The sequence below is a fragment of the Clostridium sp. genome, from assembly GCF_029258205.1.
Classification (GTDB): domain Bacteria; phylum Bacillota; class Clostridia; order Clostridiales; family Clostridiaceae; genus Sarcina.
Genome location: NZ_JARHZJ010000026.1, coordinates 1 through 57,671 on the forward strand (window position 1 = coordinate 1; position 57,671 = coordinate 57,671).

The window sequence follows — 57,671 nt, forward strand, 5'->3', positions numbered from 1 at the left end:
TTTGATTTTGGTAATAGAGGACGGCTTAAAACCGTCCTTTTTTATTTATATATTTGTGTTGGCTAAATTCTATCGGAGGTGAACAAGATTAGTAAAAATTTTGCAATCAATCAAGAAATAAGAGAAAAAGAGGTTAGATTAATTTCTAACACAGGAGAGCAACTTGGTGTTGTATCTGGAAGAGATGCACAAAAAATAGCAGATGAGGCTGAGTTAGACTTAGTTATGATTTCGCCAAATGCTAAACCACCAGTTTGCAAAGTAATGGATTACGGTAAATTTATTTACGAGCAATCTAAAAAAGAAAAAGAAGCAAAAAAGAAGCAAAAGGTTATCAGTGTTAAGGAGATAAGAGTTAGCCCAACTATAGAAAAGCATGACTTAGAAATAAAAGCTAAGAATGCTAAAAAATTCTTACAAGCTGGAGATAAAGTCAAGATAACTGTAAGATTTAGAGGAAGAGAAGCAGAACATGCACAAGTTGTTGGTATTAAGATATTAGATAATTTCTTAGCTCAATTAGAAGAAGTATGTTCAGTAGAAAAACCTGCTAAATTAGAAGGTAGAAACATGATAATGATTTTAGCTCCTAAAAAAGCGTAACTTGAGAGGAGGATACTTACAATGCCAAAAATGAAAACTCATAGAGGTGCAGCAAAAAGATTCAAAAAAACAGGAACTGGAAAGTTAAAGAGAGCTCATGCTTTCACTAGCCATATCTTAACAAAGAAAAGTGCTAAGAGAAAAAGAAATTTAAGAAAAACTGGTTATGTTTCAACTGCACAAGAAAAAGCAATGAAGAAATTATTACCATATCTATAAGATAAAACACGGAGTAGGAGGTCTAGAAAATGGCAAGAGTTAAGAGAGCGGTAAATGCTCGTAAAAATCATAAAAAAGTTTTAAAACTTGCAAAAGGATACTATGGTGGAAAAAGCAAGTTATTCAAAACTGCTAACGAATCAGTAATAAGAGCATTAAGAAATGCTTACGTTGGAAGAAGATTAAAGAAGAGAGATTATAGAAGATTATGGATAGCTAGAATAAACGCAGCTACAAGAATGAACGGTCTTTCATATTCAAAATTCATGAACGGAATGAAATTAGCTGGTGTTGATATAAACAGAAAAATGCTTTCAGAGATAGCTATAAATGATCCAAAAGCATTTGCTGATTTAGTTGAATTAGCTAAAAAGCACTTAAACGCTTAATATCAGATGCGAGTTTATCTCGCATTTTTTTTATATATTATTTATATTTTATAAGTTTAATTTTATTCAGACTTTTATCTGAATAAAATTAAACTTATTTGCAATTACAATTAAATAAAATTGATTTTAAATTTTAAAATAAAACAACTTTACATATATAAATTAAAAATAAGATATAATAAAATTAAATGAAAATATAATATTAAATGAAAATATAATATTAGTTTAAGTTGGGGGTTTAATTATGTACATTAAACTGACAAAAAAGATAAAATTTAGTGCTGTTCAGATTTTAGCTTTAGGTTTTTCTATTGTTATTTTCTTAGGTACTATAATATTAAGTCTTCCAATATCATCTAAAAGTGGTGAGTTTACTCCTTTTTTAGATAGTTTATTTACTTCAACTTCAGCTGTATGTGTTACTGGACTTATAACATTAAATACAGCAGAACATTGGAACTATTTCGGGAAAACTGTCATAATAATCTTAATACAAATAGGTGGATTAGGATTTATGTCCTTTACAACTTTATTTGCCTTAATGGTTAAGAAAAAGATAACCTTAAGAGAAAGACTTCTTATACAAGAAGCTATGAATACTTTTGGTATACAGGGATTGGTTAGAATGATTAGATATATATTAGGATTTACATTTTCAGTAGAAATGCTAGGTGCCTTATTATTATCTACTCAATTTATACCTAAGTTTGGATTTTTAAAAGGTATATACTATAGTATTTGGCATTCTGTATCAGCTTTTTGTAATGCAGGTTTTGATTTATTTGGAGATAGTCTAGTTAGTTATTCTAATAATAAAACTGTAATATTAACACTTGCAGCCTTAATAGTGATTGGTGGTTTAGGATTTACTGTTTGGTCAGAATTATATAATTTTAAAGGATATAAGAAATTATCTTTACACTCTAAAGTTGTAATAATGATAACAGCTATTCTTTTAATTGGGGGAGCTATTCTTATGTTCATATTTGAATATAATAATCCTAATACTCTTAAATATATGAACTTTGGAGATAAGTTAACTAATGCATTTTTTGCTTCAGCAACTACAAGAACTGCTGGATTTAACTCTGTTTCCACAACTGATATGACTTTAGCTGGAAAATTCTTAACTATATTATTAATGTTTATAGGTGGATCACCAGGATCAACAGCAGGGGGAATTAAAACTGCTACCTTTGGTATAGTAGTACTTACTCTTATTTCTATAATAAGAGGAAGAGAGGATACTGAAGTATTTAAAAAGAGAATATCAAAAGAATTAGTATATAAGGCTTTTGCTGTTTTATTTATAGGCTTTGGTATAGTGGTACTTGGAACATTAATTTTAGCAGTAACAGAACCAGGATTTTCATTAGAATATATTCTATATGAAGTTACATCAGCTTTTGCTACAGTTGGATTAACACTTGGATTAACTCCATATCTTTCAGCAATAGGAAAAATAATAATAATAATAACTATGTATTTAGGAAGAGTTGGTCCTATGACTGTTGTTCTAGCTTTAGCTAATAGAAAGAAACCAAGTGCATACAAATACCCAGAAGATAAAATATTAATAGGATAAATAAGTTAGGAGTGTAAAGCTTATGTCAAGTAAACAATTTGTTATTATAGGATTAGGAAGATTTGGAGCGTCAGTAGCTAAAACTTTATATGCTTTAGGACATGATGTTTTAGCAATTGATTCTAATGAAGATTTAGTTCAAGAAATATCAGATAGTGTAACTCATGCAGTTCAAATGGATGCAACAGATGAAAATGCTTTAAGAACTTTAGGAATAAGAAATTTTGATGTGGCTGTAGTTACAATAGGAGCTAACATACAAGCAAGTGTTATGGCAACATTACTTGTAAAAGATATGGGAATAAAATATATAATAGCTAAGGGAAATAGTGATTTACATGCTAAAGTTTTATATAAAATAGGAGCAGACAGAGTAATTTTACCTGAGAAGGATATGGGAGTTAGAGTAGCTCATAACTTAGTTTCTTCAAGCATATTAGATTATATAGAATTATCACCAGATTATTCTATAATTGAAATAGAAAGTCCAAAAGAATGGTATGGAAAGTCTATGAAAGAATTAAGTTTAAGAAGTAAATATGGAATAAACGTCATGGCTATTAAGAGAAACAATGAAGTTAATATATCTCCTGATGCAGATGATGTTATTAATAAGGATGACATAGTGGTTGCTATAGGTTCTGCAGAGGATTTAACAAAATTAGAAGTGAAGATATTTAGACATTAATATCTTCTAGAAAGGATCATTTGCTTTGTTAGAAATCGAAAGTAAAAATAATAACTTATTTAAAGAGATAAAAAAGTTAAAAGAAAAAAAGTATAGAATAAAAAGTAACAAATATATAATTGAAGGTTTAAGATTTTTAGAGGAAGCTATAAAAAGTAAGGTATCAATAGATTCAATAATTTTTACAGAAAGTTTTAAGGTGAAAAATCCTGAATTATTCTTAAAAATCAATGAAAATATAAAGCTTATACAAATTAATGAATCGCTTTTAAAACAACTTTGTTCAACGGAAAATCCACAAGGAGTTGTTGGTGTTATAAATATGAAAAACAAGGAATTAAAAAGTGGAGAGTTAGTTGTTTTAGTGGATAAAGTTCAAGATCCAGGAAATATGGGAACAATAATAAGAACAGCTCATGCAGCAGGTGCCTCAGGAATAGTAATGACTAAAGGTACTGTTGACATATATAATGATAAGACTCTAAGATCAACAATGGGTTCAATATTTTATATTCCAATTGTTGAGGATGATTCTTTAGATTTTGTAAAATCATTAAAAGATGGTGGTTATAAACTTGTAGTAAGTTCTCTTCAAGGAAAAAATAATTTTTTTGAAGAAAATCTTCAAGGAAAAGTTATCATAGCTGTCGGTAACGAAGGAAATGGTGTCAGTGATGAAGTATATGATATTGCTGACATAAAAGTTAAAATTCCTATGCCTGGTGAAGCAGAATCATTAAATGTAGCTGTAGCTACTTCTATAATGATATATGAAAAAATAAGACAATCATTTAAATAGGAAAAAATAATAAATGCCTTGATTATAAATACTATTATATGTATAATATACTTTGAATTGAATAGATAAAAACATTGATAGAGAGAGTAGATATAGCAATTTCTTATCAGGGAAAAAGTGTCATTGACTGAAAGCATTTTTAGAAAACTATATTGAAGTTCACTCTGGAGTTCTAACTGTGAAATATAAAGTAGTAGTTAGCGGCATAGTCGTTATTTAAAATTAAGTGAGTACTAATTTTATTTTAGTGCTAATTAGGGTGGTACCACGGATATGAATACCCCGTCCCTTGTTTTATAGGGATGGGGTTTATTTTATTTTGGTGTAAATATGTCAATACTAGAAAATATACCATTTATATAAAGTTTAATGTTAAATAAGGACTAAAAATAGATATTAGGGTTCTAAGAGCTTTAAGATAAAATCTAATATATTAATTATATATAAGGAAAGGAGAATGAAAATGCAAGATAAGTTAAATCAAATTAAAGAGTTAGCTTTAGTAGAAATTAAAGAAGCTAAAGACAGTACTACTATTGATACAATAAAAGTTAAATATCTTGGTAAAAAAGGAGAGCTTACAAGTATATTAAGAGGTATGGGAGCTCTATCTAAAGAAGAGAGACCAATAGTTGGTAAGTTAGCTAATGAGGTAAGAGAGGTTTTAGAAGCTGAATTAGAGGCTGTAACAAAGGCTGTTAAAGAAGCTGAAAAACAAAAAAAGCTTAAAAATGAAGTAATAGATATTTCAATGCCTGGTAAAAAACAAACAATAGGAAAGAAACATCCATTAGAGCAAACTTTAGATGAAATGAAAAAAATATTTGTTTCAATGGGATTTACTATAGAAGATGGTCCAGAGGTTGAGAAAGATTACTATAACTTTGAAGCTTTAAATATTCCTAAGAATCATCCAGCTAGAAGTGAGCAAGATACATTCTACATAAATGAGAATGTAGTTTTAAGAACTCAAACTTCTCCAGTTCAAGCTAGAGTAATGGAAAAACAACAACCACCAATAAAAATGATTTCACCTGGTAAGGTGTTTAGATCAGATGCTGTTGATGCTACGCATTCACCAATATTCTACCAAATGGAAGGTCTTGTTATAGATAAAGATATAACTTTTGCAGATCTTAAGGGAACTTTAGAGTTATTTGCTAAGAAAATGTTTGGTAATAAAGTAAAGACTAAGTTTAGACCACATCATTTCCCATTCACTGAGCCATCAGCTGAAATGGATGCTACATGCTTTGTATGTAACGGAAAAGGATGTAAAGTATGTAAGGGAGAAGGTTGGATAGAAATACTAGGTTGTGGTATGGTTCACCCTCAAGTTTTAAGAAACTGTGGAATAGACCCAGAAGTTTATAGTGGATTTGCTTTCGGCTTTGGTGTAGACAGAATGGTTATGCTTAAGTATGGAATAGATGACATAAGATTATTATACGAAAGTGATATGAGATTCTTAAATCAATTCTAGTTTTAAAATAGGAGGTAAAAAAGATGAAAGTACCATTTAATTGGCTTAAAGATTACGTTGATATAGATATGACAGCAGAAGAGTTAGGCGATGCTTTAACTTTATCAGGATCAAAGGTAGAAGAGGTCGTAACTGCTGGTGCAGAAATAGAAAATATAGTTACTTGTCAAATAGATAAAATAGAACAACATCCTGATGCTGAAAAGCTTAAAATTTGTCAAGTAAACATAGGATCAGAAATGATTCAGATAGTAACAGCTGCAGATAATATGAAAGAACATGATAAAGTTCCAGTAGCTTTACATGGTGCAATATTAGCTGATGGAAGTAAAATCAAAAAAGGTAAATTAAGAGGAGAAGTTTCAAACGGAATGTTCTGTTCAGAAGAAGAGTTAGGAATTGCTGACGGAAAAGAAGTTATTGGACTTATGATTTTACCAGAAGATGCTCCAATTGGTGTTTGTATAAAAGAATATCTAGGTCTTAATAAACAAGTTTTAGATTTTGAAATAACTTCAAATAGACCTGATTGTTTAAGTGTTGTTGGTATGGCTAGAGAGACAGCAGCTACAACAAGAAAAACTTACAGAATGCCAAATACTAAGTTTGAAGTTAAATGTGATAAAAACATAAATGATGAAATAAAAGTTTCAGTTAATGATGAACTATGTAATAGATATATGGCTAGAGGAGTTAAAAATGTAAAAGTAGCTCCATCACCAACTTGGATGCAAGAAAGATTATTAGATGCTGGAGTTAGACCAATAAATAACATAGTTGATATTACTAACTTTGTTATGTTAGAGCTTGGTCAACCAATGCATGCCTTTGATAGAAGAGAATTAAAATCTTCTAACATAGTAGTTGAGAGAGCTAAAGATGGAGATAAGTTCATAACTTTAGATGAAATAGAAAGAGAATTAAATTCAGATGTTCTTTGTATAAAAGACGGAGAAGATATAGTTGCTTTAGCTGGTATAATGGGTGGCTTAAACTCAGGTGTTAAAGATGATACAACAGAGATTGTATTTGAATCAGCTAACTTTGATGGAACTAACATAAGAGTTAATTCTAAAAACTTAGGATTAAGAACTGAAAGTTCATCAAGATTTGAAAAAGACATAGATCCAAACTTAGCAGCTTTAGCTTTAGACAGAGCATGTGCTTTAGTTGAAGAACTAGGTTGTGGAGAAATTATGGAAGGAACTATAGATGTCTACAATAATGTTAAAGAAGAAAAGACTCTAGAAGTAAGTGTTAGCTGGATAAACAAATTCCTAGGAACTTCACTAGAAGCAGAAGAAATGAAGAGATGTTTAGATAGCTTAGATTTAAAAACTACTATAAATGGAGATACATTAGAAATATTAGTACCTACATTTAGAATAGATGTTGATATAAGAGAAGATGTAGCAGAAGAGGTTGCAAGAATCTATGGATATAATAATATTCCAGCTACTTTAATATCAACTAGTACAGAAAAAGAAGCTAAGGATAAAAAGCAATTATTAGATGAAAAAGTTATAGATACAATGTTAGCATCAGGTTTAAATCAATCTATAAGTTACTCATTTGTAAGTCCAAAGGTATTCGATAAAATCTGTGTGCCAGAAGATAGTGAGCTTAGAAATGTTGTTAAAATAAAGAATCCACTAGGAGAAGACTATAGTGTTATGAGAACTTCAACACTTCCTTCAATGATGGAATCTTTAGCTAGAAACTATTCAAGAAGTAATGATATAGTTAGATTATTTGAAATAGGTAAAACTTATATTCCAAATTCAGATGAAAATGAATTACCAAATGAAAGAAATATATTAACAATTGGTATTTATGGACAATGTGATTATTTTGATTTAAAAGGAATAGTTGAAAACTTATTAGATTCATTAGGTCTTAAGAGTGCATCATTCAAGAGAATGAGTGAAAATCCAAGTTATCACCCAGGAAAAACTGCTGAGTTAATATTAGGTAAAACTTCACTAGGTGTTTTAGGAGAAATTCATCCAGATGTTAATGAAAACTACGGAGTAGATGTTCCTTGCTATGTAGCTGAATTAGATTTAGATGCTATGTATAACTTCTCAAAAACAGAGAAAGCTTACAAACCATTACCTAAGTATCCAGCAATAACAAGAGATATAGCTTTACTTGTTGATGATGCAGTTCTAGTTCAAGAAATAGAAGATGCAATAAGAAAAGCTGGTGGTCAAGTAGTTGAGAAAGTTGAGTTGTTTGATGTTTATAAAGGTGCTCAAATACCAGAAGGTAAGAAGAGTATTGCATATGCTATAGCTTACAGAGATCCAAGCAAAACTTTAAAAGATAAAGACATAAATAAAGTTCATGATAAGATATTAAGAGCTTTAGAATATAAGCTAGGAGCTCAATTAAGAGAGCAATAATAGTTTTAAATATGTTATGTATATGTTAAAATGTACATAACATATTTTTTATTATAGAAGTAAGAGGTGTTTAAGAAAGTATGGCGACTGTTACTATAAAAATAAATGGAGTTGAATATAATTTAAAAGGCCATGAAGATGGAGAATATTTAAAAAAAGTAGCTGAATACGTAGAAGAAAAAACACAAGAGATGGCAACAAAAAATAATAAATTAAGTGCACTTGGAGTTTTATCTTTATCTGCATTAAACATAGCTGATGAATTATTTAAAGGAAATGATGAATACAATCAACTTATAGATTATTATGAAAAAGTAAAATCTGAATTAGAAAAGTCAAGAAAAGAAATAGAAAATCTGAAGGAACTAGAAGGAGAAAGTGTTTCTTTAAAGGAAAATCTAGATAAAATTAATTCAGAGAAAGAAACCTTAGAAAAGAATTTTAATGAATTAAAAGATAAAAAAGAAGAGATTGAAAAAAGCAGAGAAGAACTTAAGAATAAATTTAATAAGCTAAATAGTGAAAATTCTAATTTAAAAGAAGAACTTAAGACTACAAATAATAGAATGAATAATTCTAATCAAGAAATAACTAACTTAAAGAAAGAAATTGAAAGATTAAAAAATGAAAACAATAGTTTAAAATCATCTAAAGATAAAAACTTACATGAAGTTGAAAAATTAAGAAAAGAACTTAAAGAAAATAATGCTGAATTAGATAAAACTATAGAAATCTCAAGAAATAAAGAGACAAACTTAAATAATGAGATTAACAATTTAAAAAGTAAAAATAATCATGTGGAAAAAGAACTTAGAGGTCTTAAGGAAAAAAATAATAGCTTAAGCAGTATAGTTACTGAAACTAAGAAAAATTTAGAACTATTAAACAAAGAAATTAATAGTTTAAAGGAAAGAAATAAGACTCAAAAAGAAGAAAATGAAAAATTAACTTTAGAAGGAGAAAATCTAAAGATTAATTGCAAAGAAATAGAAGAAAAACTTGAAGGTTTAAATAAAGAAAATGGACAACTAAAAGAAACTTCAGAACTATTAAATAAAGAAAAAATTTGGATTAAAGACCAAAATAGTGGTTTAAAGAAGCAAATTTTAGAGTTAGAAGAAAATCTTAAATTAGCTTTAGAGGAAAAAGATGCTTTAGGTAAGAAGATTTCAGAGGATATGGAAGTTGAAATGAAATCATTAAAAGAAGAAGCAGAAGAAGTTAAAGCTGAAATGGAAATTTTAGAAGAGGAAGCTAAAAAGTTAAAAAGAGAAAAAGAACTTTTAATTGAGAATAATAAAGAGTTAAGACGTAACTGGCAAACAGTTAAGTATAAACTTTTAGACTTAGAGCAAAAATATCTAGATTCTCAAGTTAAGCTTGCTACTTCAAAAAAATCAAATAATGTCCTTTTAAAGAAAAAATAAAAAGTGAATTTAGAGACTGTAAGAGATTTATGTGAAAATAAATTTCCTTACAGTCTTTTTTATTGTTTAAATCAAATATTAATTAAAAGATAGTTTAGCTTTTAACTGATTAAATAAAGTTATTGGTGAGACTCTATGAAGCAAGGAATCAACTTTCTGTCTTTAAAGTAACAAGGCGTTAATTTTGTTTCTTCTAAGAAGTTAGAAAGCTTTTCAAAGTTTCTACCTATATGAGATATTTTGTGAGAATCTGAGCCAAGGGTTATATACTTACCTCCAAGTTCTCTATAATATGAATAGATTTCCACCATGTTTTTAAAGGAAGTTTCATTATCTAGACGAGTTGTATTAAGTTCAAGAACTTTATTTTTAGCTATTAGTGTTTTGAAAATAGCTTTGAATTTAGGTTTAAAATCAATGAGAGTCATTTCCTTATCATCATAAGTACTGTATCTACAAGGATAATCTATATGTCCTAAAGCGTCAAAAATATCATAAAATTCTATGCATTTAAGCATATTATCAAGATATTCACCATAAACAACTTCTTTAGGTCTAGTATCTTGTTTTAAAAATCTAGAAAGAGTAACATCATTTATAGAATGAATAGAACCTATTATCATATCAAATTTATCTTTGTATTTTTCATAAAAGGCAAAGTTTTTATCTATATTGTTCATTGCAAGTCCAAGTTCTACACCTTGTTGCATATTTTCTCCTCTATATTTACTGTATTCCTCTAAATAACCATCGATATCAAGATCAGCAAATTGAGGATGAGTTTTTAAATTATAATCTAAATGCTCTGTAGTTATTATTCCTAAATGATTTTTTTTAGCTATCTCTAATATATCCTTAATTTTTAACTTAGAATCAGCTGAAAATTCTGTATGTATGTGGCAATCATAAAACATTTTGTAACCTCCGCATAAATGTTATTATAATTTAATTTTATCATAATTTAGAAAAATATTAAGGGTAGCAAATATATTTTAATTTGATTTTAAAAGAGTCTAAATGAAAAGACAAATAATGAAATGTAGAATTGTATTGTGTAATTGTGTATAATACAAAGTATTGAGTAAATTAACTAATGAAAGACCTAGTTGAATTTTAGGAGAGATGAATTTTATGGAAAGAATAGAGTTACTAGCACCGGCAGGAAGCATGGAAAGTTTAATTGCTGCCATAAATAAAGGTGCTGATGCTATATATTTAGGAGGAAGCAAGTTTTCAGCAAGAGCTTATGCTTCTAACTTTGATAATGAAACAATGGAAAAAGCTGTGGATTATGCTCATACTTATGGGGTTAAGGTTTATGTCACAGTAAATACTTTAATTAAGGAAAATGAGTTTCAAGAAGCGGTAGATTACATAGGTGTTTTATATAAAATGGGAGTTGATGCTTTAATAATCCAAGATGTAGGATTAGCTAAAAGAATAAGAGAAGTATATCAAGATTTTGAATTGCATGCTTCAACTCAAATGAGCATACATAATGGAGAAGGAGCACTTTTCTTTAGAGAAAATGGATTTTTTAGAATTGTTTTATCAAGAGAACTTACTTTAGATGAAATTAAATATATTTCAAAAGACTTAGGAATAGAAACTGAGATATTTGTTCATGGTGCCTTATGTGTTTGTTATTCAGGACAATGTTTAATGAGTAGCTTAATAGGTGGAAGAAGTGGTAATAGAGGAAGATGTGCTCAAAGTTGTAGACTTCCATATACATTAATTAGAGAAAAGGATAAGAAGGAGACTAAAGGATTCCTTTTAAGCCCTAAGGATATTTGTACTATTGAAAATGTAGAAGACTTAATAAAGACAGAAACTAGATCTTTAAAAGTTGAAGGAAGAATGAAGAGACCTGAATATGTTGCTGGAGTTATAGAATCTTATAGAGAAGCTATAGATAATTCTTATAGAAATATTAAAAAGTCTCAAGAAGGAAATAAACTTAAACTTAAAAAGTTATTTAATAGAGAAGGTTTTTCTACAGCATACATGTATAAAAATGTTGGAAAAGATATGATGGCTTTTAAAACTCCAAGAAATACAGGAATTTTGCTTGGAGAAGTTTTAAAAAATGGAGAAGTAATCTTAGTAGATGATCTTTCATTAAAAGATGGAATAAGAACTAATGATGATGGATTTACTGTAAGCAAAATACTTATTGGAAATCAAGAAGTTAATGAAGCTAAAAAGGGTGATAAGGTAAAAATATTTCCTAAAAAATATAAAGCTAATGATAAGCTTTATAAAACCTCAGATACTAAGCTTTTAAATGAATTAAAGGTTGCTTATGAAAATCCATATGAAAGAAAAATAAAATTAAAGGCTTATATGAAATTTAAGGTTAATGAACCTATGGAACTTACTGTGGAGTACAATGGAAATTACTTCACAAAGATTGGTGATATGGTTCAAGTTGCAGTAAATAGACCTATGGATAAGGAAAAAGTTGAAAAGAACTTAAAGAAATCTGGAGATATTCCTTATGAAATAAGTGAAATAGAATATGTAACTTTTGAGGATGGTTTTGCAGCCGTTTCTTCTATAAATAATTTAAGAAGAGAAGTTTTAGAAGAGATAAGAAATTCTGAGATTAAAAAATACAAAAGAATTATAGAAAAACAGAATAATATGGAACTTAATGAAAAGAATGGTGAAATGCCAGAAGTTTTAGTTGTTGTAAATACTAAGGAACAATTAAAAGCTTCAATAGAGTGTGGAGTTAAAGATATTGCTTTAGATATATTTGGAAAGAATCAAAGTCAACTTAATAAAAATGCTTTAAAAGAATTCAAAGATGAGGGAATTAATCTTTATATAAAAGCACCTACAATAATAAAAGAAGAGTTTGAAACAATAAGTAATATAATAGAGGAGAATCTTAGTTTAATAAAAGGTTTAGTTACAGCTAATACCGGAATAATAAATAGATTTAAGGATAAAACAAATATTATAGGTGATTATAAACTTAACATATTTAATGCTTATGGTATGAAGTTTTATAATGAACATATTATGGGAAGCTGTTTAAGTTTAGAATTAAATAAAAAAGAGTTAAATAAAATGCTTAAGAAGTATTCTAAAGGAGCTCAAATGTTTGTTTATGGAAGACCAGAGGTTATGGTTAGTGAATACTGTCCAATAGGAAGTACCTTTGGTGGAAAATGTACTTCAAAAAATTGTGATAATCAATGTGTAAGTAGTACATTTACTTTAAGAGATAGAATGAATCAAGATTTTGTTATAAGAACTGATATATTCTGTAGATCACACATATACAATACAGTACCTGTTAACTTAATTCAGGAATTTGATGAAATAAAATCTTTAGGAGTAAATTCTTTTAGATTGGACTTTGTAGATGAAAATTATGAAGAGGTTAGACAGGTTATTGAAGCTTTAAATAAAAAAGAAGCTTTAAAATTAAAGGATTATACTAAAGGTCACTTTAAAAGAGGCGTTGAGTAAAGGGGATTAAAGTATGAATGATAGAGTTTTAAGAGTTTTAGAATTTAATAAAATTAAAGAATTGGTTAAAGGATATGCCATCACAAAATCAGCTAAAGAGATGGTTTTAGATCTTAAACCGTATGATTCTGTTTATGATGTAAAAGAACATTTGGAAGAAACAAAAGAAGCTTTAGATATTTTAATGAGAAAAGGAAACCCTCCTTTTGAAGGGCTTTATGATGTTAAAGAAGCTATAACAAGAGCTGAAAAAGGAGGAGTTTTAAGTATAGAAGGCCTACTTAGAATAGGAAATATGTTATCTGTAACAAGAAAACTATCTGATTTTTTAGCTAGAAAAGAAGAGGAAGAAGAACATAGAATTCTAGAAGGAATGAAAGATGGACTTATAGTACTTAGAGGTGTAGAAAGTGCTATATCAAAGGCCATAGTAAGTGAAGAAGAAATTGCAGATTCTGCAAGTGATAAACTTTATAGCATAAGAAGAAGCTTAAAGGAAAAGAATTCATCTATAAGAGATAAAGTTAATGCCATAGTAAGAAGTAATGCTCAATATCTTCAAGATTCCTTATACACAGTTAGAGGAGATAGATATGTTATTCCTGTAAAAGCTGAATATAAATCTCAAGTCCCAGGACTTGTTCATGATCAAAGTTCAACAGGGGCTACACTTTTTATAGAACCGACGGCTTTAGTAAATTTAAATAATGAAATAAAAGAGCTTATGCTAAAAGAAAGAGCTGAGATTGAGAGAATATTAGCAGAATTATCAGCTTTAGTATATAAAAATATTGATGTTATAAAAGTTAACTTTAATATAATAGTTGAATTAGATTTTATATTTGCAAAGGCTAAATACGGAAGTGATTTAGGTGGAACAATGCCTATAGTAAATGAACAAGGAATAATAGATTTAATGGATGCTAGACATCCACTAATTCCTAAAGATAAAGTTGTTTCTTCTGATATTTATTTAGGAAGAGAATTTTCAACATTGCTTATAACAGGACCAAATACTGGTGGTAAGACTGTAACATTAAAGACCACAGGTCTTATTGAACTTATGGGATTAAGTGGACTTTTAATACCAGCAAGTGAAAATTCAAGTATAAGTTTCTTTGAAGAAATATTTGCAGATATAGGAGATGAGCAAAGTATAGAGCAAAGCTTATCAACTTTCTCTTCTCATATGACTAATATAGTAGGAATAATGGAAAAAGCAAATAATAAGAGTTTTGTGCTTTTTGACGAGCTTGGAGCTGGGACAGATCCTACAGAAGGAGCAGCACTTGCTATTTCAATACTAGAAAACCTAAGAGCTAGAGGATGCAAAATAATGTCTACAACTCACTATAGTGAATTAAAAGCATATGCATTAAAGACTGAAAATGTTGAGAATGCTTCTGTTGAGTTTAACGTTGAAACATTAAGACCAACTTATAGACTTTTAATAGGAGTTCCAGGTAAATCAAATGCTTTTGAAATTTCAAGAAGATTAGGACTTAAAGATGATGTCATAGAAGAAGCTAAAAAGGTTATTTCTACTGAATCACTTCAATTTGAAGATTTAATACAATCACTTCAAGAAAAGAGTATAAAAGCAGAAAATGATGCTAGGGAAGCTGCTATATTAAGAAATGATGCAGAAAAATATAAGAATAGATATAAAGAAAAATTTGAAAGAATTGAAAAAGTGAGAGATAATGTTTATGCAGATGCTAGAAGAGAAGCAAAGCAAATTCTAGATTCAGCTAAGGAAGAGGCTGATTCTATACTTAAAAATATGAGAGACTTAGAAAGAATGGGTATATCTAGTGATGCAAGAAGAATGCTTGAGGTTGAAAGAGGAAAACTTAGAGATAAGATAAGTGATGCAGAAGCTAGACTTCAAAAGAAAAAAGAAGAGAAAAAGGGAGAGGAACTTAAAAAACTTGAGGTTGGAATGGAGGCTTTATTACCTTCAATAAACCAAAAGGTTATAGTTCTTTCTAAGCCAGATAATAAAGGTGAAGTTCAAGTTCAAGCTGGAATTATGAAAATAAATGTTAAAGCTAAGGATTTAAGAGTAGCCAAGGAAACTAAAGAAGAAAAGAAAATTAAGAAGAGAGAAGCAAGATTAAATTTAAGACAGGTAGATTCATCAATAGATTTAAGAGGTATGGATTCAGAAGAAGCTTGTTATACCGCAGATAAGTATTTAGATGATGCTTATGTTGCAGGAAGAGGAGAAGTAACTCTAGTTCATGGAAAAGGTACTGGAGTTTTAAGAAAAGCTATAAATGAAATGCTTAAAAAACATCCACATGTAAAATCTCACAGATTAGGTGAGTATGGAGAGGGTGGAACAGGAGTTACTGTTGTAATATTAAAATAAATTTTTGATATTATAATATGACTTAACTTAGAGTTTGATTTATAAAAATTTAATTTAATGATAAGATCAATAATAATTTAAAACGTAAAATAGTATGAGTTCATCTAAATTTTTATTAATAGGTTTAAATAAACTAAATCTTATAAAGAATTTTAGATGGACTCTTTTTATATACAATTTATTAAAAAAAGCATTGGAATATTTATGATATAATCAATTTGAAGTTTGAAAATTATGTAAAATTGGTTGGGGGTTGTTAGGTGAAAGTAAAAAAGAGAAATAAAAAAATTAAAATTGATAAAGATAGAATGATATCTTTTTTATTGGCAATAGTAATATTATTTTTAGTTCTAGTAGGTAGATTACTTTACATAGTTATATTTAGATCAAAAGATTATAAGGCTATGGCAGAGGAACAATGGATTAATGAAATACAAATAGATGCTAGAAGAGGACGGATTCTAGATAGAAATAATAGAGAGCTAGCAGTTACTGCAAACGTATTTAGAGTAGATTTAGATTTAATAACTTTAAGAAAATATATTGATAAGAAAGATACTGATAGTATCCAAATAGCAAAATTATTAGCAGAAGCCTTACAGATGGATGAAGAAAAGGTTTTATCAAGAATAGAACTTACATATCCATCAGGAAATCCAGCAAACTCTGCTACCTTAATAAGAAGAATAGAAAAGGAAAAAGCTGATAAGGTTAAGGCGTTAGATATAAAGGGTGTAATAGTATCAGAGGACACTAAAAGGTACTATCCTAATGAAGATTTTCTTTCTCATACTTTAGGAACAACTAATGCAGATGGAGAAGGATTAAGTGGATTAGAACTTTACTATAATGAAGAACTTATGGGTATTCCAGGAGTAAGAGTTAGTGAAGTTTCTGGAAATAGCGCTTCAAATCCTTATTCTGAAGTAAGTTTTACTCCACCTGTAGATGGAAAGGATATTACTTTGACAATAGATGAGAATATACAATACTTTGTTGAAAAAGTAGCCGAGGAGGCATTAAAAAAACATAAGGCAGACTCCGTAAGTATTGCAGTTATGAATCCTAATAATGGAGAAATTTTAGGAATTGTAAATAAACCAGGATTTAATCCTAATAATCCTTATGAAGGTAGTGAAGCATTTAATGGAGAAAATGAATCAGCAAAACTTCAGAATATGTGGAGAAATAAAATTGTTTCAGATTCCTTTGAGCCAGGTTCAATATTTAAAATAATAACTTCTATAGCAGCAATAGAGGAAAATATAGCAGGAAAAGATGAAGTTTATTATTGTAATGGTAGTTTAAATGTATCAGGAAGAAATATAAAGTGTTGGAAACCTGGTGGACATGGAGTACAAAATTTTAATCAAACATTAGAAAATTCATGTAATGTTGCTTTCATGGAAATGGGGACAAAATTAGGAGCAGAAAAGTTAAATGAATATATTAAACTTTTTGGATTTGGAACTCAATCAGGAGTAGATTTACCTGGAGAAGCTACAGGAATAGTTAAAAATTTAGAAGATATAAGTGCTGTAGATTTAGCAACTATATCATTTGGACAAACTAATACAATAAATGGTATTCAGTTTATGACAGCCCTAAATGCGGTTGCAAATGGAGGAGATTTAATTCAACCTCATATTATGAAAGAATTAGGTCATAAGGATGATAATGGTACAAAAATTATAGATGAAGTTTTTGTGCCTAAAATACAAGAAAATATAGTGGATGCAAAAAGTACTATGAGAGTTAAAGAGGCTTTAGAATCTACTGTTTCTAAGGGATCTTCAAAGGATGCTGGTATTGAAGGTATAAAAGTAGCTGGAAAAACTGGTACAGCAGAAAAGGTAGATACTGAAACAGGGACTTATGGAGCTGGGTATATAGCATCTTTTGCTGGATTTGCACCATATGATAATCCAAAAGTATCTTTAATAGTAATAATAGATAATCCTAAAAATGGAGAGCATTTTGGAGGAATTGTTGCAGCACCTTTTGCAGGAGAATTATTTAATAATATATTTAATTATATTTCATTAAATGAAGGTCAGTTAGAGATTGAGGAAGAAAGTGTAATAATCCCAGATTTAAGGGGAGATAGATTAACTAGTGCTGAGAAAAGTTTAAATGACTTAGGAGTTAATTGTGTAATTGAGGGAGATGGAACTTTCATTACTTCAATTAAGCCTATGCCAGGATATAAAGTTAAAAAGGGAGATAGTATAACTTTATATGCTGGAAGTAGATTTGATAGAAATGAAAAGGAAATAGTAATACCAGATTTTAGAAAATTAAACAAGAAAAAGGCAGAAGAAATTTTAAAATCATTAGACTTAATTGGTGAATTTGAAGGAGAAGGTAAAATAAAAGAACAGAGCATAAGTGCAGGGGAAATAATAAAAGGTGGAAATAAGATTAAGTTTAAATTAGAATGATAAAATTTTATAAATAAAGAGTTGTATCAAATAATTTATAATAAAGATTATAAACTTATTAATGTTTATAATCTTTATTATTAACTTTTTGATATAACTCTTTTTCTTTCTAAGATAAATACTTTTTTTATAAAGTTTTAAGGATTATAATAAAATAGAATTTTGTTAATAAATAATGGATAATTTTTCATAAAACTAATATTCAAATTGTTTTAATAAGTTTTAGGGAGGATAAATTTGTGGTTTTAATTAGTGGATGTTTATGTGGAGTTAATTGTAAATACAATGGTGAAAGTAATTTAAATGAAAATATATTAAAGCTACTTAAAGAAGGGAAAGCAGTGATTGCATGTCCAGAACAATTAGGAGGATTAAAAACTCCAAGAATACCAAGTGAAATTGTAGGAGGAACAGGAAAAGATGTTCTAAAGGGAAAGGCAAAAGTGCTTGGCAAAGATGGAACTGATGTTACAAAAGAATTTATTAAAGGAGCTTATGAAACTTTAAATATTGCAAAAAACATAAATGCAGAATATGTAATTTTAAAAGCTAAAAGTCCCTCTTGTGGTCTTGGAGCTATATATTCAGGAAATTTTAATGGAGAGAAAAAAGAAGGAAATGGAGTAACTTGTGAACTTCTACTTCAAAATGGATTTAAAGTTAAAACAGAAAATGATTTTTAGGAGGAATGTATATATGAATAAGGACATGATAGATGAAGCTAGAGAACTTTATAATGGAAGTTGTAGAGTGTGTAAGGTTTGTAATGGAGTAGCATGTGCAGGTGAAGTCCCAGGAATGGGAGGGAAAGGAACAGGAGATTATTTTATAATAAATTTCTTTAAAAAGTGAATTAAAATCAGTCATGGTATTAACAGGATGTAACTCAATAGAAAACATAGATAATAGAATTATTTATAAAGGAGAGAATTAATTTATGAAAGTTTTTGCACATAGAGGATTTAGTGGTAAATATCCAGAAAACACTTTGTTAGCATTTAAGGAGGCTTTAAAATTAGATATATATGGAATAGAGCTTGATGTTCATAAAAGTAAAGATGGAAAGTTAGTAATAATACATGATGAAGATATAAAAAGAACTTTTAATGGAAATGGAAAAGTTAAGGATTATACTTTCGAAGAGCTTATAAATTTTGAGTGCAATAAAGAAGGATTTAAAAATAATGATGAGTGTAGAATACTCTTATTAGAAGATGTATTTAATCTTATAAAAGATAGGGATGTAATTTTAAATATAGAAATTAAAAATGATGTAATAGATTATGAAAATATTGAGAAAGATGTATTAGACTTAATAAAGGAATATAATTTAGAAAGAAAAATACTTATTTCAAGTTTTAATCATAAGGCCTTAGAGAAAGTTAAAAATTTAGATAAAGATATTAAATTAGGAGTACTTTATGAAAAAGAAATTCCAAATATTATTGATATAGCTAAAAATTTAAATGCATATGCAATACATCCTGCTAAATCTCTTGTATCAGAAGAATTAGTAGAAAAAGCACATAATGAAAATATAAAAGTAAATGTTTATACAGTAAATGAAAAAGAGGATATAGATAAACTAAAAAAATATGGAGTAGATGCTATATTCACAGATCATCCTAAAATGGTTTTAGATTATTTGAAATAAAAAGTAAAATTTAAAAGTCAATTATTAATACTAAACAATAGACCTTATAAATTATTAAATTTCACTAATAATTTATAAGGTCTATTTTATAATATTACTTTTTAATATACATTGTTTTGTAAAGATAAAATTAAAAAAGTGAAAAATTTTTAATATTTATTGTAATAAATATTATGTTGTTTTAATAAATATATATAGGATAATTATAGTTAAGGAGGAAGTATGAAAGTTAGAGCTATAAAAAGTTTTTTAGCAACTACAATGGCAATGACTTTTTTAGCTAGTATGGGACAAGGTTCTGTATTAACTAAGGCAAATACTATAAATAATATGAAATATGTAACAGAAGCATTTGGAGCAATTCCAACAGAAGAACAGGTTAGCTATCAAAAAGAAGAACTTACAGCATTTATACACTTTGGAGTGAATACCTTTACAGAAAAGGAGTGGGGAGATGGAACAGAAAATCCAGAAATTTTTAACCCTACTAATTTAGATGCTGATCAATGGGTAAAAACTTTGGCAGATGCAGGGTTTGGAAGGGTTATATTAACTGCAAAACATCATGATGGATTTTGTTTATGGGATAGTGCATATACAAAGCATGATGTAGCTAGTAGTCCTTGGAAAAATGGGAATGGAGATGTAGTTAAAGAAGTGTCAGAAGCTTGTGCTAAGTATAATATAAAATTTGGAGTTTATTTGTCACCATGGGACCAAAACTCAGAGCATTATGGAGAGGGACATGGTGGTGATTATAATGAGTTTTATATGAATCAGCTAAGAGAGTTATTAACAAATTATGGACCTATATCTGAAGTTTGGATGGATGGAGCAAAGGGATCAAATGTTAAGCAAGAATATAAGTTTAAAGAATGGTTTGCTCTTATAAAAGAATTACAACCAGAATGTTTAATATTTAGTCCACAAGGACCAGACATTAGGTGGATTGGAAATGAAAAAGGATATGCAGGAGAACCTTGTTGGTCAACTATAGATATTGAAAAAATGAAAAAAAGAGAAAATCCAACATATTTGAATAATGGAGAGGAAGGTGGTCCAAATTGGGTAGTTGGAGAGTCAGATGTATCAATAAGACCAGGTTGGTTTTACCATGGCTCTCAAGATAATGAAGTTAAATCTTTAGAAAAAATGATGGATATTTACTTTAAATCCATAGGAAGAAATTCAGTATTATTATTAAATATTCCTCCTAATAAAGAAGGAAAGTTACATGAAAATGATGTTAATAGATTAAATGAGTTTGGTGAAACAATTATAGAGTTATTTAATAATGACTTAGCTTTAAATAAGGATGTAATAGTGAATAGTTTTGCTAATAATGAAGAAACATTTAGTGCAAATAAAATTGTAGATGGAAATTACGATACTTATTGGGCGCCAGATAATAATAAAACAGGTACTATTGAAATAGATTTAGATGAAAGTAAAGAATTTGATGTTATTTCTGTTCAAGAGTATATACCATTAGGTCAAAGAGTATCAAGTTTTAATGTAGAAGTGTTACAAGGAGAAAATTGGAATAAAGTTTATGAAGGAAAAACAATAGGATATAAAAGACTTATTAGAATAGCTCCAACTAAGGGTGAAAAAATAAGAATTAATATAACTGGTTCATTAGAAGTGCCACTTATAAATAATATTGGAGTTTATAAACAGCCTATAAATATAGAGCTTCCATCAGCACCACCAGCTGGATTAAAAGTTTTAAATGATGATAATAAGGGAAGTGGATTAGAACAATTTAACTTTAGTGATGGATGGACATATGAGAATATTTATGGAGATAATGATTTAGGTGGAGATGCTCATTATACAAGTAAAACTAATTCTACAGTTAATATAAAATTTAATGGAAGTAAGTTTTTCTTATCAGGAACAAAGGATTCTAGTCATGGAATAATGGAAGTTTATATAGATGGAATGAATCCTGTAGAAGTTGACTTATACTCTTCTAATAGAAAATCTAAAGAGATAGTTTTTGAAAGTGAAGATTTAAGTGATGGAGAGCATGAAGTTACAGTTAAATGCACTGGAAGAAAAAATTCAAATGCTAGAGGGGTAGCTGCTCATATAGATGGAGCTTATGTATTAGATAATGGTGGAAAAGGTATGGTTGAATTTGAGCATATTGGATATGAAGTAAGTGAAAATATAGGAACTGCTACCTTTAAGGTTATAAGAAAAGGTGGAAGTAATGGAAAGCTTGAAGTTAACTATGATACTTTAGCTGGTACAGCTTTAAATGGTGTTGATTATCAAACATGGTCTGGTACTTTAGCGTTTAATGAAGGGGAAACAGAAAAAACTTTTGATATAAATATTATTAATGATAAGGAAAAAGAAGATACTAAGGAATTTTATTTAAAATTAAGTGATCCAATAGGTGGAATATTAGGATTTAATTCAAGAGCTACAGTTACTATTAAGGATGACGAGTAAATTAAAATAGAAACAAAAGAAGGTTGGTGATGGATTGCATCAATTCAATTTTTCAGAAGGTTGGAATAAATAAACTTATGGAGCACGGACAAATAATAAGAATTCAACTTTCTCTATTAAATTTAAAGGGAAGCAAATCTCTTTAATAGGAGCAAAAGATCATATTTTAAACTTTAGGTTAAAAGGTAAAAATCAACATGGAGGTAGAACTGATTGTCAATTGAATTATGTTTTAGTAGATACTAGTGAAGATAATTTAGTTGAGCCAGAAATGCCTTCAACAGATTTAAATAAAGAAGGTAAAGTTGATATTGGTGACTTAGTATTGACTTCTAAACATTATGGGAAAATATTAAAGAGTATGATATAAATGTTGATGGAGTTATTGATAAATTTGAACTTAATTTTATAATGAATGATATATTAAAATAATTTTTATGTGCTGTATCTAATTATGTCTAAAAATTTTAAGTGTTTAATCATTTTTAAAATTTTTAGCTGAAGATACAGCTTATTTATTACATATATTATAATAAATGCAAAAATGCATTATTAAATATAATTAGTACTATATTAGGGGGAGTATTTATGAAAAGAAAATTCTTAAAGAAAATAGCATTGTTAGTTTCTTTGATGGTAGTAGGTCAATCAGTTTATACTTTTGCTAAGTCTAGTAGGTTTAATGAATTAGAAAATAGTACTTTAAATGAAAATATTGATCTAGACAAATTAGCTTTATGGTATGATGAGCCTGCTACAAAATGGGAAAATGAGGCTCTTCCAATTGGAAATGGATATATGGGGGGAATGATTTTTGGAAGTGTATCAAGTGAAAGAATACAATACAATGAAAAAACTCTATGGTCTGGTGGACCAGGAGTATGGGAAGGTTATAATGGAGGCAATAAAGAAGGTGCTTGGGAAGCTGTTAAAGAAATAAGAAAAATATTAGCTGAAGGGAAAACTCCTTCAAATGATTTATACCAAAGAGTATGTGGTAATCAAAGAGCTTATGGAGCTTATCAAAATTTTGGAGATATATTCTTAGATTTTAAGTCTCATGAAGATAACAAGGTGACTAATTATAAAAGAGAGCTTAATATAGAGGAATCTTTATCTACAGTTAAGTATAACTATAAGGGTGTTAATTATGAAAGAGAATATTTCTGTAGCTATCCTGATAATGTAATGGTTATCAAATTAAAGGCTGATAAAGCTTCTTCTTTAACTGTAGATGTTAGAAATGAAGGGGCTCATAATGGGAAAAAGCTTTCTGTAGAAAATAATACTTTGATATTAAGTGGTTCAATAGAAGATAATGGAATGAAGTATGAATCTCAAATTAAGGTTATTAATACTGGAGGATCAATTCAAGATAAAAAAGATAGAATAAGTGTTGAAAATGCAGATGAAATAACAATAGTAATGAGTGCAGGAACAGATTATATAAATGAATATCCAACTTATAAAGGCGAAGACCCACATTCAGCAGTAACTGAAAGAATTAATAATGCTGTAAATTTAGGATATGATAAGTTAAAGAGTAGGCACATAGAAGACTATAAAAATTTATTTGATAGAGTGAATTTAAATTTAGGAGAACTTAAATTAGATAAGCCTACTGATGAAATGTTAAATGAATATAAAACAAATCAATCTAATAGCTTAGAAACTTTATTCTTCCAATATGGTAGATATTTATTAATATCATCTTCAAGGGAAGGTAGTTTACCAGCTAATTTACAGGGAGTTTGGAATAATTCTAATAACCCACCTTGGAGTTCAGATTATCATTTTAATGTAAATATACAAATGAATTATTGGCCAGCAGAAGTTGCTAACTTATCTGAAACTGCTATTCCATTAGTTGAATATGTAGAAAGTTTAAGAGAACCAGGAAGAAAGACAGCACAAATGCATTGTGGAATAGAAGATGCTATTGAAAATAAAAATGGATGGACGGTAAATACAATGAATAATCCTTTTGGCTTTACAGCTATGGGATGGGAATTTGATTGGGGATGGGCTCCTACGTCTAATGCTTGGATAAGTCAGAATCTTTGGGATCATTATAAGTTTACTGATGATAAGGAATATTTAAGAGAAAATATATATCCTATTATGAAAGAAGCTGCACAATTTTGGACTCAATTTTTAGTTGAATACACTCATAGTGATGGAAAAACCTATTTAGTTTCTTCACCAAGTTATTCTCCAGAACATGGTCCTAGAACTGTAGGAACAACTTTTGACCAAGAACTTATTTGGCAATTGTTCACAGATACTATAAAAGCTAGTGAAACTTTAGGAATAGATGAAGAGTTCAGAGTAGAGCTTGAAAATAAAAAAGAGAGATTATTAAAACCTCAAATAGGTAAATATGGACAAGTTCAAGAATGGAAAGATGATATAGATACTCAAAATGATAATCATAGACATATTTCTCATCTTGTAGGACTTTATCCAGGAACTCAAATAAATCAAAAAGATACCAAAGAATTATATGAAGCAGCAAAGGTTACTATGAATAATAGAGGGGATGGAGGAACAGGATGGTCTAAAGCTAATAAAATAAATCTTTGGGCTAGATTATTAGATGGAGATAGAGCACATAGATTATTAAAAAATCAATTAACAACAAGCACTTTAGAAAATTTATTTGATACTCATCCACCTTTTCAAATTGATGGAAATATGGGAGCTGTTTCTGGAATGGCTGAAATGCTTGTGCAAAGTCATTTAGGAACAATAAATCCATTGCCAGCATTACCAACAGCATGGGAAGATGGAAGCTTTGATGGACTAAAGGCTAGAGGAAATTTTGAGATTTCAGCTAACTGGAATAATAATTCATTAAATCTTCTAAAAGTAAAATCTGGTTCAGGAAATGATTGTTATTTGGAATATCCAGGAATAAAAAAAGCTATTATAATTGATGTTAATGGAAATAAAATAACTCCAGAGGTTGTTTCAGAAAATGTAGTTAAGTTCAAAACAGAAGTTAATGGAGAATATAAAGTTGAAGGAATACCTATGGAGAAACCAGAAAAGGTTAATGGATTAAAAGCTTTAAGAAATGGAGATAACTATGTTTCATTAAAATGGAATAAGACGAAATTTGCAGAAAGTTATGATATTTATAGAAAAGGTGAAGGTGATTTTGAATTAATAGCTGAAGATATAAAAACAGAAGAATTCATTGATGAAAATGCTCCTTCAAATGATAATTATAGCTATGTATATTATTTAGTGGCAAAGAATTCAGAGGGTCTAGGAGAAGCATCAGAAAAGGTTTCAGTTGAAACAAATGTTTATTTGAGTGAATTAGAATGGAAAAGTGGATCTACTGGATATGGAGAAATACAAAAAGATGCTAGTTGTGATGGAAATATAATAACTTTAAAAGGTGAAAATGGACAGAATGTTTCTTATGATAAAGGAATAGGAACTCATGCTAACTCAGAGATAGTATATAGTTTAAAAGGATTGGATTACTATGATTATTTTGAAACATTTGTTGGAGTAGATCAAGAAATGGCTGGTACTATGGCATCTATATCTTTTGAGGTTTATTTAGATGATGAGAAGGTTTTTGATAGTGGACTAATGACAGGTGATACAACACAACAACATGTTAAGGTTCCTATAAGTGGTAAAAATATACTTAAATTAGTTGTAAAAGATGGAGGTAATGATATAGGATCGGACCATGGAAGTTTTGGAGATGCTAAGTTAACAAAAGTTCATACTAATAGTAATGCAGATCTTAAGTCTCTAAAAATCAATGGAAACTATCTAGAAGGATTTAATGGAAGTAAATATGAATATTCTTATGATCTTAAAAAGGGAGAAAACTTACAAAATCTAAATATTGAGGCAGAAACTTTTATTTCAGAGGCTAAGATTGAAATTAAAAAACCAGAAGAACTTCCAGGAGAAGCAGTAGTAAAAGTTACATCTAAGGATGAAACTATGAATAACGAATACAAAGTTTTAATAAATCCATATGTAATTGTGGAAGAAAGTGTAATTGCTGATTATAATTTTGAAGATTACTCTAACTTAGGAGAAGATAGCTCTAAAAATAGTTTTCATGGAGAAGTAAATGGTACAGTTTCTCAGGTGGATTCAAAGGATGGAAAAGCTGCTGATTTTGGTGATGGATATATAAATATTGAAAGCAATGATTTGTTAAAACTAGATGATAATATAGTTATAGAAACTGAAGTTTATTTAGATGAATACACCAATTACTGGCAAAAAATAGCTCAAAAAATAAATAATGGGACAGGAAAGGGTGGATTCTTAATAGATATATCTCCTCAAGGGAAATTAAGATTTCATGCTGAAGGAGCAATAACTCAATTTATATCTAATAAAGCAATTCCTTTAAATAAATGGACAAATATAAAAGTTATTTTTGAACATTCAAAGGGTGAAGCATCTATTTATATAAATGGAGAATTAGATAAGACAGTAAAGCCAAGTTCAGTTTTAGAAGTTAGTGATTTACCACTTATTATAGGAGCTGATGTAAATGGAAATGATAAATTGAAAGGGAAAATGAATAAGTTAACTATTTCTTCAATAAAGCGTAGAGTAGCTAGTAGTAATGCTAGTTTAAGTGATATTTCTGTCAATGGAAAAACTATTGAAAGTTTTAAAAAGGATGTATTTGACTATGAAATAGAATTAGAAGAAGGAACAAATGCTGTTCCAGAAATAACAGCTATATCAGAAGATTCAAATGCTACTATTAAAGTGAAAAATGCTGAATTTTTACCAGGAGTTGGTAAAATTAAAGTTGTAGCAGAAGATGGTACAGAAAATATATATACAATTAACCTAAATCTTAAAGTGAAAAATCCTTTAAAAGCAGATTTTAACAAGAATGGAGAAATAGATTTAGGAGATTTATCTATGGTATCAAAATACTTTGGATCAAATAATAGTGAGTTTGATCTAGATGGAGATGATTTTGTTGGAGAATATGAAATAAATTTTGTATCTACTGAACTTCTAAAATAAAAAATAGAGATAAAATTAATTTAAAGGAATATATCATTTTGATATGTTCCTTTATTTATAGAAGAAAGATTAAATATAAGAAATTAAAATTAATGAATAATAAAATAAATTTTGGAAATAATACTTAAAAGGAGGGATGATGATGGAAAATTTAAAAGTAAATCAAAGAGAAAAAAATACTAGACATTCAAGTAGAAAGTGTAGAAGAAAAGGATTAGTTCCTGGAGTTATATACGGAAAAGGAATTAATAATTTCTTATTTGAAATAGGAGAACTAGAACTTAATCATGCTCTTTCTGTAACTGGTGAACATGGACTTTTAAACATAAATTCAGAAGAGGGTTCTTTAAATACTCTTATAAAAGAAGTTCAAAGAGATCCTGTAACTAGAAAGGTATTACATATAGATTTAGAAAAGGTTGAAGGTAATGAACAAATAGAAACAGTAATTCCTATAAATTATGTTGGAGAAGAATATATAAATAAATTAGATGCAGTGTTACAAAAGAATATAGATAGCATAAAGGTAAAGTGCTCCCCGTCTAATATTCCAAAGGTAGTAAATTTAGATGTAGGAAGAGCTAAGCCAGGAGATCAATTTAAGATTGTAGATGTAGAATTTGGAAGTGAAATAACAGTAATTGATGATTTAAATTCTATAGTAGCTTCTGTAAGTTATGATCAAAAGATAATAACTCAAGATGTAGTTGATCAAGAAGTAGCTGAAAATAGAGCTAAAAAGGAAAGTTAATATAAGTTTAATATAAATTAGAGTAAAAATGGTATTATTTTGTTTACAGTTCCATTTTTACTTTTTTTGTTTTCAAATTTAAAAATATTGTAGTATAATATCTGTGAAAATAAAATATATAATCCTTATAGAGATTTAAAGGGGAGAGAGTAAAGTGTATAGAGAAATATATGAAGAATGGTTAAATTCTGATATTATTTCTGAGGAAATAAAGGCGGAATTAAGAGACATAAAAGATGATAAAGAAATAGAAGATAGATTTTATAAGGAATTAGATTTTGGTACCGGTGGATTAAGAGGTGTTATTGGTGCTGGAACTAATAGAATAAATATCTATACTGTAGGGAAGGCTACTCAAGGATTTGCAGATTATTTAAATCATAATTATTCTGGGGAAAAATCTGTTGCAATAGCTTATGACTCAAGAAATATGTCTAAAGAGTTTGCAAAAGCGGCTGCTTTAACTCTTTGTGCCAATGGAATAAAGGTTAATCTTTTTGAATCTTTAAGACCAACTCCAATGTTATCCTTTGCAGTAAGAGAATTAAATTGTAATGGAGGTATTGTTATAACAGCATCACATAATCCAAAGCAATATAATGGATATAAAGTTTATGGAGATGATGGATGTCAATTAACAGATACTCCTGCAAAAGCTGTTATTGGATATGTTAACGAAGTTACAGATTACTCTAATATAAAGACAATGAGTGAAGAAAAAGCTTTAAAAGAAGGGCTTTTAGTTTATATTGGTGAAGAAATAGATAAAAAATATATAGATGCTTTAAAAACTTTAGCTATAAGAGAAGAGTTAGTTAAAAAGTATGCTAAAGATTTAAAAATAATTTACACTCCAATTCATGGTTCAGGAAATTTACCTGTAAGAAGAATATTAAAAGAGTTAGGATATGAGAATGTCTTTGTTGTTAAAGAGCAAGAGATGCCAGATGGAAATTTCCCAACAGCTCCATATCCAAATCCAGAAGACCCAAAGGTATTTAAATTAGCTTTAGAAATGGCTAAAGAAATTCAACCTGATATAATATTTGGAACAGATCCAGACTGTGATAGAATAGGTGTTGTTGTTAAAGACAATAACGGAGAATACCAAGTATTAACTGGTAATCAAACAGGAATGTTACTAACTAACTATATATTAAGTTCATTAAAGGAAATGAATAAACTACCTGAAAATGGTGCTGTTATAAAAACTATAGTTACTACAGAGTCAGTAAGAAAAATGACTGAAGAATATGGAGTAACTTTAATAGATACATTAACAGGATTTAAATATATAGGTGAAAAGATAAAAGAATTTAAGGAATCAGGTTCAAATGAATATTTATTTGGATTTGAAGAAAGTTATGGTTACTTAGCTGGAACTTTTGCTAGAGATAAGGATGCTGTTGTAGCTTCAATGTTAATAGCTGAAATGACTCTATATTATAAAGAACAAGGAAAAACTCTTTATGATGGTTTAATAGAGCTTTATAATAAATATGGTTACTTCAAAGAAAGTTTAGTGTCAATAGAACTTGCTGGAAAAGAAGGACAAGAACAAATAGCTAAGTGCATAGATGGATTGAGAAATGATGCTTTAAAAGAAATGAATGGAGTTAAAGTTGTTACATCTTTCGATTATAAATTAAGCAAAGAAGTAAACAACTTAACTGGAGAAGAAAAAGAAATTAAACTTCCAAAATCAAATGTTTTAAAATATGTTTTAGAAGATGATTCTTGGTTTGTTGTAAGACCATCAGGTACAGAGCCTAAGATGAAGATTTACTTATCAGTAAAAGGTTTAAGTTTAGAAAATTCAAAAGAAAAAAATGAAAACTTTAAAAATGCAATAATGGAAGTAATTAATGCTAAATTAAAATAGTTTAAAGTAAACAAAGAGCTATGTTAATATAACTTATAAGTTATAAATATAGCTCTTTTTATATTTTTAGAGCTTAATACACAAAAGAGTTAATTAAAGTGTTATAATATATAACTAAATACTAAGATGAACTAATTTTTATTTTGTGATAAAATAAAGTTCGAAATTTATGATATATAATAAAATCTAGGTTTATAAATTTTATTTTTAGATAGAATTAAAATAGTTAATAAGAGTAGTTAAGGAGATAGATATATGAGTTTTAATACATTTGCAAAAGAGAAATTATCACAACTTTTATTTTTAGAAATAGATGGAGATGGATTTGTTAAAAGCTTAGGCAAAGATCCAAAAGAAGTTAATATAAAAGAGTTGTATATTCCAATAGATCCTAAACATTTATCACAGGACGTTAAGAGTGGATATAAATTAGAATCTTTACCAATAAACTATTTAGTTGAAGGAATGTTTTTGGCTTTAGGTGGAGATAAGAATTTTAAATTTAATAATGAGTATAAAAAATTAATTCCACTAATAGATGATGCTATTCCATGTGTTAAAAAGATAGTAGCCGATAAGGTTAAGGAAGAAAACATGGTTGAAGCATTTATGCTTTTAAAGGGATTAACTGAAATATCAGATGAGGCTGAAGTTTATGAAAATCTTCTTTTAATATGTGAATCTTTAAGAGAAAGAAATAAAGCTTATAATGAAACTCAACTAGAAATTTGTGATAAATGTAAAGCAAATAGAAGTGATTTAGCTTTTCCATACCTTTATTCAGCAATAGCTTACAATGACATGGGACAATATGATAAAGCTTATGTTGATATAAATGAATATTTAGCTAAAGGTGGGGAAAGAAATGAAATAGTTGAGGCTTTATATAATGAGATAAAAGATTCAGCTGATTATGAAGAAGGAAAAGAAGAGTTAATAGAAGAACCAGAGGATGCTTTAAAAAGACTTCTTCCTTTAGCAGATAAATTTCAAGATAATGCTATTTTAAGATATTATATTGCAACAGCTTATAGAAGACTTGGAAATTTTGAAAAGGCAATTTATTACTTAAATGAATGTTTATCAATTGACGATAGTATAGTTGAAGCAGTAAATGAAATGGGAATAAATTATGCATCTTTAGGAATATATGATGAAGCTGTTAAATATTTAAGAAAAGCCTTTGAAAGTACAAGAGATATAGAGGTTTGTACTAACTTAATAGTTTGTTATTTAAATGCAGGAAAAGTAGAAGAGGCAAAACAGCATTTAGATATAGCAAAGGCTATAAACAAGGATGATGAAATAGTAAAAGAAATAGAAACATTTATGAAAAATAATAATATTAAATAGCCTTAGGAGCAGAATATGTATAAGGAGTTATTAGGATACAAGATATTTTCAGATAATAAACAGGAACTTTTAAAAGAGATTGAAAATAAAAAAAGAGTTAATATAATATCTGGAAATCCAGAGGTTTTATATAATGGCATAAACAATGAGGTTTTAAAAAATAGTTTTACTAAAGAAGATGCTTTAATAATTCCAGATGGGGTAGGGACTCTTCTTGCGGCTAAGATTAATGGAATAGATATTAAAGAAAAAATAGCTGGCATTGAAGTTATGAATATGCTTTTAGAAGAAGCTAGAGATAAAAATTTAAAAGTGTTTTTATTAGGAGCTAAGGAAACGACCTTAATTAAATGCAAGGAAAAAATAAAAGAGAACTATAATGGGCTTAATATAGCTGGAAGTAATAATGGTTTTTTTGATTTAGACAATTGTGATGATTTAATAGAAAAAATCAATGAAAGTGAGTCTGACATACTTTTTGTAGCTATGGGAGCTCCTAGGCAGGAATTATTTATAGAAAAATACAAGGATAAACTTTGTTGCAAAATTTTTATGGGTGTTGGTGGAAGTTTTGATGTTATGGCTGGAAATGTAAATAGAGCTCCGCAATTTATGATTAACATAGGGATGGAGTGGCTTTATAGAGTAGCTAAAGAGCCGTGGAGAATAAAAAGATTAGGTAAAATACCAAAGTTTTTATTGTTATCAGTTAAAGAAAGAGGTAAGAAGTAATGAAAATTTTATTTATAGCTTGTTATTCTCCTATGATAAATAATTCAGCATCCATTGAAACTCTTATGTACTTAAATAATTTATGTAATATAGAGAATAATGAGGTACATCTTTTAACTGTAGATTTTCCTAAAAACTCTATATATTATGATGAGGAAATATTAAAGCTGTTAGACAGTAAGGTAAAGGTTCATGCTATTGAAGGTGGAAAATTATTTAATAATATTATGCCAAAAAAATATATAGGTACTAAAGAAGAGGAGAGGTCTTCTTCTAATAAAAAATCTAGTAGTAAAATTAAACTTATGAGAAAAATTAAAAATAAAATAATTTTTCCTGACATGTATTATAACTGGAGTTTTAAAGCCTCAAAGTATGGTGAGGAACTTATGGATAAAGAGAAGTTTGATGTTATATTTTCTATGCATGAGCCACCATCTAGTCATCTTTGTGCTTTAAGAATAAAAAGGCATTTTAAAGAGATTCCTTGGGTTTTATATTGGAGTGATCCTTGGATTAATGATCCATCAAGAGAGGATATTGGCTTTATAAGAAAATTCATAGAAGGTAGACAAGAAAAATCAGTAGTATCAAATGGTGATAGACATATATTTGTAACTGAAGAAAATAAAAAAGATTTTATGGAAAAATATAATGTAAAAGAAGATAAAATGTTTATCGTAACTAGAGGATACAATAAAGCTATATATGAAGAAATTGAAAGAGAACAAAGACCAGAACTTTTAAAGAACAATAAGATAAACTTAATTTATGCTGGAGAAATTTTTAGTAAAATTAGGGATTTAAGACCTTTTATAAAAGCTTTAAAGGAATTAGAGAAAAAAGATAAGGAACTATTTAATAGATTAAATATAATATTCTTTGGAAATATAGATGATGAAAATATTAAAGAAGAATTAAAACAATTTTCTAATGTTAGTGTTAATGGAAGAATTGATTATAAGGAAGCTTTAAGATATATGATACATGGAGATATTCTTCTTGTTTTAGGAAACAAAAACTCTAAGCAAATACCTGCTAAAATATATGATTATTTAGGAACAAAGAATCTTATTATGGTTATATTAGGAGATGAAAATGACCCTATTAAAAATGTTGTAACTAATAAGGAAAAGTGTATAGTTAGTGCAAATACTTATGAGGCTATAATAAATGATCTAAATAGGTGCAGAGATTTAATAGATTCAGGTAAGGAATTTAAGGCAAATCAAGAATATGAATGGAGTAGTATAGGTAAAAAGCTAAATAATATATTAAAATTAAAGTAGATAATAATATATGTATAATAATATATGATGGAGGGGTATTTAATGAAAAATGAAAAAATTAAAGATTTTATAGAAAATTTAGGTTCAAATTCATCAGCGCCTGGTGGTGGAGCAGCAGCAGGTATTGTTGGGGCTGTTGGAGCTGCATTAACATCAATGGTTTATAGTTTAACTGTTGGAAAAAAAGCTTATGAAGCATTAAGTGAAGAAAATAAAAATAAACTAGATGAAAATCTTGAAAATGCAAAAAAAACTTATAATGAAATGTTAGATTTTATGAACAAAGATGAAGAAGCTTTTACTGCATTAATGGATTGTTATAAGTTACCTAAGGAAACTGAAGAAGAAAAAAATTTAAGAAGTGAAAAAATAGACGAATGCACTTTAGGAGCAATGATGGTTCCATTAGAATTAAGCAGAAAAGCTTTAAATTTTTTTGAAAATGTAAAATTTGCCGCAAAGTATGGAAATAAAAATTTAATTTCAGATGCTGTAATAAGTGCTATAATGCTAAGTGCTTGTATAGATAGTTCTATAGTTAATGTAGAAATAAACTTAGGATTTTTAAAAGATAAAAACCTAGTAACAAGTGTAAAAGAGGAAATAATATATATAAGAAATGAAAGTAACAAATTAAAAGAAGAAATTTTAAAAGAGAGTGGTTTTTTACAAAACTAAGAAGAATATAAGAAATAAAATTGTTAGATAAATAATAAGGGGTCTATATAAAGATATAATAATAAAACTTACAAACATATTAAGAGAATTACTAACTTTCGCTAAGAATTTATAATTATTATTCCAAAGATATTACTAAAACTTCGAAACTTGCTACGCTTAGAATAATATAAGTTTTTACGCAATATATTCTACATAATAATTTAAGTTCTAAAGATTATCTAGATATTTTCTTTATATTGTTTGTAAGTTTTATAAAAATTTATTTTGATAAAATCCCAATAGCTTATTTACTATTATTCTTGTTTAGGAGTTAAATCATTTAAAGATTTAAATTCATAACCATTAGATTTTAACTCTTTTATAATTTCATCTAAAATGGCAGTGTTAGTATCTGATACGGCATGAAGTAAAGCTACTTCACCATTATGAACTTTACCTAATATTTTTTTCTTAGCAGCTTCTTTAGAAGGTTGTTCATCAACTAACCAATCTTTATAAGCAAAACTCCAAAAAACAGATGCATAACCAAGTTCTTCAGTATAGGCTAAGGATTGTTCACTGTATTTACCCATTGGAGGTCTAAAGAATTTAGGCATTTCTTTTCCAGTAATATTAGAATATTCCTCTTCAACTTCAGTAAACTCTTTTGTAAATTTATCTTTATCAAGTATTTTAGCCATAGATGGATGGTGAGAAGTGTGATTACATACAAGATGGCCCTCTTCATCCATTCTTTTTATAAGGTCTGGATAGTCTTTTATATATGGTCTTGTTACAAAGAAAGCAGCAGGAACTTGATTTTCTTTTAATATATCAAGTATTTTTGCTGTATTACCATTTTCATATCCTTCATCAAAAGTAAGAAAAATTTCTTTTTTTGATGTGTCTCCACAATATATAACTTTATGATTACTTATATAAGGAGTTTCTTTTGGCCCGTGAGGAACACCTTCATCTTTGTTAAAAGAATAATACCAGTTAAATTCTTTTGTGCAAGGGCTATTAAAATTTTTTGCATTTACTTTTGTGTTTAAAGCAATAGATAAAATCATCATTATTGAAAATAATAATGAAAAAATTTTCTTAATCATAAAATATCACCTCAAATTTATTATGTGTTATATATTAGTATTAATTTGTATTTTTAAGTGGATAATTAGGAAACATAATACAGTTGTTGAAATATATATTAAGCTAGAGTATAATCATTAAGTATGAAATTAAATATAAGAAAGGGACGTGTACATAGATGAAATTAGGAATGGTTGGATTACCGAATGTTGGTAAAAGTACGTTATTCAATGCTATCACAAAAGCAGGAGCTGAATCAGCAAACTATCCTTTCTGTACAATAGAACCAAATGTAGGTGTTGTAAGTGTACCAGATAAGAGATTAGATGTTTTAGAAAAAATATATAATACAAAGAAAAAAGTATATACTGCAATAGAGTTTTATGATATAGCAGGATTAGTTAAAGGTGCTAGTAAAGGTGAAGGATTAGGAAATAAATTCTTATCACACATAAGAGAAGTTGCAGCTATCGTTCATGTTGTAAGATGTTTTGATGACGAAAATGTTGTTCACGTAGAAGGTTCTGTAGATCCAATAAGAGATATAGAAACTATAAACTTAGAGCTTATCTTTGCAGACTTAGATGTTCTTGAAAGAAGAATGGAAAAGACTATGAAGTTAGTAAGATCAGGTGATAAAAATGCTAAGTTTGAGTATGATGTAATGGAAAGATTAAAAGCTCACTTAGAAGCAAATAAACCTGCTAGAACTTTAGAAGCTACTGAAGATGAAGAAGCTTTCGTAAAAAGCTTATTCTTAATAACTTCAAAACCAGTTTTATATGCTTGTAACATATCAGAAGATGATATGATGGAAGGAAACTTAGATAATGAGTATGTTCAAAAAGTTAGAGCATATGCTGAAACTGAAAATTCAGGAATAATGGTTGTTTGTGCTAAACTTGAAGAAGAATTATCAGGATTAGATGAAGAAGAAAAAGCTGAAATGTTATCTGAGTATGGATTAGAAGAATCAGGTCTTGATAAACTTATACAAGCAAGTTATAAATTATTAGGATTAATGAGTTACTTAACTGCAGGTGTACAAGAGGTTAGAGCTTGGACAATTAAACAAGGAACTAAAGCTCCACAAGCAGCAGGTAAAATTCACTCTGATATAGAAAGAGGATTCATAAGAGCTGAGGTAGTTTCTTATGATGATTTAGTAGAATGTGGTTCAGAAGCAGCTGCTAAAGAAAAAGGTGTTTATAGATTAGAAGGTAAAGAATACGTGATGAAAGATGGAGATATAGTTAATTTCAGATTCAACGTATAAACGTATAATATAAAAGAAAAAAATTATCGTCAAATTTAACCAACATTTTTAGATGAAAAAAGAGCTATTTGAAGTTTTCTTCAGATAGCTCTTTTCTTTGTGGCGGGAATATGTGGGAATCGAACCCACCAATGATGGTATTAGCACCACAACTAGGTTTTGAAGACCTGTAGAGACACCAGCCCCTATCTACTCCCATAATATTTTTAATTTTACATCAAAATAAATATAATGTCAAATTTTTTTCTAATGATACTTTAATTATATAAACTCATAAATAATGAATATTGAAAGGAATTTTTAATTTTTTATAGAATAATGTATAATAAAATATAATATATAATAGGAAAATGGTTGCAATAGAATTAGATTGTAGTGTAAATTAGTAAGAGGCATAATAATTTACATATTGTTTATAATAAATATGTTTAAAAATGTTTATTAATAAAATTAAGCATGATAAATTAAAGCTATTAAGCTATATTATACAGTATATAATATGATTAAGAAAATCAAATGATGATAAGGAATTAAATTTTTAAGGAGTATTTATATGGAATTTAAACATGTTTCGGTTTTGCTAGATGAATGCATAAATGCTTTAAATATAAAAGAAGATGGTATATATGTAGACTGCACATTAGGTGGTGCAGGACATTCAAGTGAAATAGTAAAAAGGTTATCAAGTGATGGTAGACTAATAGGATTCGATCAAGACAAAGATGCTTTGAAAGCTGCTGGAGAAAGATTGAAAGAGTATAAAAATGTTACATATGTTCATAGTAATTTCTATGATATATATGATGTATTAACAGACTTAGGAATAGAAGGAGTAGATGGTATTCTTATGGACTTAGGAGTTTCTTCTTATCAATTAGATAATGGAGAAAGAGGATTTAGTTATATGCAAGATGCTCCTTTAGATATGAGAATGAATAGAGAAAATGAATTTTCAGCATATGAAATAGTTAATACATATTCAGAAGAGGAATTATATAGAATAATCAAGGAGTATGGGGAAGAAAAATTTGCTAAAAGAATAGCAAGTTTCATAGTTAAAAATAGAGAAGAGAAAAATATAGAAACTACTTTAGAATTAGTTGAAATAATTAAAGCCGCAATTCCAGCAAAGGCTAGAAGAGAAGGTCCACATCCAGCTAAAAGAACATTCCAAGCTATAAGAATAGAAGTTAATAAGGAACTTGAAATTATAAGTAAGACTATTTTAGATGGAGTTAAGAAACTTAATAAAGGTGGAAGAATGGCAATAATAACATTCCACTCATTAGAAGATAGAATTGTTAAAAATACATTTAAAGAATTAGCTAATCCATGTACATGTCCAAGTGAGTTTCCAGTATGTGTTTGCAATAGAAAACCAGAAGTTAAACTTATAAGTAGAAAACCTATAGAGGCTAGCAAGGAAGAGTTAGAATTTAATCCAAGAAGTAGAAGTGCTAAGTTGAGAATAATAGAAAAATTATAAGATTATATATTTAAAAAGCTTTATTACATTTTTAAGTAAAGGGAATAAAAATTAATTGGAGAGGTATTGTAGATGATTGTAAAAGAGTTTGATTATAATGGTAGTTCAGCACTTAAACCACAAAGAAAAAAACAAACTATACCAAGTAAAGAAACTTATGACAAGAAAAAGAAAAAAATCGAACAACAAAGAAGAAAAAAACAAAAAGATAAAAAAATAAGAAAAAGTGTATATCAAATAGTACTTCTAATATTAGTTGTTGGTGGGATAACAATAAGCAGAGATGTAAAAGTTTATAAAACCCAGCAGCAATTGGACTCATTAAATAAAGAAATAAATTCTGTTATAACAGAAAATGAAGCTTTGAAGGTTCAAATATTAAAGGCAAGTTCTTTAGATAAAATAGAGAATATTGCTAAAAATAAATTAAAAATGATATTACCAACTAAGGAAAATATGATTAAGTTAGGCGAAAGCCAAGCTACTGAAGGTAAGCAATAGGGAAATAAATTAGGATGTACTTTTATTACTATTTTAAGAGTGCATCCATAATTTTTTATAAGGGCTACAAATTTATTAATTTAATTTTAAGTAGATAATATGATAAATTTAGTGGGAATCTTAAATTTTCATAAAGTGAATTTTAAAAATAAAACTCATTTTATTTAACTTACTACGGAGGGCTAATGGTGGAAAAAAAGAAAAACAAAGGATTTAAAGATTATAAAATAACAAAATCACTTATGGTTGGAAGAACATATTGGATTATGATAATAGTATGGGGTCTACTAGGAGTATTAACCTTAAGATTATCATATATAATGATTTTTAAGCATAAAGAATATGGTTCTATGGCAGAAGAACAATGGAAAAATGAAATAAAAATAGGTGCTAAAAGAGGAGATATATTAGATAGAAATGGATCTCAATTAGCCGTTAGTGCTAATGTTTATAGGGTAGATTTAGATCTTAAAACTCTAAGAGAAGATACGTTTACTAAAGAAGATACTGATGATACAAAAAAAGAAAAACTTAATAAAATTGCAGGAGAGCTCAGTACTGCTTTAGATATGCCGAAAGAAGAGGTGTATGATAAGATAAATACTACTTTGCCCTCAGGATTGCCAGCGACATCTGTTACTTTAGTTAGAAAGATAGAAAAGGATAAAGCGGATAGTGTTAAAAATTTAAAGATAAGAGGAGTAATAGTTTCACAGGATACAAAGAGATATTACCCAGATAATAATTTTTTAGCTCAAGTATTAGGAAGAGTTGATGCAGATGGTATAGGTCAAGGTGGTATAGAGCGTGAATATAATTCGGAATTATCAGGATTGCCGGGAGTGAGAATATCAGAAGTTGCAAGAAATAGCAGTGGTATACCTTATTCAAGTTCTGAATTTGCAAAGCCTGTTGATGGTAAAGATGTTAAATTAACTGTTGACGAAACTATACAGTATTTTGCAGAAAAGGTTGCAGAGAAAGGTAAAGAAGAATATAAAGCAGATGGAGTTAGTATAATAGTTATGAACCCTAAAAATGGAGAAATATTAGCTCTGGCTAATAAACCAGACTATAATCCTAATCAACCTTATAAAGGTTATGAAAATTTCCCAGGTAAAGATAAAACTGAGAAAATGGAAAATATGTGGAAAAATGATGCTGTATCAAATGCATTTGAGCCAGGATCTATATTTAAAATGGTAACAGCTTCAGCTGCTGTACAAGAAGGATTAGCAGGAGGAAATGAAACTTATTTTTGTCCAGGTGGAAAAAATGTAGCTGGAACTTATATAAAATGTTGGAAGCCAGAGGGACATGGAACTGAAAATTTTGATCAAATATTAGAGAACTCTTGTAACGTAGGGTTTATGGATATAGGTCAAAAACTTGGAAAAGAAAAATTAAATGAATATATAGAGAAGTTTGGATTTGGTAAACAGACAGGAATAGATTTGCCAGGAGAAACACCAGGTATAGTATTGCCAAATAATAAAATAGGTCCAGTAGAACTTGCAACTATATCATTTGGGCAAACAGATAGTGCTAGTTCAGTTCAAATGATGGCAGCTATGAATACAATTGCTAATGGTGGAACATGGATACAACCTCATATAATGAAGGAAATAAGCCATGAAGACGAAAGTGGTGCAAGAGTAGTGGATAAAACTTTTGAACCTAAAAAGATTAATAATATAATAGATCAGAAAACAGCTATGAGGGTTTCAGAAGCATTAGAAAGAACTGTTCATTTTGGATCTCCTAAGAGAGCTTATATAGAAGGATATGGAATAGCAGGTAAAACTGGTACAGCTGAAAAGGTTAAGGCTAGTGGTGGATATGGAGCAGGATATGTAGCATCTTTTGCTGGATTTGCTCCATACAATAATCCACAGATTTCAGTTTTAATATCTGTAGACAATCCAAAGGGAGAATACTTTGGTGGATTAGTAGCAGCACCATTAGCTCATGATTTATTTAGTGATATATTTAACTATATGGAGTTAGATAGTTCAAATATGGATAAAAATAAGGTGAAAGAAGAGACTGTACCAGATGTTAGAGGAATGAGCTTAGATAAAGCCAAAAATATTTTAAATCAAAATAATATAAAATATTCTATAGAAGATGGGGGAAACTCTGTACTTGATATGAATCCTAAACCAGGATATACAATTAAAGAAGGAGAGGAAATTAAACTTTACACTAAAACTACTTCAAATTATAATAAAGATGTTATAGTGCCAGATTTCAATGGGCTTTCAATGGAAAAAACAAAGGAAATTTTAAATAAAATTGGTTTGAAAGGTACATTTACAGGAGAAGGAGTTATTAAGGAACAAAGTATAGCTCAAGGTGATGTAGTTAAAAGTGGTACATCAATAGAATTTAAGTTAGATAAGAAATAATGATAGTTAAAAACTAGCATGTGAGTAAACTCACATGCTAGTATTTTGTGAATTTAACGATTGTTTAGTGCATAGTATTTAAGGAGTGAGAAAAATGATTCTTAAAAGTTTATTAAAGGGCTTAGATTATGAAGTTATAAAAGGTAATGAAGAGTCAAAAGTACAAAATATAAGATATGATAACAGAAAAATAGAGCAGGGAGATGCCTTTGTTTGTATAAAAGGCTTTAAGGTGGATGGACATTCCTTTGTTAGTGATGCTATTAAAAAAGGGGCTAAGGTGTTGATAGTTCAAGATGAAGTAAATGTTCGAGAAGACATAACAATAATAAAGGTTAGAGATACTAGAAAAGCTTTAGCAATAATGTCTTCAAATTATTTTGGAAATCCAAAAGATAAACTTAAAATAATAGGGATAACAGGAACTAATGGTAAAACTACTTCAGCTTTTATTATTAAATCTATTTTAGAAAAAGCAGGATTAATGACAGGTTTAATAGGAACTATAGCAAACTATATAGGAAATAAAAAAGTAGATGCAGTAAGAACTACACCAGAATCTTATGAACTTCATGAACTATTTAAAAATATGGTTGATGCTGGAGTAGAATATTGTGTTATGGAAGTTTCATCACATTCTCTAGATTTAGATAGAGTATATGGAATTCAATTTGAAGAAGGAGTTTTTACTAATTTAACTAGAGATCATTTAGATTTTCATAAAACCTTTGAAAACTATTATAATGCTAAATTTAAGCTTTTTGAAAGAAGTAATCATAGTATCATAAACTTAGATGATCTATATGGAGCTAATATAGTTAAGGATATAGAAGAAAGAGGAGTAAAGACTAAGGTTTCTACTTTTTCAATTGAAAAAGAGTCAGACTTTAAGGCTTTTGAGATTAAAAGTCACTCAAATGGTTCAGAATTTAAGGTGAATTTAGAGAATGTAGAAGAATTTTCTATAAATATTCCTGGAGAATACAATATATACAATTCATTAGGTTGTATAATATGTGCACATAACTTAAATATTTCAATTGACAAAATTAAGAAAGGATTAAGTGATGTGTTGATACCAGGAAGATGTGAATTAGTAGCAAAGGAGAAAAATTTACCTTATAGCATAATAATAGATTATGCACACACACCAGATGGATTAGAAAATATTTTAAGTACAGTAAAAGCCTTTACTAAAAATAGAATGATATCTGTATTTGGTTGTGGAGGAGATAGAGATAAGGTTAAGCGTCCTCAAATGGGTAAAATAGGATGTGAATTATCAGATATTGCAATAATTACTTCAGATAATCCAAGAAGTGAAGATCCAATGGATATAATTAATGACATAGTAAAACCACTTACTTATGATAACTTTGTTATTGAAGTTAATAGAAAAGATGCTATAAGAAAAGCAATGGATATAGCTTTAGAGGGAGATGTTATTGTTATAGCTGGTAAAGGACATGAAACATATCAAATACTAAAAGATGAAACAATACACTTTGATGAAAGAGAAGTTGTATATGATATTTTAGAAGGCAAGTAGAGGTGTTAAAAAATGCTAGAGTTAAATTTACAAGAGATTGTAAAAGCTACTAATGGAGCTTTATTAAAAGAAGCCGATGTGAAAGAAATAAAGGCTGTATCAACAGATACAAGAAAAATAGAAGAAGGAACTATGTTCATTGCTTTAAAAGGTGAAAATTTTAATGGAAATAACTATGTTTTAGATGCGTTTAATAAAGGAGCTAAAATTGCTATAGTTGATGAAGTTAAATGTGACTTAAATGAGTTAAAAGATAATGTAGCTTTAATTAAGGTGGAGAATACTGGAAGAGCTTTGATGGATTTAGCTAAGTTTTATAGAGAAAAATTAGGATTAAAGGTTGTTGGTATTACTGGTTCAGCAGGAAAAACATCTACTAAGGATTTAGTGGCTGCTGTTTTAAGTGATAAATATAAAGTTTTCAAAACAAAGGGAAACTTTAATAACGAAATAGGATTACCTCTAATGATATTAGAATTAGATAGCACATATGATGTTGCTATTTTAGAAATGGGAATGAGAGGGCTTGGACAAATTAGAGAACTTGCAGAAATAGCATCCCCTGATTTAGGTATTATAACTAATATAGGTATTTCTCACATAGAAATATTAAAAACTAGAGAAAATATATTAAAAGCTAAAATGGAAATAGCAACTTTCTTTGATAAAAATAATACTCTTGTTGTTTGTGGAAATGATGACTTTTTAGAAGCTTTACCTAATGCTGAATATAAAATAGTTAAAACTGGAGTTGGAGAAAATTTTGAAATAGGAGCTAAAAATGTATCTTTAGAAGAACTTTCATCTAAATTTACAGTTTATGATGGAGAAATAGAAGAGGAGTTTTCTTTAGATATGCCAGGAGAACATAATATAAGTAATCTTATGTTAGGGGTTGCTATATCAAAAGAGTTAGGGGTTTCCTTTGAAGAAATGAAAAAGGGCTTAAATAATATTGAAGCTACTTCAATGAGATTAGAGCTTATAAAAAAAGATGGATTTTCAATTTTAAATGATTGTTATAATTCAAGTCCAGTAGCTGTTAAATCAGCTATAGATGTTATGAAAAATATAGAAGGAAAAAGAAGAATAGCAGTTTTAGGGACAATGAGAGAACTAGGACATAAATCAGAGGAAGCTCATGAGGAAATAGGTAAATATGCAAAGGAAAATGGAATAGAAAAAGTACTTTGTTTTGGTGACTTCTCAGAAAATATTAAAGAAGGATATGGAGAAGGATGTACTGTATATGAAAATAAAGAAGAACTAATAAATGATTTACTTAACATTATATGTGATGGCGATATTATATTAGTTAAGGCATCTAGAAGTTTAAAATTTGAAGAAATAACTAAAGCATTATTAGAGAAGTAAATGGAACTAAGGAGGTGAAGCTGCTTAATAGTTTAAGTAGCAGAATTTTATGGAAATTTTAAAGTCAATGATAGATCCAAAGATAGTAATGGCAATAGTAATAAGTTTTATAGTAGCATCAATATTAGGACCTATTATAATTCCACTACTACATAAACTTAAATTTGGACAAAATATAAGAGAAGAGGGACCAAAGAGTCACTTAAAAAAAGCTGGAACTCCAACTATAGGTGGATTAATATTTATTTTCGCAACTATTATAACAATGTTTATTATGGTTGGAAATCCAACAGATGAAGCTATGATAGCCTTATATTCATTTATAGGATTTGGTTTTGTAGGATTTTTAGACGATTTACTAAAGATAATAAAGAAGAAAAATGAAGGATTAACATCAGGACAAAAAATGATTTTATTATTAATCGTATCAGGATTTTTAACTTGGTATGCTTATAAGTATATAGGAACTAGCATTAATATACCATTCTTAAATGGGCAAATTAACTTAGGATTATTTTATATACCAGCGGCAATGTTCTACTTTGCAGGAGTAACAAATGCGGTAAACTTAACAGATGGATTAGATGGATTAGCTACATCAGTTACTGTTTTAGTAACTACATTTTTAGGGATAATTAGTTATAATTTAGGACACATAAGTTTAGCAATATTCTGTGTTGCTTTAGCAGGTGCATTACTTGCTTTCTTAAGATTTAATGCATTCCCAGCTAGAGTATTTATGGGAGATACAGGTTCTCTTGCTTTAGGAGGGGCTGTAGCAATGGTGGCATTAATATTAAAAATGCCTTTAATACTAGTGTTAATAGGAATTATTTATGTAATAGAAACACTTTCCGTTATATTACAGGTTGCTTCATTTAAGCTTACAGGTAAGAGAATATTCAAAATGGCTCCTATACATCACCATTTTGAACAATTAGGTTGGAGTGAGACTAAGATAGTTTCTGTATTTTCTATAATAACAGTAGTATTTTGCTTCATTGCCTTTGCTTCACTTTAGAAAATTCCTAAATAGGAGGTTTTTAAATGAAGAAAAAAAAGACTACTAAAAAGCGTAATATTAAACAATTGGATTATGGACTTTTATATACAATAGTTATTTTATTAGCTATTGGGGTGGTGATGGTTTATAGTGCAAGTTCATATTTTGCTATGGTTAACTATAATGATAGTACAGCTTTTTTTAAAAAACAGGCTTTCTTTGCAATAGTTGGATTTATAGCCATGATATTTATATCAAGATGTGATTACCATAAACTTAAAAAATTAACTGGGCCACTTCTTTTTATAACACCGATATTATTAGTTGCGGTTTACGCATTCCCAGAAACAAAAGGAGCGCAAAGATGGATAAAGTTAGGACCACTTTCTTTCCAACCATCAGAACTTGCTAAATATGCAGTAGTTATAATATTAGCTCATATGATTACAAATAAAGGTGAGCGTATTAAGGAGTTTTGGAAGGGGATAGTTCCTTGCTTTGTAATAGGGGGAGGATTTGCAGCTCTTATACTTGCACAGAAAAATCTTAGTATAGCTGCTGTAACTGGTTTTGTTACTTTCATAATGGTTTTTGTTGCAGGAGCAAGAAAAATATTTATGTTTGGAGTAATAACGCCACTAATTTTATTTGCAGGCTCATTTTTTACATTATTTGAGGACTATAGAAGAAGAAGACTTTTAAACTTTATTAATCCTTGGAAAGATCCAGCTGGTGATGGATATCAGCTTATACAATCATTTTATGCTTTAGGAGCAGGTGGAGTTACTGGACTTGGAATAGGACAATCAAGACAAAAAACTCTATATATGCCAGAGCCACATAATGACTTTATATTCTCAATAATAGGAGAAGAATTGGGGTTAATAGGATGTACAGTAGTAATAATATTATTTGTAATATTTGTTTATAGAGGAATAAAAATAGCAATGAGTGCTAAAGATGAATATGGAACTTTATTAGCAGTAGGAATTACTTCAATTATAGGATTACAAGCTATAATTAATATTGCCGTTGTAACAGGTTCGATGCCAGTTACAGGAGTTCCACTTCCATTCATAAGTTATGGAGGAACTGCTTTAGTATTTAACTTAATGGCTATGGGAATTCTTCTTAATATATCAAGACAAAAAAATAAAAATATTGATTAAAGGCGTTTTATACGCCTTTATTTTTTATTAAATTATAAGTAGAATTTTAATAGTAATTTTTTACTATTAGTAATATTTTCTTAAAAATTTAATGAAAAAAATCTAGTAAAATGATATTATTGTTATTGAAATGCAAAATAAAGAAATAAGGAGTAATATGAGCACGAATATAAATGAATATATACAAAAAAAGAAAAGAAAAAAGACAAGAAAGAAAATTATATTAATTAGTATAATACTTGTTGTTATATTAGGATTAATTTTAATTAAGACACCTTATTTTAATATAAAAAAAGTTAATGTTAATAATAATAATGTTATAACTAAAGAGAGTGTAATAGGAAAAAATGATATTTTAAATAAAAATATATTCTTGATTAATACTGCAGCTTTGAAGAAAAAAATATTAAGTAATCCATATGTTAAGAGTGTTAAAATATCAAGAAAGCTTCCAGATCAATTAAGTATAAATATAGTTGAAAGAAATGCTACATTTATTGTTAATGATGGTGCTGATTTTTATGTTTTAAATGAAAATTTAGTAATAATGGAAAAGAAAAATTCAGATGAAGGCTTGCAGTTACCTATAGTAACTGGATTAACTGTAGAAAATAGATTTTTAGGAGAACCTATGAGTACAGATAAGGATAAAGTTGAGGTTTTAAAAGAGATTGGAGAAGCTTTAAATAAAAGTAAAATAAAAGTAAACTCTGTAGATATATCTAATCTTAATAATATTGTTATAAATAAGGGTGAAGTTAAAATATTTTTAGGAAATTCAGAGAAATTAAGTGATAAGTTAACTAAGATGGTTAATATATTAAATGATCCAGCAGGAAATTTTGAAAAGGGATATATAAACATAAGCTTTAATGGTAATCCTGTAATATATAAAGAAAAGTAAGGAGGAGTGCTTTTTGAAGAAGTTGTCTTCACAAATTATTATAGGTATAGTTTGTGCTTTGTTAGGGTTTTTATTAACCTATCAATTTAAAATAATAAATAATAAAGAGAAAAATATAATAGAAAATTATAACCAAAATGACATAATGGCAGAAATAGACGGACTTAAAAAGGAAAAAGAAGAGCTTCAAAAGAATAATGATTCTTTAAATAAGAGGCTTAAAGAAATGGAGGAAGCAGCAGCTTCTAAAGGAGATGTAAATAATAAAATAAAAGAGCAATTAGATAAAACAAGAATGATTTTAGGAACTGAAGAGGTTAAGGGACCGGGAATAATTTTATCCATAACACCTAAATCACCATTGCTTACTTCAAAGGATCCTCAATATATAAGTGAAAATGAAATTGTTCATATATTAAATTTATTATCTTTTTCTGGAGCAGAAGCTATTGCTATTAATGATATTAGAATAACTCCACAAACAGGAATAAAGAATGCAAGTAACTTTATATGGATAGGAAATAATGAAAGAATTTCTCCTAAGGAGAACTTGACAATAAAAGTTATTGGTAACCAAGATAACTTAATAAAAGGAATTGATTTCCCAGGAGAAATGGACTATGGAGTATTAGGCGGTAATTATGACTATAAATATGAGAAAAAAGATTCAATTACAATACCTAAGACTACTCAAAACCTATCTTCTGAATATTTAAAAAAGGTTGATTAAGAAGGTGATTAAATGATAGTATTTATTGGGCTTTTAGTAGGTATAATAATAGGAGTTATATTTCCAGGAAGCATACCAGACAAGTTTTCTCCATATTTATCTATAGCAATAGTTGCATGTTTAGATTCTGTTTTTGGAGCAATAAAGGCTAGTTTAAAGAAAGAATTTCAAGCAGATGTTTTTATATCGGGATTTTTTGGGAATGCAGCTTTAGCAGCTTTACTAGCATATCTAGGTGATAAACTTGGTATACCACTATACTTTGCAGCAGTAATAGTATTTGGTAGTAGAATATTTAATAACTTTGCAGCTATACGAAGGATATTATTAGATAAAAGTAAAGAACGATAAAGAGGTGATGCTTTGAAAAATAGAGAATTTACTATTTTTATATTTATAGCTTCTGTTATAGTTGGACTTTTAATATCTATGAACATAAGTTTGGATGGAATAGAAACTACAAAGGTGTTAAATGTTAGAGAATATCAAGAGGCATACAATAAACGTAACAATCTTTATAATGAAATATCAAAGTTAAAGGAAAGTAATAAGGAATTGCATGAAAAAATAAATAATTATTCAAAGAATGATGAGACTAGCAATAAAATTTCAAATGATATGATAGAAGAGGTAAATAATAATTTAATGCTTTCTGGATTAGCAGATGTTAAAGGACCAGGTTTGAAAATAGTTTTAGAAGATGGTGGAGAAGCTTTTAGTGGAGAAGTAGTTGATGATTTTATGAGACTTTTAAGAACTATTCATGATGATGATATGATAAAAGTTATAAATGAACTTAAAGCTGCAGGCGCAGAGGCCATATCTATAAATAATCAAAGAATAATATATAATACAGAGATATATTGTGGAGGACAGTTTTTAAGAATGAATGGAGTTAAGATACCAGCCCCGTTTTATGTTAATGCTATAGGTAATCCAGAAAAAATGGAAAATCAACTTATGAGAGATGGAAGTTATATTAAAACTCTTATGAATAGAGGAATAAAGGTACAGATAACTAAGAGTGATGATATAACAATGCCTTCATATATTAGTGATATGAATTCGAAATATATGGAACCTAATATAAAGTAAGAACTATGCCTTGCGAAAAATTTGTACAAAAAAGAAGGATTTTCTATTCCTATAAAGAAGAATATAATGTAATATATAATTAAAGGAGACAGTAAAAGTGGATATAAAAGAAAATTTAATAAGATTTACAGAAAAAATTCCAAGTAACGTTCAACTTATTGCTGTATCTAAAACAAGAACTATTGAAGAAATGGAAGAGGCCTATGAATTTGGTATTAGAAAATTTGGTGAAAATAAGGTCCAAGAAATAATAAAAAAGTTTGATGAGTTTCACCAAGATGTAGAATGGCATTTAATAGGACATCTTCAAACCAATAAGGTGAAGTATATAGTTGATAAAGTTCATCTTATACAATCATTAGATAGTATTAAATTATTAAAAGAAATAGAAAAGGTGTATGGTAAACATAATAAAATTGCCAATACTTTAATTCAAGTTAACATAGGAAGAGAAGAACAAAAGTATGGTATCTTGGAAGACGAGTTAGATGAACTTATAGAAGCAATAGAAGCTTGTAACAATGTTAATGTTTTAGGTATTATGACTATAATTCCAAAAGGAACAGAAGAAGAATGTAGAAAGTATTTCAGTAAAACTCATAAGCTTTTTTGTGAATTAAAAGAGAAAAAGTTTAAGAATATAAAAATGGAAATACTTTCAATGGGAATGTCAGGTGATTATGAGATTGCTATTGAAGAAGGAAGCAATATGGTTAGAATTGGTCAAGGAATTTTTGGCAAAAGATTATATAAATAGAATTAGGAGGATATGTATATGTCAAAAGTAGTTAGTAAAATGAAAAGTTTTTTAGGGTTTGATGAATTTGAAGATGAAGATGAAGTAATGGAAGAAGAAGAGGTAATGGAAGAAGAAGAATCATTTGCTCCAGTATTATCTTCTAAAAAAAGTAGTAAGGTTGTAAATATTCATACAGCTAATACAGCTAAATTAATGATAACTAAACCATTAGTTTATGATGATGCAACTGAAATTTGTACTGCATTAAAAAATAGAAAGATTGTTGTTATAAACACAACTTCATTAGAACTTAGAACAGCTCAAAGATTAATAGACTTTGTTGGTGGAGCTTGCTATGCATTATGTGGAGAACTTCAAGAAGTTGAAAAAGGCGTATTTATAGTATCACCTTCAAATGTTGAAGTAAGCAATGAATTAAAGAGTGAATTAAGTAATAAAGGAATGTTTAACTGGGCTTCAAAATAGTATGAATAAGAAAGATTTTATTAATTTATTAAATTTAGAAGAGTTTGAAGCATTAAAACTTTTTGAAAGGTTTAATTTAGCTAGGACAAAAAATATTTTAGTATTTACTGATGAGTTTTATACTCCAGATGTATGGAGCACCCTTCAAGAAATGAATTTATTTGATGTAAATGTTGAAAGTTTTGGATTTTTTGAGGATGGAGAACGAAGAGTAATAGCATTTAATAAGGAAGAATATGATTTATTTCCAATAAGTCTTTTAAGGATTCAATGCAATACTAAATTTTCAAAATTAGAGCATAAAGACTATTTAGGATCTATTATGGCTTTAGGCATAAATAGAAACAAAATAGGAGATCTGATTTTAAGGGATGATGGATGTTATGTTGCTGTTCATAATAGTATAGTTGATTTTCTAATTAATAATTTAAATAAGATAAGAAATCTTAATTGTAAATGTGAAATAATTTATGATTTAGATGAAATACCTAAACCTAGCTATGAAGAAAAAAATGTAATAGTAACTTCTAAAAGGTTAGATTGTATAGTTGCAGCCTTGGGAAACATATCAAGAAGTAAAGCTTTAGATGCTATAAATTCAGGTAGTGTTCTTCTAGACTATAGAATAACAAAAGATAAAAGTAAAGAAGTTTCAGAAGATTCAAGACTTACCATAAGAGGTATTGGAAAGTTTAAAATAAGTAATATTTTTGGGACAACGAAGAGTGGTAGATTAAAATTGACAGTATTTAAGTATACATAGGAGTGTGATTATATGAAATTAACCCCAATGGATATTAACAACAAGGAGTTCAAGAGGGTTTTAAGAGGTTATTGTCCAGAGGAAGTAGATGAATTCTTAGACCGAATAGTCGAAGAATATGAGATTCTTTTTAAAGAAAACACTGCTTTAAAAGAGAAACTTGAAAATTCTAACGATAAGATAGAACACTATAGTAAAATTGAGAATACAATTCAAAACACTTTATTATTAGCTCAAAATACAGCTGAACAAGCAAAAGCTAATGCTCAAAAAGAAGCTGATGTAATAATTAAGAGTGCTAATGATACAGCTCAAAGAATATTAGATAAAGCTCATAATGATGTTATACAAATCAATGATGAATATGACAGAGTTAAACAGGAGTTTACAAAGTTTAGAGCTAAGTTTAGAAGTTTTATGAACTTTCAAATAGATACTTTTGATGATTTAGAGAAAGATTTTATTAAGAATTTTAACATAACTAATCCAGAGTATGAAGTTGAAACAGAAGAGCAACAAGGTATAAAGATTGATTTTGAAGAAAATCAAGAAGAAAAAACTGATCTTAAAGACATCTATGAAGTGGAAACACATTTCGATGATGTAAATGAAATTAAAAGCTTCTTTGCTGAAGAGTAAGTAGCTGTTAAAAAATCTCACTTTGATTAAGGTGAGATTTTTCTTTTTGTTTAATTAATTGTTGAAATTTAATATTTTATTATATAATATTTAAGATATAGCTTTAAATATTTACTTTAGAATGGAGCAAATAAACTATGAGTTTAAGTAAAGAAGTAATAAAAATAACTGAAGAAGAAAAAGGAATAAGAGCAGATAAGTTTTTAGCTCTTAAAATAGATGGAGTTTCAAGAAATTTTATTCAAGGGCTTTTTGATGATGGAAAAATTTTAATTAATGGAAAAGTAGAAAAGGGAAAATATAAGCTTTCAGTTGGAGATGAAATTGAGGTAGAAATACCAGAACCAGAAGAGTTGAAAGTTGAAGCTGAGGATATTCCATTAAATATAGTTTATGAAGATGAAGATGTGATAGTAGTTAATAAACCAAAAGGAATGGTAGTCCATCCTGCACCGGGAAATTATACTGGAACTTTAGTTAATGCATTATTACACCATTGTAATGATTTGTCAGGAATAAATGGGGTTATAAGACCTGGGATAGTACATAGAATAGATAAAGATACTTCTGGAATATTAGTTGTTGCAAAAAATGACAATGCTCATCAAAAACTAGCAGAACAATTTAAAGATCACAGTATAAAAAGAGAATACTATGCTATTGTTGAGGGAAGATTTAAAAAAGAAGGTGGCATAATTGATGCACCTTTAGGAAGACACAATAGAGATAGATTAAAGTATGCTGTAGTTAAAGATGGAAAGAGAGCAGTTACTCATTACGAAGTTCTTAAGGTATTTAATTCATGTTCTCTTGTTAAATGCACTTTAGAAACAGGAAGAACACATCAGATAAGAGTTCATATGTCTTTTATAGGTCATCCATTACTTGGAGATACTGTTTATGGCTTAAAGAAACAAAAGAAATTAAGTCAAGAGGGGCAAGTTCTTCATGCTAAAACATTGGGATTTATTCATCCTACTACTGGAAAATATGTTGAATTTGACTCAGAATTACCAGAGTACTTTGAAAAAATTGTAGAAAAATTAGGAGGGTGTTAGAATATGCATCTAAAGGCAAGTTTGTTAGATGAAAATGCTATAAGAAGAGCGCTTACAAGACTTTCACATGAGATAATAGAAAAGAACAAAGGAGTAAATAATATAGTTCTTGTTGGAATTAAGAGAAGAGGATATCCTTTAGCAGAGAGACTTTCAGAGTTTATAGAAAAGTTTGAAGGAGTTAAAATTCCTGTTGCTAGCGTTGACATAACATTATACAGAGATGATTTAACTAATATTAGTGATACACCAAATTTAAATGACTCTAAAATAGATGTTGATATAAGAGGAAAAAAGGTTATTATAGTTGATGATGTTTTATATACTTGTAGAACAGTTAGGGCGGCTATTGATGCAATAATGGATCAAGGAAGACCGGAATTTATACAGTTAGCTGTTTTAGTAGATAGAGGGCACAAAGAGTTACCAATAAGAGCAGATTATGTTGGAAAGAATATTCCTACATCAAAAGATGAGATAATAAAGGTTCAAATCAAAGAGATTGATGGAACTGATTCAGTTGAAATATATGAAAATTAAAACTAAGGAGTAAATTTTTATGGATTATAATTTAATAGCCACTGCAACTTTTGGTTTAGAGGCTGTTGTTGCAAAGGAATTAAAAGAGTTAGGATATGAAGACCTAAAAACTGAAAATGGAAGAGTTCATTTTGAAGGGGATGAAATGGATATTGCCATAACAAACCTTTGGCTTAGAACTGCAGATAGAGTTTTAATAAAAGTAGCTGAATTTAAAGCAGAAAGCTTTGAAGAGTTATTTAATAAAACTGTAGAGATTGATTGGAGTAAGTATATACCTGTAGATGGTAAGATGCATGTTGTTGGTAAATCTGTTAAGTCAAAACTTTTCAGTGTTCCAGATTGTCAATCAATAGTTAAAAAAGCCGTAGTTAAAAGCATGAGCAGAAGTTATGGGCAAGATTGGTTCACAGAAGATGGTCCAGTGTACAAGATAGAAGTTGGGCTTTTAAAAGATATTGTTACATTAACAATAGATACATCAGGAGATGGATTACACAAGAGAGGATATAGAGAACATTCAGGTCAAGCTCCTCTTAAAGAAACACTAGCAGCTGCTATGGTTTTACTTTCAAAGTGGAGAGGAGAGCAAACTCTTATAGATCCATGTTGTGGATCTGCTACTATACTAATAGAAGCTGCTATGATCGCTAGAAATATAGCGCCAGGATTACATAGAAAATTCGTTTCTGAAACTTGGCCTTCAATGGATAAGGAAATATGGGATCAAGTTAGAGAGGGAGCAGAAAGATCTATAAAGAAAATTCCTTTAGATATAACTGGTTATGATATAGATAGTTGGGTATTAAGTACAGCTAAAAATAATGTAAGGAAAGCAGGATTAACTGACTGTATAACTTTAGAAAAAAGAAACTTTTTTGAATTTTCAACTAAGAAAAAGTATGGATATATGATTACAAATCCACCATATGGTGAGAGAATAGGTGAAAAAGAAATAGTTTCAAAATTAAATAAACATTTTGGAGAGGTTAAAGAGAAATTAGATACTTGGGATTTTAATATTTTAACAGCATGTCCAGATTTCCAAAAAGAGTTTGGTAGAAAAGCTACTAAAAACAGAAAACTTTATAATGGTAGACTTTTATGCTACTACTACCAATACTTAGATAATAATTTAAAGAAGTAATTTAAAAATTTATTTAGCTAGATATTTTTTAAAAGTTACAAATAGAATTAAGTATAACTGTATAAATTCTTAGTTTAATACAGTATTTACTACAATCTATTTGTAACTTTTATTTTATTACTTAAGTTTTTCTAAAGTTATTTCTTTTGGTGAATCCATGTAAACTGTTTTGTTAGTTGAATAGATTACCATTCCAGGTTTAGAACCAGAAGGTTTTTTTACATTTTTAACTAAAGTATAGTCTACAGGAATTTTAGTGCTACCTTTTCCTTTGCTATAGAAAACAGCTAAGTTAGCAGCTTCTTCTAAAGTTTTGTCAGGAATATTTGAACTTTTAACAATTACGTGAGAACCAGGTATATCCTTAGTATGAAGCCAAGTATCATTCTTGTCAGCAAACTTTAAAGTTAAATAATCATTTTGAATATTATTTTTACCAACATAAATATCTATTCCATCAGAAGAAACATAGTGATAAGGCTTAGATTGTTTTTCTTTCTTTTTGCCATTATTATTTCTTCTAAATCTTATATAGCCTGTTTCTATAAGTTCATTTTTTATAGCGTCTATGTCTTCGTAGTTATCTGCAACCTGTATGCTTGATGAAACTGAGTTTAAATATTTAAGTTCATCTTCGTTTATAGCCAGTTGCTCTAAGGCCGATTCTTCAGCCTTTTTTAATTTATTATATTTTTTAAAGTAAAATTGAATGTTTTCAGATGGTGTTTTATTTTCATCAAGTGAAATAGTTAGATAGTCTTCATTATTACTATAATAATTTAAAAGGTCAACAGATTTATCTCCTTTTTTAATACTATAAATATAAGAGGTTAGAAGTTCACCTTTAATTTTAAACTCATCTTTTTTAGAACATTCTTCTAAGGTTTTTTCAAGAACCTTAATCTTTTTTAAGCATCTGTCTATATTAGTATTAACTAGTCTTTGTATATCTGAGCTTTTTGCATGTAATCTATCTTGTTTATCCTTATTAGCAAAAAAGGCATCTAAAAGTTCACTACTATTATCATAAACTTCTTTAGTACAATCATCTAAAATAGATAAATCTTTAAAATAAAAATCTATAATTTTTTCGTTTTTGTAGAATATAATATTTTGTATATCTTTAAATATGTTGTTGAAGTAATTACATATAAAGTCAAATATATCATCAAAAATATATGAATTCCCAAATTGTGATTTAAATAATGAATACATTTCAAGAGAAAGATTTTTGCCAACACCAGTTAGTAACTTTGAAAATATTTTTTCATCTAATTCATTATTATTTTTGTTTAGTTTAGCTTTTAAATCTTCTTTCGAAAAGTCAAAAGGATTTAATTTTTCAGATTCAGGAGGAAATACATAGGTTATACCAGGATATAGAACTCTAAAACTATTTTTATTTGCTGTTATATGTTTTATTGATTCCATAATTTTATTATCTCTTTTCCTTACAAGAGAAATATTACTGTGTCTAGACATTATTTCTACTACTAAAGTATATACACTATCAAATCCCATTTCATCTTTATTTGCTATATCAATTGAAACAATTCTATCTGTAGATTGTTGATATATATCAATTATTCTTCCACCTGTCAAATATTTTCTTAATACCATACAAAAAACAGGAGGTTGTAATGGATTATTCTTATTTATTGTAGTAAAATGTAATCTAGGGTATTTGGAACTAGAGGAAATTAAAAGTTTTTTGTTTTCTTTTCCACGTACATTTATTATTATTTCATCCTTTTCAGGTTGATTTATTTTGTCAATTCTAGAATTTATTAATGAATTTTTTAATTCATTTATTAAGTTATATAAAAAAATACCGTCTAAAGCCATGATTTTCTTTCCTTTCTAAATTGATGAACATAGAGTTACATACAGTTAGTATACATCTTATAATAAAAAGTATCAATAATAGGTAATTTGAGGTGATAGTGTGAAGTTTTCAAAAATGCATGGAAATGGAAATGATTTTATAGTTATAGAAGATTTGAATAATGAATATTTAGATAAAGAGGGAGAAATTGCTAAAAAAATGTGCCATAGAAGATTTGGAATTGGTGCAGATGGAATTTTAATAGTTAGAAATAATGAAAATTGTGATATAGAAATGGTAATAATAAATTCAGATGGCTCTTATGCTGCCATGTGCGGAAATGGAATAAGATGTTTTGCTAAATATGTCTATGAGAAGGGAATAGTAAAGAAAGATGTTTTAGATGTTTTAACAGGTGATGGAATTAAAAGAATCTTTTTAGAAATTAAGAATGATAAGGTAAAAACTATCAATGTAAATATGGGATTTGGAGATTTCAAACCAAAGAATATTCCAGCATTATGTGATGAAGAAATAATAGAAAAAAAAGTGAGTGTAGGAAATGAAAATTTTGAAATAACATCCTTACTTATGGGAGTTCCTCATACTATTATATTTGAGGAAGAAAAATATCCTATAGAATTTGGTAAGTATATAGAAAGATATAATTTATTTCCTCAAGGGACAAATGTTAATTTCTGCAAAGTGATTGATAGAAACACAATGGAAGTTAGAACTTGGGAAAGAGGTGCAGGTCCAACATTAGCATGTGGAACAGGAAACTGTGCTTCAGTTATAGTTGCTAATAAATTAGGTCTTGTAGATAAGGAAGTAAAGGTAATAGTTCCAGGTGGAGAATTAAAGGTTAATATTGAAGATGATGGAGTAAAAATGATAGGTGATGCATCATTTATTTGTGATGGCACATATTTATTTTAGAGAGGGAAGTAAGTAAATGAGGAAAGCTGCTGCTTTAAGTTTATTAGTATTAGTTATTTTATCAACAACCATTGTGGGATGTAATTTCAACAAAGGGTCTAATGAAGAAGACAGTAAAGGAAAAAAATTAAAGCTTCCTGAGAACATTGTATCTGTAATTTCAAGGGAAGATGTTGAGTATTACGAAATAGAAGGGGATTCACTAAAAAAACTTGATTTGAATCTTAAGGGTCATATTGAAGTTTATAGTGAGGAATTGGGTTTAGCTGTTTATAGAGAATTTGATGATAAGGGAACAAACTTAATAATCACTAATGGAGTTAAGGAATATAAGATATCAGTAGATGGAAATATAGAGGAATTAATTATTAGTCCAAAAGGAACTAAGCTTCTATACAAATATAGTTCTGAGGATAAAATAGGATATAAGGTTTTAGACTTACAAGATTTTAAGGAATTTGATTTTAATGAGAATTTAGCTATTTCAGGGGAGAATGTTAAATTTGTTAATGAAGATCAATTAGTTCTATATGGTGTTGACCTAGAAAAAAGAAAAAGTGGGCTATACATTTATAATATTAAGGATGGAAGTTACACTTTAGAGAAGCAAGTTGTTAAGGCTTTTATAGATTATATTGATTTACTTGAAGATCAAGTTGTTTTATATACTGAAAGCAGTATTGATGGCAAGAAAAATTGCTATATATATAATTTGGATAATAAAAAAGAATCTGTTATTTCAAATGAGGTTGGAGAAATAGAGTCTTTATGTAAAATAGGAAATGTAGTATATTTTATTGGTACAAAAGGAGAAGGATTAAGAAGCTTGTATTCAATTGATACAACAAATAATAAAATTGATAGATTGGTATATGATTTTCCTAAAAATATATCAGATAAATCAAAGTTAATAGTTGTTGGAGAGAATATATATTTTCTTGGGTTTAATGATAACAAAGAAAAAAATTCACTATATAGATATAACATAAACGATAAGAGTATTAAACTTATAGATAGTAATAAAGGGCAGTATATTATTATAAAATAGTTAAAAGTTCTAGATTATTAAATTTTTTTAATAATCTAGAACTTTTTTGTTTAAAAAATAAATGCCTTGTCAATTATTACTGGTGAGGAGGTTGATATATGAAATATACAATTAAAGATGTAGATATGAAGTTAATGGAAAAGATATCTAAAAAAGCAGCCTTAGAGATGAATTTAATCGCTTTGAAAGAAA

General features: G+C 28.4%; 48 protein-coding genes, 1 tRNA gene, 1 pseudogene and 1 other annotated feature (1 of these 51 running past the window's edge). Of the genes and pseudogenes, 46 read left to right on the top strand and 4 right to left on the bottom strand.

The annotated features are described in order from the left end of the window. The first annotated feature begins 78 nt into the window (after positions 1 to 78). The 9 genes from infC (at position 79) to zapA (ending at position 9,598) form a co-directional block, all read left to right on the top strand. Complete coding sequence (infC, locus tag Q1J60_RS03425; RefSeq protein ID WP_300258535.1) at positions 79 to 603, top strand: translation initiation factor IF-3; 525 nt, start codon at positions 79 to 81, stop codon at positions 601 to 603. A 21-nt stretch (positions 604 to 624) separates the two neighbouring features. Further along, positions 625 to 822 carry a 50S ribosomal protein L35 gene (rpmI, locus tag Q1J60_RS03430; RefSeq protein WP_003451643.1) on the top strand — a complete coding sequence of 66 codons (198 nt, stop codon included), beginning with the start codon at positions 625 to 627 and terminating at the stop codon, positions 820 to 822. 29 nt (positions 823 to 851) lie between these two features. After that, on the top strand, positions 852 to 1,211 hold the full coding sequence (rplT, locus tag Q1J60_RS03435; RefSeq protein ID WP_300258538.1) for a 50S ribosomal protein L20: 360 nt from the start codon (positions 852 to 854) through the stop codon (positions 1,209 to 1,211). Between the two features lie 244 nt (positions 1,212 to 1,455). Beyond that, on the top strand, positions 1,456 to 2,796 hold the full coding sequence (locus tag Q1J60_RS03440) for a TrkH family potassium uptake protein (RefSeq protein WP_300258540.1): 1,341 nt from the start codon (positions 1,456 to 1,458) through the stop codon (positions 2,794 to 2,796). 22 nt (positions 2,797 to 2,818) lie between these two features. After that, positions 2,819 to 3,484, top strand: a complete 666-nt coding sequence (locus Q1J60_RS03445; protein WP_300258542.1) for a potassium channel family protein — start codon at positions 2,819 to 2,821, stop codon at positions 3,482 to 3,484. 25 nt (positions 3,485 to 3,509) lie between these two features. Then, positions 3,510 to 4,283, top strand: coding sequence for a TrmH family RNA methyltransferase (locus Q1J60_RS03450; RefSeq protein WP_300258545.1), 774 nt, complete (start codon positions 3,510 to 3,512; stop codon positions 4,281 to 4,283). Positions 4,284 to 4,348: 65 nt separating this feature from the next. After that, positions 4,349 to 4,576: a binding site (T-box leader), on the top strand. A gap of 170 nt (positions 4,577 to 4,746) precedes the next feature. Continuing rightward, positions 4,747 to 5,766, top strand: a complete 1,020-nt coding sequence (gene pheS / locus Q1J60_RS03455; protein WP_300258547.1) for a phenylalanine--tRNA ligase subunit alpha — start codon at positions 4,747 to 4,749, stop codon at positions 5,764 to 5,766. Positions 5,767 to 5,789: 23 nt separating this feature from the next. After that, positions 5,790 to 8,171 carry a phenylalanine--tRNA ligase subunit beta gene (pheT, locus tag Q1J60_RS03460; protein WP_300258550.1) on the top strand — a complete coding sequence of 794 codons (2,382 nt, stop codon included), beginning with the start codon at positions 5,790 to 5,792 and terminating at the stop codon, positions 8,169 to 8,171. An 80-nt stretch (positions 8,172 to 8,251) separates the two neighbouring features. After that, complete coding sequence (gene zapA, locus Q1J60_RS03465) at positions 8,252 to 9,598, top strand: cell division protein ZapA (protein WP_300258552.1); 1,347 nt, start codon at positions 8,252 to 8,254, stop codon at positions 9,596 to 9,598. Positions 9,599 to 9,717: 119 nt separating this feature from the next. Here zapA and Q1J60_RS03470 read toward each other — a convergent pair whose 3' ends face one another. Beyond that, positions 9,718 to 10,512, bottom strand: a complete 795-nt coding sequence (locus tag Q1J60_RS03470) for a histidinol phosphate phosphatase (RefSeq protein ID WP_300258555.1) — start codon at positions 10,510 to 10,512, stop codon at positions 9,718 to 9,720. 217 nt (positions 10,513 to 10,729) lie between these two features. Here Q1J60_RS03470 and Q1J60_RS03475 point away from each other — a divergent pair, with 217 nt between their 5' ends. The 15 genes and pseudogenes from Q1J60_RS03475 (at position 10,730) to Q1J60_RS03545 (ending at position 33,726) form a co-directional block, all read left to right on the top strand. Beyond that, on the top strand, positions 10,730 to 13,081 hold the full coding sequence (locus Q1J60_RS03475; protein ID WP_300258558.1) for a U32 family peptidase: 2,352 nt from the start codon (positions 10,730 to 10,732) through the stop codon (positions 13,079 to 13,081). 13 nt (positions 13,082 to 13,094) lie between these two features. Then, positions 13,095 to 15,455, top strand: coding sequence for an endonuclease MutS2 (locus Q1J60_RS03480; protein ID WP_300258561.1), 2,361 nt, complete (start codon positions 13,095 to 13,097; stop codon positions 15,453 to 15,455). A gap of 260 nt (positions 15,456 to 15,715) precedes the next feature. Then, positions 15,716 to 17,896, top strand: a complete 2,181-nt coding sequence (locus tag Q1J60_RS03485) for a stage V sporulation protein D (protein ID WP_300258564.1) — start codon at positions 15,716 to 15,718, stop codon at positions 17,894 to 17,896. A gap of 239 nt (positions 17,897 to 18,135) precedes the next feature. Further along, positions 18,136 to 18,579, top strand: a complete 444-nt coding sequence (locus Q1J60_RS03490) for a 2-thiouracil desulfurase family protein (RefSeq protein WP_300258566.1) — start codon at positions 18,136 to 18,138, stop codon at positions 18,577 to 18,579. Positions 18,580 to 18,592: 13 nt separating this feature from the next. Then, a pseudogene (locus Q1J60_RS03495) lies at positions 18,593 to 18,733 on the top strand (alpha-hydroxy-acid oxidizing protein); the annotation flags it as partial. A 100-nt stretch (positions 18,734 to 18,833) separates the two neighbouring features. Continuing rightward, entirely contained in the window at positions 18,834 to 19,550 is a 717-nt protein-coding gene (locus Q1J60_RS03500) for a glycerophosphodiester phosphodiesterase (protein ID WP_300258569.1), read from the top strand. Positions 19,551 to 19,772: 222 nt separating this feature from the next. Beyond that, positions 19,773 to 22,013 carry an alpha-L-fucosidase gene (locus tag Q1J60_RS03505; RefSeq protein ID WP_300258572.1) on the top strand — a complete coding sequence of 747 codons (2,241 nt, stop codon included), beginning with the start codon at positions 19,773 to 19,775 and terminating at the stop codon, positions 22,011 to 22,013. A gap of 220 nt (positions 22,014 to 22,233) precedes the next feature. Beyond that, on the top strand, positions 22,234 to 22,383 hold the full coding sequence (locus Q1J60_RS03510; RefSeq protein ID WP_300258575.1) for a hypothetical protein: 150 nt from the start codon (positions 22,234 to 22,236) through the stop codon (positions 22,381 to 22,383). Positions 22,384 to 22,601: 218 nt separating this feature from the next. Continuing rightward, positions 22,602 to 27,041 carry a glycosyl hydrolase family 95 catalytic domain-containing protein gene (locus Q1J60_RS03515; RefSeq protein ID WP_300258578.1) on the top strand — a complete coding sequence of 1,480 codons (4,440 nt, stop codon included), beginning with the start codon at positions 22,602 to 22,604 and terminating at the stop codon, positions 27,039 to 27,041. 142 nt (positions 27,042 to 27,183) lie between these two features. Beyond that, entirely contained in the window at positions 27,184 to 27,792 is a 609-nt protein-coding gene (locus Q1J60_RS03520) for a 50S ribosomal protein L25 (protein WP_300258580.1), read from the top strand. A 154-nt stretch (positions 27,793 to 27,946) separates the two neighbouring features. Further along, complete coding sequence (locus tag Q1J60_RS03525) at positions 27,947 to 29,674, top strand: phospho-sugar mutase (protein ID WP_300258583.1); 1,728 nt, start codon at positions 27,947 to 27,949, stop codon at positions 29,672 to 29,674. A gap of 255 nt (positions 29,675 to 29,929) precedes the next feature. Next, positions 29,930 to 31,027 carry a tetratricopeptide repeat protein gene (locus Q1J60_RS03530; protein WP_300258586.1) on the top strand — a complete coding sequence of 366 codons (1,098 nt, stop codon included), beginning with the start codon at positions 29,930 to 29,932 and terminating at the stop codon, positions 31,025 to 31,027. Between the two features lie 15 nt (positions 31,028 to 31,042). Beyond that, positions 31,043 to 31,759: a WecB/TagA/CpsF family glycosyltransferase gene (locus tag Q1J60_RS03535; RefSeq protein ID WP_300258589.1), complete on the top strand. Its 717-nt coding sequence runs from the start codon at positions 31,043 to 31,045 to the stop codon at positions 31,757 to 31,759. Further along, entirely contained in the window at positions 31,759 to 33,048 is a 1,290-nt protein-coding gene (locus Q1J60_RS03540; RefSeq protein WP_300258592.1) for a glycosyltransferase, read from the top strand. The genes Q1J60_RS03535 and Q1J60_RS03540 overlap by 1 nt, the downstream gene beginning before the upstream one ends. A gap of 42 nt (positions 33,049 to 33,090) precedes the next feature. Beyond that, complete coding sequence (locus Q1J60_RS03545; RefSeq protein WP_300258595.1) at positions 33,091 to 33,726, top strand: cyclodeaminase/cyclohydrolase family protein; 636 nt, start codon at positions 33,091 to 33,093, stop codon at positions 33,724 to 33,726. A 296-nt stretch (positions 33,727 to 34,022) separates the two neighbouring features. Here Q1J60_RS03545 and pdaA read toward each other — a convergent pair whose 3' ends face one another. After that, on the bottom strand, positions 34,023 to 34,820 hold the full coding sequence (pdaA, locus tag Q1J60_RS03550) for a delta-lactam-biosynthetic de-N-acetylase (RefSeq protein WP_300258598.1): 798 nt from the start codon (positions 34,818 to 34,820) through the stop codon (positions 34,023 to 34,025). Positions 34,821 to 34,978: 158 nt separating this feature from the next. On the opposite strand from pdaA, the gene ychF reads away from it, so the two are divergent. After that, positions 34,979 to 36,076, top strand: a complete 1,098-nt coding sequence (gene ychF / locus Q1J60_RS03555) for a redox-regulated ATPase YchF (RefSeq protein ID WP_300258601.1) — start codon at positions 34,979 to 34,981, stop codon at positions 36,074 to 36,076. 100 nt (positions 36,077 to 36,176) lie between these two features. On the opposite strand, the gene Q1J60_RS03560 is transcribed toward ychF, so the two are convergent. After that, positions 36,177 to 36,273, bottom strand: a tRNA-Sec gene (locus Q1J60_RS03560). Positions 36,274 to 36,629: 356 nt separating this feature from the next. Between Q1J60_RS03560 and rsmH the strand changes: the two genes are divergently transcribed. The 18 genes from rsmH (at position 36,630) to Q1J60_RS03650 (ending at position 53,667) form a co-directional block, all read left to right on the top strand. Beyond that, entirely contained in the window at positions 36,630 to 37,562 is a 933-nt protein-coding gene (rsmH, locus tag Q1J60_RS03565; RefSeq protein ID WP_300258604.1) for a 16S rRNA (cytosine(1402)-N(4))-methyltransferase RsmH, read from the top strand. A 72-nt stretch (positions 37,563 to 37,634) separates the two neighbouring features. Further along, entirely contained in the window at positions 37,635 to 38,063 is a 429-nt protein-coding gene (locus tag Q1J60_RS03570) for a septum formation initiator family protein (protein ID WP_300258606.1), read from the top strand. Positions 38,064 to 38,251: 188 nt separating this feature from the next. Continuing rightward, positions 38,252 to 40,471, top strand: a complete 2,220-nt coding sequence (locus tag Q1J60_RS03575; protein WP_423249105.1) for a stage V sporulation protein D — start codon at positions 38,252 to 38,254, stop codon at positions 40,469 to 40,471. Between the two features lie 94 nt (positions 40,472 to 40,565). Beyond that, entirely contained in the window at positions 40,566 to 42,020 is a 1,455-nt protein-coding gene (locus Q1J60_RS03580; RefSeq protein WP_300258612.1) for a UDP-N-acetylmuramoyl-L-alanyl-D-glutamate--2,6-diaminopimelate ligase, read from the top strand. A 12-nt stretch (positions 42,021 to 42,032) separates the two neighbouring features. After that, positions 42,033 to 43,394: a UDP-N-acetylmuramoyl-tripeptide--D-alanyl-D-alanine ligase gene (locus tag Q1J60_RS03585; RefSeq protein ID WP_300258615.1), complete on the top strand. Its 1,362-nt coding sequence runs from the start codon at positions 42,033 to 42,035 to the stop codon at positions 43,392 to 43,394. 49 nt (positions 43,395 to 43,443) lie between these two features. Beyond that, positions 43,444 to 44,415, top strand: coding sequence for a phospho-N-acetylmuramoyl-pentapeptide-transferase (mraY, locus tag Q1J60_RS03590; RefSeq protein WP_300258617.1), 972 nt, complete (start codon positions 43,444 to 43,446; stop codon positions 44,413 to 44,415). A 26-nt stretch (positions 44,416 to 44,441) separates the two neighbouring features. After that, complete coding sequence (gene spoVE, locus Q1J60_RS03595; RefSeq protein WP_300258619.1) at positions 44,442 to 45,566, top strand: stage V sporulation protein E; 1,125 nt, start codon at positions 44,442 to 44,444, stop codon at positions 45,564 to 45,566. 157 nt (positions 45,567 to 45,723) lie between these two features. Next, positions 45,724 to 46,470 carry a cell division protein FtsQ/DivIB gene (locus tag Q1J60_RS03600; RefSeq protein WP_300258621.1) on the top strand — a complete coding sequence of 249 codons (747 nt, stop codon included), beginning with the start codon at positions 45,724 to 45,726 and terminating at the stop codon, positions 46,468 to 46,470. Between the two features lie 13 nt (positions 46,471 to 46,483). Beyond that, the gene (locus tag Q1J60_RS03605; RefSeq protein WP_300258624.1) at positions 46,484 to 47,200 is read left to right on the top strand and encodes a DUF881 domain-containing protein; all 717 of its coding nucleotides are present in this window, start codon (positions 46,484 to 46,486) and stop codon (positions 47,198 to 47,200) included. A 12-nt stretch (positions 47,201 to 47,212) separates the two neighbouring features. Next, complete coding sequence (locus Q1J60_RS03610) at positions 47,213 to 47,551, top strand: small basic family protein (RefSeq protein ID WP_003451069.1); 339 nt, start codon at positions 47,213 to 47,215, stop codon at positions 47,549 to 47,551. 12 nt (positions 47,552 to 47,563) lie between these two features. Beyond that, positions 47,564 to 48,295, top strand: coding sequence for a DUF881 domain-containing protein (locus tag Q1J60_RS03615; RefSeq protein ID WP_300258627.1), 732 nt, complete (start codon positions 47,564 to 47,566; stop codon positions 48,293 to 48,295). A 97-nt stretch (positions 48,296 to 48,392) separates the two neighbouring features. Then, positions 48,393 to 49,052, top strand: coding sequence for a YggS family pyridoxal phosphate-dependent enzyme (locus Q1J60_RS03620; RefSeq protein WP_300258629.1), 660 nt, complete (start codon positions 48,393 to 48,395; stop codon positions 49,050 to 49,052). A gap of 18 nt (positions 49,053 to 49,070) precedes the next feature. Beyond that, positions 49,071 to 49,520, top strand: coding sequence for a cell division protein SepF (locus tag Q1J60_RS03625; protein WP_300258632.1), 450 nt, complete (start codon positions 49,071 to 49,073; stop codon positions 49,518 to 49,520). A gap of 1 nt (position 49,521) precedes the next feature. Then, on the top strand, positions 49,522 to 50,283 hold the full coding sequence (locus Q1J60_RS03630) for a YlmH family RNA-binding protein (RefSeq protein ID WP_300258635.1): 762 nt from the start codon (positions 49,522 to 49,524) through the stop codon (positions 50,281 to 50,283). Between the two features lie 12 nt (positions 50,284 to 50,295). After that, entirely contained in the window at positions 50,296 to 50,922 is a 627-nt protein-coding gene (locus Q1J60_RS03635) for a DivIVA domain-containing protein (protein WP_300258638.1), read from the top strand. 137 nt (positions 50,923 to 51,059) lie between these two features. Further along, on the top strand, positions 51,060 to 51,980 hold the full coding sequence (locus Q1J60_RS03640) for an RluA family pseudouridine synthase (RefSeq protein ID WP_300258640.1): 921 nt from the start codon (positions 51,060 to 51,062) through the stop codon (positions 51,978 to 51,980). A 3-nt stretch (positions 51,981 to 51,983) separates the two neighbouring features. Beyond that, a complete protein-coding gene (gene pyrR / locus Q1J60_RS03645) occupies positions 51,984 to 52,520 on the top strand; it encodes a bifunctional pyr operon transcriptional regulator/uracil phosphoribosyltransferase PyrR (RefSeq protein ID WP_300258642.1) in 537 nt (178 codons plus the stop codon). Positions 52,521 to 52,539: 19 nt separating this feature from the next. Then, positions 52,540 to 53,667, top strand: coding sequence for a THUMP domain-containing class I SAM-dependent RNA methyltransferase (locus Q1J60_RS03650; protein ID WP_300258644.1), 1,128 nt, complete (start codon positions 52,540 to 52,542; stop codon positions 53,665 to 53,667). A 117-nt stretch (positions 53,668 to 53,784) separates the two neighbouring features. Here Q1J60_RS03650 and Q1J60_RS03655 read toward each other — a convergent pair whose 3' ends face one another. Further along, the gene (locus Q1J60_RS03655) at positions 53,785 to 55,512 is read right to left on the bottom strand and encodes an Rqc2 family fibronectin-binding protein (RefSeq protein WP_300258646.1); all 1,728 of its coding nucleotides are present in this window, start codon (positions 55,510 to 55,512) and stop codon (positions 53,785 to 53,787) included. A gap of 100 nt (positions 55,513 to 55,612) precedes the next feature. Here Q1J60_RS03655 and dapF point away from each other — a divergent pair, with 100 nt between their 5' ends. The 3 genes from dapF to Q1J60_RS03670 form a co-directional block, all read left to right on the top strand. Continuing rightward, on the top strand, positions 55,613 to 56,431 hold the full coding sequence (gene dapF / locus Q1J60_RS03660; RefSeq protein ID WP_300258647.1) for a diaminopimelate epimerase: 819 nt from the start codon (positions 55,613 to 55,615) through the stop codon (positions 56,429 to 56,431). Positions 56,432 to 56,447: 16 nt separating this feature from the next. Continuing rightward, a complete protein-coding gene (locus tag Q1J60_RS03665) occupies positions 56,448 to 57,479 on the top strand; it encodes a beta-propeller domain-containing protein (RefSeq protein WP_300258649.1) in 1,032 nt (343 codons plus the stop codon). A gap of 98 nt (positions 57,480 to 57,577) precedes the next feature. After that, positions 57,578 to 57,671, top strand: partial view of a GspE/PulE family protein gene (locus tag Q1J60_RS03670; protein ID WP_300258651.1) — the start only. It continues 1,295 nt past the right edge of the window; the window shows 94 of its 1,389 coding nt (coding positions 1–94); it begins with the start codon at positions 57,578 to 57,580; its stop codon lies off the right edge, out of view.

Bases quoted from the DNA above. Each gene is read 5' to 3' on its own strand.
- Q1J60_RS03585 (WP_300258615.1), top strand. From the start codon at position 42,033: ATGCTAGAGTTAAATTTACAAGAGATTGTAAAAGCTACTAATGGAGCT.
- Q1J60_RS03635 (WP_300258638.1), top strand. From the start codon at position 50,296: ATGAAATTAACCCCAATGGATATTAACAACAAGGAGTTCAAGAGGGTT.
- Q1J60_RS03665 (WP_300258649.1), top strand. From the start codon at position 56,448: ATGAGGAAAGCTGCTGCTTTAAGTTTATTAGTATTAGTTATTTTATCA.
- rplT (WP_300258538.1), top strand. From the start codon at position 852: ATGGCAAGAGTTAAGAGAGCGGTAAATGCTCGTAAAAATCATAAAAAA.
- Q1J60_RS03445 (WP_300258542.1), top strand. From the start codon at position 2,819: ATGTCAAGTAAACAATTTGTTATTATAGGATTAGGAAGATTTGGAGCG.
- rsmH (WP_300258604.1), top strand. From the start codon at position 36,630: ATGGAATTTAAACATGTTTCGGTTTTGCTAGATGAATGCATAAATGCT.
- Q1J60_RS03625 (WP_300258632.1), top strand. From the start codon at position 49,071: ATGTCAAAAGTAGTTAGTAAAATGAAAAGTTTTTTAGGGTTTGATGAA.
- Q1J60_RS03505 (WP_300258572.1), top strand. From the start codon at position 19,773: ATGAAAGTTAGAGCTATAAAAAGTTTTTTAGCAACTACAATGGCAATG.
- pyrR (WP_300258642.1), top strand. From the start codon at position 51,984: ATGCATCTAAAGGCAAGTTTGTTAGATGAAAATGCTATAAGAAGAGCG.
- Q1J60_RS03540 (WP_300258592.1), top strand. From the start codon at position 31,759: ATGAAAATTTTATTTATAGCTTGTTATTCTCCTATGATAAATAATTCA.
- Q1J60_RS03610 (WP_003451069.1), top strand. From the start codon at position 47,213: ATGATAGTATTTATTGGGCTTTTAGTAGGTATAATAATAGGAGTTATA.
- spoVE (WP_300258619.1), top strand. From the start codon at position 44,442: ATGAAGAAAAAAAAGACTACTAAAAAGCGTAATATTAAACAATTGGAT.
- Q1J60_RS03570 (WP_300258606.1), top strand. From the start codon at position 37,635: ATGATTGTAAAAGAGTTTGATTATAATGGTAGTTCAGCACTTAAACCA.
- pheT (WP_300258550.1), top strand. From the start codon at position 5,790: ATGAAAGTACCATTTAATTGGCTTAAAGATTACGTTGATATAGATATG.
- pdaA (WP_300258598.1), bottom strand. From the start codon at position 34,820: ATGATTAAGAAAATTTTTTCATTATTATTTTCAATAATGATGATTTTA.
- Q1J60_RS03630 (WP_300258635.1), top strand. From the start codon at position 49,522: ATGAATAAGAAAGATTTTATTAATTTATTAAATTTAGAAGAGTTTGAA.
- Q1J60_RS03600 (WP_300258621.1), top strand. From the start codon at position 45,724: ATGAGCACGAATATAAATGAATATATACAAAAAAAGAAAAGAAAAAAG.
- Q1J60_RS03500 (WP_300258569.1), top strand. From the start codon at position 18,834: ATGAAAGTTTTTGCACATAGAGGATTTAGTGGTAAATATCCAGAAAAC.
- zapA (WP_300258552.1), top strand. From the start codon at position 8,252: ATGGCGACTGTTACTATAAAAATAAATGGAGTTGAATATAATTTAAAA.
- ychF (WP_300258601.1), top strand. From the start codon at position 34,979: ATGAAATTAGGAATGGTTGGATTACCGAATGTTGGTAAAAGTACGTTA.
- Q1J60_RS03480 (WP_300258561.1), top strand. From the start codon at position 13,095: ATGAATGATAGAGTTTTAAGAGTTTTAGAATTTAATAAAATTAAAGAA.
- Q1J60_RS03640 (WP_300258640.1), top strand. From the start codon at position 51,060: ATGAGTTTAAGTAAAGAAGTAATAAAAATAACTGAAGAAGAAAAAGGA.
- Q1J60_RS03655 (WP_300258646.1), bottom strand. From the start codon at position 55,512: ATGGCTTTAGACGGTATTTTTTTATATAACTTAATAAATGAATTAAAA.
- rpmI (WP_003451643.1), top strand. From the start codon at position 625: ATGCCAAAAATGAAAACTCATAGAGGTGCAGCAAAAAGATTCAAAAAA.
- pheS (WP_300258547.1), top strand. From the start codon at position 4,747: ATGCAAGATAAGTTAAATCAAATTAAAGAGTTAGCTTTAGTAGAAATT.
- Q1J60_RS03475 (WP_300258558.1), top strand. From the start codon at position 10,730: ATGGAAAGAATAGAGTTACTAGCACCGGCAGGAAGCATGGAAAGTTTA.
- Q1J60_RS03545 (WP_300258595.1), top strand. From the start codon at position 33,091: ATGAAAAATGAAAAAATTAAAGATTTTATAGAAAATTTAGGTTCAAAT.
- Q1J60_RS03535 (WP_300258589.1), top strand. From the start codon at position 31,043: ATGTATAAGGAGTTATTAGGATACAAGATATTTTCAGATAATAAACAG.
- Q1J60_RS03650 (WP_300258644.1), top strand. From the start codon at position 52,540: ATGGATTATAATTTAATAGCCACTGCAACTTTTGGTTTAGAGGCTGTT.
- Q1J60_RS03470 (WP_300258555.1), bottom strand. From the start codon at position 10,512: ATGTTTTATGATTGCCACATACATACAGAATTTTCAGCTGATTCTAAG.
- Q1J60_RS03440 (WP_300258540.1), top strand. From the start codon at position 1,456: ATGTACATTAAACTGACAAAAAAGATAAAATTTAGTGCTGTTCAGATT.
- mraY (WP_300258617.1), top strand. From the start codon at position 43,444: ATGGAAATTTTAAAGTCAATGATAGATCCAAAGATAGTAATGGCAATA.
- Q1J60_RS03580 (WP_300258612.1), top strand. From the start codon at position 40,566: ATGATTCTTAAAAGTTTATTAAAGGGCTTAGATTATGAAGTTATAAAA.
- Q1J60_RS03520 (WP_300258580.1), top strand. From the start codon at position 27,184: ATGGAAAATTTAAAAGTAAATCAAAGAGAAAAAAATACTAGACATTCA.
- Q1J60_RS03515 (WP_300258578.1), top strand. From the start codon at position 22,602: ATGAAAAGAAAATTCTTAAAGAAAATAGCATTGTTAGTTTCTTTGATG.
- Q1J60_RS03530 (WP_300258586.1), top strand. From the start codon at position 29,930: ATGAGTTTTAATACATTTGCAAAAGAGAAATTATCACAACTTTTATTT.